The sequence below is a fragment of the Paenibacillus sp. FSL H8-0261 genome, assembly GCF_045040645.1.
Classification (GTDB): domain Bacteria; phylum Bacillota; class Bacilli; order Paenibacillales; family Paenibacillaceae; genus Paenibacillus_AQ.
The window spans coordinates 5,132,757-5,190,427 of sequence record NZ_CP150297.1 but is presented as its reverse complement, the minus strand read 5'-3'; the positions used below and the strand labels follow the sequence as shown (position 1 = coordinate 5,190,427).

The following is a 57,671-nucleotide window of genomic DNA, read 5'->3' as shown; positions in this document are numbered from 1 at the left end:
GGAACAACGCTGCATCGTGAGATTTTTGCCTCCCATGCTGATGATCTGGTGGTCTCAAGAATTTGGAGCGATGAACCGGGAGGTGTATCCTTTACGATCGGTCTGGAGGGTGGTTCAGAGTCGTTTACGACTCAAGTCGTGAATGACGACACTATTGAATTCAGAGGACAAGCCACAGAGAATGTGCATAGTGACGGCACTTGCGGGGTATGGGCAAAGGGACAAATTAAGGTAAGCATTTCCGGTGGTACGATGTACAGAGGGGACGGTCAATTGAGAATTGCCGGAGCCAATGAGGCGCGAATTTATTTTGCCGTCAGCACTGATTACCACCGTAGTAACTCGGACTGGGAAATGGAGAGCAGCAGCACCGTACAGCAGGCTTTGCGCAAAGGATATACGCAGTTAAAAGCGGATCATATCGCTGATTATGAGCAAGAATATGGGAAGGTGGATATCCAATTAGGCACCACTGGGAAGGTGGATCTACCTACCGATCAACGTATTCGATTACTGGCACAGGACCCGGAGGAGGATTCGCAGCTATTTGCGTTGTTCCTGCAATATGGACGATACCTGACCATTGCTGGAGCTCGTGAGGACTCCCCTTTACCGCTAAATCTACAGGGAATATGGAATGATGGTGAGGCTTGCCGCATGGGGTGGAGCTGTGACTATCATTTGGACATCAATACGCAAATGAATTACTTTCCGACGGAAGTCGTAAATCTTGGGGATAGTCATTTACCATTAATGCGCTATATTGAGGTTTTGTCTCATGCTGGAAAGTCAAGCGCTCGCGATTTCTATGGCAGCAAAGGCTGGGTAGCGCATGTATTCTCGAATGTCTGGGGATTCACGGCTCCGGGATGGGAGACATCTTGGGGGCTAAACGTTACAGGTGGACTATGGATTGCGACGCATCTGATGGAGCATTATGAATACAGTCAAGACCGTGTGTTTCTGGAGCAACAGGCATATCCAGTGCTAAAAGAAGCCGCAGCATTCTTCCTAGATTATATGACCATTCATCCAAAATACGGCTGGCTGGTGACCGGACCTTCGAACTCGCCGGAGAACCATTTCTATCCTACGGATAGCAGCGATGGGGCACAGCAGCTGTCTATGGGTACCACTATGGATCAGATGCTGGTGAAAGACCTTTTTGAGTTCTGTTTGAAATCTGCGAAACTACTGAATACGGACGAGGAACTACAGGAGCAGCTGGAGCAAGCGATATCCAAGCTGCCACCGTTTCAGATCGGCAAGAGAGGACAGCTGCAAGAATGGCTCGAGGACTACGAGGAAGCGCAGCCGGAGCATCGGCATTTGGCCCATTTGTTCGCGGTATATCCAAGTAATCAGATCACACCAGGTAAGACACCTGAACTTAGCGCTGCGGTGAGAGTAACACTTGAGAACCGGATGGTTCAGGAAGAACTGGAGGATGTGGAATTTACCGCCGCATTGTTCGGTCTCGGCTTTGCCAGATTGTATGACGGGGAAAAGGCCTTTAATCATATTTCTCATTTGATTGGTGGACTCAGTTTCGATAATTTATTTAGCTTTTCCAAATCGGGCATTGGAGGAGCGGAGTGCAATATTTTTGTGATCGATGGGAATTTCGGGGGTACGGCTGTTATTGCCGAGATGCTGCTGCAAAGCCATGAGGGTGAGATTCATCTGCTGCCTGCACTTCCAAAAGCATGGGGTACAGGATCGGTATCTGGACTGCGGGCCAAAGGAAATGCTGAGGTTGATGTAGCTTGGGACAATGGTCAATTGGTGGAAGCTACGATACGTACCTACTCACCAGGAACCGTGACACTTCGGTTGGGAGATAGAAGAGCTACTGTTCAAGGAGAAATAGGAGGAAGCTACTATTTTAACAGTCAGTTAGAGTTGGTATAATGATTCAGCGGGGGTGATATGAACCCCCGCTTTAATTATGCTGGGTTATTAGCGCATGATTAAAGGGCTATCCGGTCTGTTATGGACCGGATAGCCCTTTTGCCGATGTCTGCAAATTAACGATTTATGCCTGAAAATAACTTTCATTTATTTGGATCATAGTAGCCTAAGGCGAAAAGAATATAATAGAAGAAACAGATGCAGACAACAAAGAGGAGGGGACATCAGTGTATAGTATTTTTCTAGTTGATGATGAAGAAATAGGCCTTGAGATGATGAGAGATTATATCCGCTGGGAAGAAATGGGCATTTATGTCGTCGGAACTGCGAGTAATGGTAGAGAGGCTCTAGAGAAGATAGAGGCCATTAGACCTGATATTATTCTTACAGATGTCCAGATGCCGATTATGAACGGTATTGAAATGGCTAAAAAAATACATGAGAGCTATGACTGGATGCAGTTAATGTTCCTGACTGGGCATGACGAATTCAACTATGTAAAATCGGCTCTAAATGTAGGTGCTGTTGGATATTTACTGAAGCCCCTCGACTTGAATGAAATTGGAAGCGTTATCGCAAAGGTGAAGCAGCGCTGTGAGGAAGTTCAAATGAAGAAACGTTCCATGGAGGCGGCTAAAACGAACCTTCTTAAGGAGCTTTCCTATGAAAAAAATGCGGAACATGCCGCTGATCTGGCGACCAGCTATTGCAAGCTTACCCGTGAGTCTGAGAGGAATCGCTACGCAATGGCGCTGTTCAGTATCGATCCGATTGAGGCAGAGGGGGAACAGCAGAGTCTGGAGGATTGTAAGAACCGGTTGGTAGCTTTTCTGGATCATTTCTTCAAGTCGAAGAATATAGAGACGGTATTTGTGCCCTACAAAGATGGGGAGGTAGGTGTGTTTATGGAAGCACGCCAACAGCCTGGGTATTATGCGTGGGAGGATTTGGCCGCGGCTATCCGAAGTGGACTGGATTTCACAGTGACGGCAGCAGTCGGTGCACAGGAAACCGAATTAACGGAGGTTCATTGTCTGTATAAGCAGACGCGTGAAATCCTAAACGAGCGTTTCTATAAAGGTACGGGTTCAATTATTCATGCCTTGGCGATTTCAAACCAGTTTGATAGTGGGCATGTGCCACCTTTTAATAGGAAAGAGTGGTTTGAAGCTATCAATCAGCTAGATTTCGAGCAAGCCGCACAGAAGCTGCATCAGTATTTCGAGGGGCTAGCCACACTAAGAATCAAGAAAAAAAATATCTGCGATTGGGCGATTGATCTTGTCGACGAGCTGCTGGAGCAACTGCATCAACCTGTTCCTGAGGGGGTTAAACGGGCGGAGTTATATCATTCCATCTATAATGCACTGACTTTAAATGAGATTGAGGATTTGATCCTGGGCACTGCAGGCAATGCTATGAGCTTGCTGGGTGAGCGGCTTATGGACAAAAACACGAAGCTAGTTCACAAGGTTCGCAGTGTGATCGACCAGAATTTTGATCAGCCGATTACGATCAATAGCTTATCTGATCAGGTTTATTTATCGCCCAACTATTTACGCTCCATTTTTAAAGACAAGACTGGTATCACGATTCACGATTATTTAACACGTATCCGGCTCGATAAGGCTACAGAGTTGCTGGCTGACGGTTCGCTCAAAATTCAGGATATCGCCCAAAGAGTCGGTTACGAAAGCACGTCTTATTTTATCTCCCTATTTCTGAAGAACCAAGGAGTTACACCTAACGAGTATAGGAAGAGTCTATGATTGTGCCAGCGCTTCAGTTCGGCAAATAGGAAATAAAGTTACTTTCCCTTACGAATAGTAAACTTGCGATATGGATATTAATCCCTCTGCTTTTTACAATTAAGCATGTATTATAACTAGCACATGTGAGGGGCTTCATTCATCAAGGCAATCAAAGGAGTTTTAGTTCATCGAAAATCGGTAGCGCTTTCAAGATGCTTCTTAACCAACTCCTTTGATGACTTGATGGACAGATATAGCCCGAATATCACAAAAGTGCAAGGAGACCTACAAACGGAGGGATTAAATGTTTGGGAAAGCAATGAAAAGAGGATTTTTGTTCTTTGTCATCATCTGCTTGGTAATAGGCAGTGGCGGTCAGTTTGTCAGTACGGTTTATGCCGATGATACGGAGAATACTATCTATGAAGCTGAAGCTGATGGAAATGCTATGACTGGCAATGCTTCTATTTCTGAACACCCAGCGGCTTCCGGGGGGCAGAAAGTCGGAGGCATGTATCAAGGAAGCACTTTGCAGTTTAATCATGTGACTGTAAGTGAGAGTGGGAATTATAAAATTACAGTGTACTATATCTCTGGCGATTCGCGGCCATTCAATATCAGTGCCAATGGCGGCGATAAGCAGTTTGAAGAACCACCCAAGACAGTGGATTGGGATACGGTGGGAACTTATGATGTAACACTTCCGCTGAATGCTGGAGAGAACAGCATCCTGATTGATGACAACAACTGGTATTCTCCAGACATCGACAAGATCGTAATTCGTGGACTGGACGACAGCGACCCAGGTGAAGGATCTGGAGGCGACTGGAAGGAGAAGCTGCATGGAACAGTCATCGAAGCTGAAGCGCTTGAAAATATAATTACAGGCAACGCCAAGATAGCGGACAGCAGTGTTGGTTCCGGCGGGAAAATTGTAAAGGATATGAATAAAAACAGTACTTTACAGTTCACAAATGTCACTGTGCCGGCAGCGGGAACGTATTTGATCCGTATTTCCTATATTTCCGGTGACCAGCGACCTGTCTATTTGCAGGTGAATGATGGACTGGATGAATTGATTGATCTGCCAAAGACGGCAAGCTGGGATACGGTAGGAACTTATGATGTGGAAGTCTCCTTGCAAGAAGGGTTGAATAAGATCACTTTCTCGGATCATGACTGGTACTCTCCAGATTTCGACCGGATTGAAGTCATTCCATATACGATCAGTTATGAAGCGGAGTCTCCGGTCAATGATTTAACTGGAGAAGCACGAGTTGGCGATAGTCCTAATGCTTCTGGTGGTCAGAAGGTAGGGTATCTGAATGGTGGCAGTTCCTTAACTTTCAATAAGATTATGGCTCCTATGACAGGGGATTATCGGATCACGGTAGCTTATTTCTCAGGTGACCCGCGCAGCTTATACGTCAGCGCTAATGGTGGGGCAGAGCAGTATTATGAACTGCCCAAGACACCAGACTGGGATACGGCTCTCACATATGAGCTTACACTGCCCCTGAACGAAGGCGAGAATACAATCAAATTCTCAGACGGCAATTGGTATGCGCCAGATCTGGATCGCATCATTGTAGAACCGGCAATGGGAACAGATCCTAATCCTCCAGTTGAAGAGGATGGTGATCTGGGGACACCAGGGACTTCGAATAACTACGGGGCCATCACAGTTACCGAATATACTTATGGAACGCTCGTATCGAATGGACAATATGAGGTTTCCTTTAATACTAAGTCTGGATACGCAAGCTACAAGTGGACGGATGGTCAGAAGCTGCAAGGAATCTATAGCAGCATCAAACTCGGTGATACTCTCGTTGAGACTACAAGCTATGAGAATCATGCAAGTGCTGGTGCTCCAGTAGAAATTCAGGATGGCTTCGGCAAAGGGGTGGAGCTTACTTTTGTTCACACCTCAGCTGGACAGCCAACGCTCAAACAGGTTTACAAGTTTTATGATGATCAGAAGTATTTCTTAACTCGTCTGGATGCCATTAGTGATACTGCGCTACAGACTAATTATATGTCGCCTATTACCGTAAAACGTTCAGGTGGAGTAGATATCGGTGTCAGTGCAGATAACCGGGTACTGACCGTTCCTTTTGACAATGATGCTTGGATTCGTTATAAATCTCAATCTATGAACCGAGCGGATACCAGCTATGAAATGACGACTATCTTTAATAACTCGACACGCAGCGGCCTTGTACTCGGGTCGGTAACTCATGATACGTGGAAGACCGGGATCGACTGGAAAGGTTCTTCTAATCGGCTGAATGAGCTAGCGGTTTATGGCGGAGCAGCCAGCGACGTTACACGGGATACCCAGCCTCATGGCATCCTTACAGGCGCAGAATTGTCTTCGCCGATGATTATGGTGGGGGCATTCAGTGATTACCGCACAGGACTTGAGGAATACGGAAAAGCTAATGCGATCATCACACCTCCACTGTTGCTGAATCCTAAGTTGCCGCAAGGTGTACCTGTTGGTTTTAACAGCTGGGGAGCTTACGAAGGTACACTTTCATACCAAGACGTTGTGGATGTCTCCAATTACTATAAGGAGCACCTAAATGATTTCAACAATAATGGTAATGTATTTATTAATATGGATTCCTATTGGGACAATTTGAATGATAAGCAGCTTGCTGACGCTGTATCAGTAATTAAGGGTAATGGACAGCATGCAGGTATCTATTGGGCTCCATTTGTCTATTGGGGCAACAATATGAGCCAGTTTGTAGAGGGAACCGACAAAAAGTATACGTATGGCGATATTGTCCTCAAAGATGCCGAGGGCAAACCGCTGCCGACGCTGGATGGGGCTTTTCCTCTGGATGTGACACATCCAGGTGCTAAACTGCGCATGAATTATTTTTTGGACAAATTTAAGGATCTGGGCTTTACCTTTATCAAATTGGATTTCTTGACGCACGGTTCGCTTGAGGGACAACATTTCGATCCAACCGTAACGACAGGGATTCAAGCTTACAATGAAGGAATGCTTTATGTGAAGGATCGTTTGGATGGAAAAATGTTCATTAGCGCATCTATTGCGCCAATCTTTCCAAGCCAATATGCACACAGCAGACGTATTTCCTGCGACACCTACGGCAAGATCAATGAAACGGAATACATGCTGAATTCGTTAACTTATGGATTCTGGCAAAATGGCACGATTTACACCTATACGGATCCCGATCATTTAGCGTTGGCCCGCGCTTCCAGCTTAACTGAAGCTCGCAGTCGAATGAACTCTGGCGTCATCGCCGGTACCGTACTTCTCGGCTCTGATGATGTTAACGATCCAAAGGCACAGGAGTACATGACTGCCTTGTTTAACAACAAGGAGGTTCTCGAATTAGCGTTAAAAGGAAAAGTATTCAAGCCGCTGGAAGGAAATACGAATGCGAATGCAGCGGATACTTTTGTTATGAAAGACGGCAACGATTATTATATGGCCGTATTCAACTACAGTGCCAATGCCGCGGCAGACAAAGCAGTGAATCTCGGTCGCGCTGGACTGGATGCAGCGGAATCGTACACGATGCAAGACCTTTGGACAGGAGAGGTTTCGACGATTTCAGGAACACTCGCATTGTCCTTGCAGCCGACTGAATCAAAATTGGTAAAATTGACAGCTGCACCTAAGAAAGTAACAGGTGTAACGCTAGATAAGACAGAGCTAACATTGACCGCTGGTGAAACCGGCAAGCTGACGGCTGCGCTATCTCCGGAAGAGGCGGCGAATAAAGCAGTACACTGGACTTCGAGCGATACGTCTGTTGCCACCGTAGTGTACGGAACGGTAACGGCTGTAAATGCTGGGAAAACCACAATTACTGTGGAAACAGTAGACGGCGGCTTCAAAGCTACGGCAGAAGTTACAGTCAAAGCAGCCTCCACTGTAGAACCGGGAAATCCTGAAGTCCCTGCGAATCCGGGTAACAACAACGGTACTCCTGGTAGCATTGTAGATCAAGAGAATGGCGCGGGCACTCTAATCCTTACGTCAGAGATGCTGAAAGTAGATAGTGTGTCTGGTGAAGTAAACGTGGAGATAAAGGGAGATATACAGCAAATACAATTATCTTCTGATGTAGTTCGTCAGTTGGCGAATCATACGCTGGTTTTGAAGTCCGGTAAGTTCTCCATAAAGGTGCCTGCGGATCTGCTTCGTCAGTTGCAGAACAAGCTACCGGAAGCTCAGCGGGATGATAGCACGATAACCCTGAAATTAGTACCACTGAGCAATAAGGCTAATGAGATCATTGCAGCAGCGGCGGGAACTACTCATGCACAGGTTAGACTCATGGGGGATGTCTATGAGTTCAGTCTGTCAGTGACCACGAAAACTGGCACAATAGAAACGCTCTCTACGTTTAATCAACCCATTACGCTAAGTCTGACAGTGGGAGAAGGTTTTGATTCCAAGCGTGGAGGCATTTACTATATTGCGGATAACGGTAAGCTGGAATATATCTCTGCGAATTATGCTGATGGTGTATTGACAGCACAAGTTAACCACTTCAGTAAATATGCTGTGCTGGAGCTCAAACGGAATTTTGTAGATGTGCCAACCAATCACTGGGCTAGTTCTGCAATCCAAGAGCTGGCGGCGAAGCTGTATGTTCAAGGGACTGGCAAAGACAAGTTTGAACCTAACCGTGCGATTACACGTGCCGAGTTCACCTCTATGCTCGTACATTCCCTTGGATTGACCACTAAGGGAGATATTAGCTTTGCTGATGTTGCACCGTCTGCTTGGTACGCGGAGTCCATTTCTATCGCTTACAAGGCGGGCATCGTGAGCGGCAGGAGTGCGACCAAGTTCGAGCCGGCTGCACAGATTACCCGTGAAGAAATCACGGTCATGTTAATGAAAGCTTATGAGCTGAAGAATGGAAAAGTAACTGTTGCTTCAACTGACGCGGCATTCAAAGATATGAAGCAGGTCTCCTCTTGGGCAGCCGCTTCTGTAAAGGGAGCAGCCAGCCTAGGACTGGTTCAAGGTCAAAATGAAGGTCTATTTGCACCAAAAGGGATCGCTTCCCGAGCAGAAGCGACCCAAGTGATTTATAACTTGATTATGAAGTAAAACATTGCAAATATACAAATGAACGAAGGAGTTAAGCAATCTCTAGATGCTTAGCTCCTTCGTTTTTGGTGTTCACTGAAGCTTTATTAAAATGATAATGGTTATATCGAGGGGCTCGTGGCAAGCTCATGGTAACTAGGCTAGGTGAGAGCGATTAGGGAAAATATCCCTAAAAATAGCCAAAAAATTCTTGGATGCGATGTAATTAGGGAAATCCTCCCTAATAATCGGGCGAATTCTGAATTTACCTCCAAATCAGCAAATAATCAGGGAGGATTTCCCTGATTATCAGTATAATGAGCAAAAATCGCCAAATTTCAGGGAGGATTTCCCTAATTGTTAATCAATATTTCTGATTTCTCAACAAGCTTTGCGGTTATTCAGATGCGTCGTTCCTTACATTTCCTTTTGTGGTAAGCGAATTTGCACAGTGGTTCCTATTCCGAGCCTACTAAACACTGTAACGCCGTAATGCTCACCAAACCTCAGTTTTATCCGTCGATCTACGTTTGAAATCCCATAACCTCGCCCGGGTTTATCGTCAAGTAAAGTGTGAAGTGTCTCACGGCTCATCCCCATGCCATCATCAATTACAGATAGAATAATATCACTATTTTCGACTATGCCTTTGATATGAATATTTAGCGGGCTTTCCTGATTCCACACAGCATGAAGCACCGCATTTTCTACAAAAGGCTGCAAGGCTAGCTTGACTGTAGAGTAAGGTAAGATCGCTTCATCAATATTGTAGGTGATGTTCAGTTGTCCTTTGAATCGGATCAGTTGAATCGCATTGTAGCTTTGCGTCAGCTTCAATTCTTCATTAATAGTTAAGATGCTCTTTCCTTTATTCAGGGAGATGCGATAAAACTTGGCGAGATGAAGCACCAAATCCTGAATGCGAGTATCTTGATGTTTTAGGGCAAGAGACGAAATGGAGCCCAGTGTATTGTACAGAAAATGGGGGTTGATCTGGGCCTGAAGCAGGTCAAGCTCTGCCTCCTTATTCTGTAGCTCCTTCTGATACACTTCGGTGATTAGACTTTTTAAGCGTGTAGTCATTTGCTTGAAGGCAAAATGAAGCTGGCCAATCTCATCATTGCCTAAATATTCATCATTCGTAGGGTTGAAGTCACCACGTTCTAGCCGCCGGATCATTCGGATTAACATTCGAATACGCTTGCTAAACATCGATGCAGTAATATAAATCAGCAATAATGCGACGACTATAAAGCCTAAAGAGATTTTGATGATGAGCTCTGACAGTGATTTCGCATCCTGAATGATACTGTCATAAGGGAATATAGAGACGGTTTTCCATCCATTGGTGAGCGTGTTATAGACGGCGAAAGCCTTTTCCCCTTTATAGGTAGTATCAAATCTGCCAGAAGGCAATTCATCAAAGTTCTGATCAAGCATTTCCGGCAGACTTGTATTTAATAATTGTTTGTCGGCGGCTGATAAAATAAGGCCCTTGTCATTAACGATAAAAATATCTTTGCCGCCTGCTTCTTTCTCCATTAAAGAATAGATCACCGATTCGGATATTTCGAAGACCAGAATACCGTAGGGATATTGGTTGCGATTATTGTTCAGTAACCTAGCCAGTGTAAACATTGCGGGATTATCTTGTGACTGTGGTGAGGACAGATGAATAATATTCCCATGAGACTGCATCAGCTGCTTGTACAGCTCTGTCTCCTTCACTTCGGGTGTAACCGGCTTGATATAGTAATTATCTTTGGGCAGTGATGGATTATCGGAATAAATGAAAACGCTACCAAAATCGGGATAGGCAGCCATTACCGTGTCTATACGATTGCCAATATATTGATAGACGTCTAGATAAGATGGATCATCTTGATATTCGCTCGTGAGGTAAGTGGCTAGCCTATTATCCAAGTAAATAGAAGCGGAAATATGCTCATAGCTGTCCAGTTTGTTCTCCAGGTTCTTGTTGATCTGGGCCGTTGAATTCATCATATTGATGTAGATTTGATCGGTCAGCTTTGATTTTGTAAGTTCGAATGAAAAATAGACAAAAAGCATCATTGGAAGAATGGTGACCAGAACGAACACGAGGAATAGCTTGGAGCGAAAGCTAAGGTCGATAAAAGGCATATAAATATACTTTTTGTAAAAATGACGCATCGTAGAAGTCCCTTCTTTACTGTGAATTCACGGAAAGCCAAGTTTATCATATCAGACTGAATATCGAAATCCAATGCTCGAATGTTAAGAAACTCCTTTAAAAAGCGCTATCATTCGGAGGATTGAAGTATAGAAAGGAGCCCTATACGGACTTAAGATAAATAGGAGAGAAGCTGAATCGAGATGTAGCAGGGCATGCTGCACTAAATAAAAAGGGAGGGTATTTGATGCATAAAGCAAGCGCTATCAAAACAGTCAGGGGCAATAATTTTTGGTACAGATTAAAAGAGCAGAAATGGTTATTTTTGCTAATGCTCCCTGCCATAATTGCGACATTGCTATTTTCCTATGGACCTATGTTTGGTATGTATATGGCATTTACAAACTATCAACCGGGTGGAGGAACATTTTTTCAACAATTTTTCCATGCTGACTTTGTTGGCTTTAAGTGGTTTGAATATTTCTTTACCACAGGAGACTTCTACCGTGTAATGCGTAATACGCTTGCGACAAGCCTCTTGACCTTGTTATTCGGGTTTCCTGCGCCGATCATACTCGCGCTTGTGCTGAATGAAGCCAAACAGGGATTTTTCAAACGCTTTACGCAGACGGTTTCTTATCTACCGCATTTTATCTCATGGGTTATCGCCGCTAACATTGTAATTACGCTGCTAGCTTCCGATGGGATGTTCAACAATCTTCTAGTAACGCTCGGGATTGTTAACGAACCGGTAGCTTTTCTACAAAACGGACCTTTATTCTGGTGGATTATCGCCTTATCTAATATGTGGAAAGAAATGGGTTTTAGCGCCATTATGTACCTAGCTGCAATATCCGCTATTAATCCAGAGCTTTACGAAGCCGCAAGAGTAGATGGAGCTAGCCGATTCAAGCAAATGTGGAATATTACGCTCCCTGCTTTACGTCCAACTATTGTGATATTGGCTATTCTTGCAGTCGGAGGGATTTTGAATGCCGGCTTTGAACAACAATATCTGTTGCAAAATAACACTGTACTTGAGTACTCGGAAGTTATCGATATTTATGCATACAAATACGGGTTACAAAACAGCATGTTCTCATACGGGGCTGCCGTGGGGGTATTCAAATCCGTTATTGCCTTCATTCTTGTTGTAATCGTGAATCGAATTTCTAGAAAAGTGAACGACCAAGCGTTGTTCTAAATAACAAAATGGAGAGGAGCGCTTGAGATGTTTTTGAACAGATACGGAGATCATATCTTTAAGTGTTTTGTATATTTGATTCTCATCCTTGTGTTGCTAGTTACCTTCTTACCTTTTTGGAATATTCTCGTTCTTTCATTAAATGCTGCTGAGGATACTGTGCGTGGTGGGGTCTACTTTTGGCCAAGAGATATCACCTTTGATAGCTACAAACAAATTTTGAAAGATACCGAAATTATGAACGGGATATGGGTAACGGTTAAACGGACCGTAATTGGTGCACCACTATCAGTTCTTGTGATTACGATGCTTGCTTATCCGCTAAGCCGGCGGAATTTGATGGGACGCAAGGGTTGGAACCTTTACTTCGTCTTTACGATGTATTTCGGAGGCGGGCTAATTCCTTATTACATGGTGCTTAAAGCCCTGAATATGATCGACACTTTCTCCGTTTTTATTCTGCCAGGCTTGATGAATGTCTTCTATATGATTATTGTCCGTACCTTTATGGAAGGATTGCCTGGTGAGATTGAGGAATCAGCGAAGGTAGATGGAGCGAATGATTTAATGATTTTCTTCCGGATTGTACTGCCGTTAACAACACCAGTACTCGCTACGGTGGGCCTCTTTCAGGCAATATCGCATTGGAACTCGTGGTTTGACTCCTATGCATTTACTTACAGCTCAGACCTGAAGACCTTGCAAGCGGTCCTCGTCAAAATACTGAGTCAGTTCCAGACCGGAGGTATGGTATCGCAATCGCAAATGCTGGCAAACTCCGCCAAGCGAAATGCTGTTTCAAGCGATACGATCCGGATGGCAGCGACGATGGTTGCAACATTGCCTATCGTTCTAGTATATCCGTTCCTGCAAAAGTATTTTGTTAAGGGTATGACTTTGGGAGCTGTTAAGAGTTAATATGATTAAATAACCGAACGCCAGCCGGAGAGGAGTTGTCCAGCTGGCGGCCCTGAAGGGGGGTGAGCGGACAGACTTGCTTGGTTGCTTGATAGACTTGTGACGTAACTTAATTAATGGGAGGAATTAGGGTGTCTATGATAAAGAAAAACAAATTGTTGAGCGTAAGTATGACTGCTGCATTATCTGTGGGTCTATTAGCGGGCTGTGGCTCTAATGATGGAACAGACAATACAAACAAAGCGGCTGGAGACAATACAAAACAAGAGCCGATTACACTTACATGGTTTGATTCAAATACTAAGGGAGAGCCTTTTACTGATGCTGTCGCCCAAGAAATCACTAAAAAGACGGGCATTGAGATCTCCATTCAGCAGCCAACAGGAAATCCGACAGAGAAGCTAAGCTTGATGCTTGCCAGCGGTGACTATCCAGATGTGGTCGTGATGAGCCGTGGGGATGCTTCACTTGATAAATACATCACAAGCGGTGCCTTTATTCCACTCGATGAGCTGATTGAGAAGAATGGCCCTGATATCAAGGAAATGTATGGCGACACACTGACCAAGACTCGTTATAAAGACGGAAAGAACTATTACTTGGCTAACTGGTATGGACTAGATAGTGATCCAGTCTTCGGGATGCTGATGAGAAAAAATCTGCTTGCAGATCTGGCTCCGGACAAAGCAGATGGCAGAGCACCGCTTACAACAGATGAATTAGAAGCGATTTTGAAGGATTTTAAAGCAAAAAACAAGACGATTGATGGAAAAGAATCCATTCCAATGACCATGAACGGCGAGAATATGGGCGCCAACCTTGGAACATTCAAAGGCATGTGGGGTCTGAAAACTTACTATGATAACAATGGAACATTGCAATATGATGTTAAGGATCCAAAGTATCGTGAAATGTTGCTCTACGTAAATAAATTATACAGAGAAGGTCTGATTGAGAAGGAATTTGCGATTAGCAAAACGCAAACTTGGGTTCAAAAGCTGGCTACAGGCGCAGTATTCTCCACACCAGGCGCTTACTGGGATCCAGGTAACGGGAACGGAACTTTGAAGAAGGATGGCGGAGAAGATAATCAGCTCTTCCCATACAAGGTTGTTGCCCCTGGAGTAGACCCTGCCCAAACGACATTTGGACCAAGAAGCTCACTTGGATGGGATGCTATCGCTATTACGAAGAACAACAAGCACCCTGAAGAAACAATGAAGCTGTTCAATTTCTTGGCAAGTGATGAAGGACAGCATTTGCTGCTGTGGGGCCAAGAAGGTGTTCAATACACCATGGTGGATGGCAAGAGACAACCGGACCCTGCATTCTTGGATAGCTTCAAGGAAAACTGGGACGACACAGTCAAGAAGAGCGGTGTCCGCAAATGGTTGTGGTTTATCAAGAATGGTCTGGATGCAAATGAACAGCCTTACGATATGGCCGTTAAATATCAACGCAGTGAAGTAGATCAGATGGCAATCAAGAGTCTTGGGGATTCCGTATGGGATACAGCGGCATATGACAACTTGAGCCCTGATGGCGGAACACCTGAAGCACTGACTGCACAGAAGGTAAAAGATATTATGGATCAAAGCATTACGAGAGTAATCATTGCTCCTACTGAAGCCGAAGCCAACGCGACATTCGATAAGATGCTTGCGGAAATGAAAAAGGCTGGGGATGAGAAAGTAGAAGAAATCATTAACCAAAAGTACGCAGAGCGTATGGAGCTGTGGAATTCAAAATAATTATTGTAAGGGCTTCCTCTCTGCATTCAGGCAGAGGGGGAGCCTTTTTCTATGTTTTCAAATGTTAATTAAACTAGTCTATTAGCATGCGCATTTTTGCGGAAATCCAGCGGAGCCTGGTGATAGTACTTTTTGAATTGATGATAGAAATGGCTGACATTGTCAAAGCCGGACTCCAGAGCAATTTCGACCACACGTAGTTCAGTAGTAAGTAGCAGATTACGTGCCACGTTGAGCTTAAGTTGGTTGATATATTCTGTTGGTGTCTGGTTCAAGTACTGGCGAAAGGCCCGGTTGACATGACCGGCGCTTCTGCCCGATAACTCGTTCAGGGCATGAAGGCCTTTGTTTAAGTTTTCTTTTAGATGCATCTTGGAAACGGCATGTTCGAGCCACAGTGGGAATTCTGGCTGCTCGATGGTTTCTGGAGAGAAAAAATGCTGGGTAAGTGAATCTACGAGTATTCCTTTCAGATAAATCCTGGACTTTACTTTGTCTAAGGTAGAAAGCATTCGGATGCGTTCGAAAGAACGAATGAAATCATCCATCTCCATTTGAGATAACATGGCGATTCTAGGGAGCGGAGTATGTAATAGCCCGTGCAGGAATCCTTCTTCATTCAGGTAACTAAAGGCATCATTAATGAGGCTTTTTCGGCAGGGAATGTTCAGAAAGCGGCAATCGCTATCCCCGTCAGCTTCATAGCGATGGGTATCATCGGGCCGGATGAAGACAAGGCAGCCAGATTGAAGAAGCTGGGCAGCCCCGTTGACGATATGCCGGCACCGGCCTTCAGTGAGTATGAAAAATTCATAAAAATCATGCGTATGTTCTGGGGATACCTGACTCAGAGATTCTACCCAGAAGGGATCAGCTAGCAATTCGGGGTTTATATGGCTTGCCTCAGTGTATTTGATCATGTTTTTCCTCCAGTGTTAGTTATGTTAAAATAGCACACTATTTTTGCGAAAACAATAGAAGAAATGTATACATATTATTGTTAAAATTTTAATACAAGAAGTCAAAATAGCACATTTGTGGAGGCGAAAATATGCAACTTGTCAATCTAAACGGAAAATGGGAAATGAAACGGCTTCATGAACCGAAATGGCTGGAAGCCAACGTGCCAGGCTCTGTCTACCATGATTTGTTGAATGCAGGTGAAATGCCAGATCCGTTCTACCGCGAGCAGGAGTATGAGGTTCTGGAACTGTCCAATTACGATTACGAATATAAGCGTAGTTTTCAGCTGGAAGCAGGCGTACTAGAGCATGACCGAGTATTTCTGCTGTGTGAAGGGCTCGATACGCTTTGTGAGCTTTCTCTGAATGGAACTAATATTCTGAACAGTGACAATATGCACCGGACCTATGAAGTGGATATTAAGTCTGTATTGATACCCGGAGAAAATATCATTCATGCTATTTTTCGCTCCCCGGTAGAATTTACCCTAAGAAAGCAAGCGGAGTTGCCGCTTAGTGGATGTGCGGATGCGGTAGAGGGGATATCTCATCTGCGCAAAGCGCACTCCATGTTCGGTTGGGATTGGGGTCCGAAGCTGCCCGATCTAGGAATCTGGCGTAGTCTCTCTATTCAGGGTTACAACAGTGCTCGCCTTGATGATGTTTATATTACTCAATTCCATGAGAAGGATAAGGTCATGCTGGATGTTCGAGTTAGAACAGAGAGCTGGCAAGCGGCTGATCGAGAAATTGTGGTTAAAGTTCACACACCAGCGGGTCTGTGCATTGAGCATCGTGTGTCTGAAATGATTGGAACGGATCATCATATTGCACTGGAAATTATGGAGCCAGAGCTGTGGTGGCCGAATAATCTCGGTGCTCAGCCACTGTATAACGTAGAGGTTGTAATTGAGGAAAAGGCGCAGGAGTTAGATCGTAGAGAATTGCGGATTGGACTTAGAACCATTACTGTGAAGCAGGAAGAAGATCGGTGGGGAGAATCGTTTGCTTTTGAAGTCAACGGTGTGCTTATTTTCTCTACAGGTGCCGACTATATTCTGGAAGATAATCTTCTACCTCGCGTAACTAGGGAGCGCACGGATCGCTTGCTCCAAAGCTGTGTCGCTGCCAATTTCAATACGATTCGCGTATGGGGTGGCGGGTATTATCCGGATGACTATTTCTATGATCTGTGCGATGAATATGGCCTCATTGTCTGGCAGGATCATCTGTATGCCTGCGGCATTTATGCTCTGACGGAAGCCTTCGAGGAGAATATCACTCACGAGACCATCGATAACATGAAACGTCTTCGCCATCATGCTTCGCTAGGCTTGTGGTGCGGCAACAACGAGCAGGAGCTGGCTTGGGACGAATGGGACTGGGAGAAGCATTACTCACTGCAGCTTAAGGCAGATTATATTAAGCAATATGAGGTGCTTCTACCGGCAATAGCTAAAGAAATTGATCCGAATACCTTCTATTGGCGTGCTTCACCCTCCTCCAAGGGGAGCTTTGACAAGCCGAATGACGAGAATTACGGAGATATGCATTACTGGGGGGTCTGGCATGGGAAAGAACCGTTTACCGATTACCGGAAGCTATATCCGCGCTATATGTCTGAATTCGGATTGCAGTCTTTTCCGGGCTTGAAGACCATCGAGTCGTTTACGCTGCCGGAGGATCGCAATATCTTCTCTTATGTCATGGAGTCCCATCAGAAGAACAATACCGGGAATGAGAAAATTCTCTATTATATTGGGGAGACCTACAAATATCCGAAAGATTTTGAGTCTGTATTGTATGCCTCACAGCTGATCCAAGCAGAAGGGATGCGTTGCGGCGTTGAGCACTGGCGTAGACATAGAGGTCGCTGCATGGGTGCATTGTACTGGCAGTTGAATGACTGCTGGCCGGTAGCTTCTTGGTCCAGTATCGATTATTATGGCCGGTGGAAGGCTATGCATTATGCGGCTAAACATTTCTTCGCGCCGATTCTTGTTTCTGCCCATGACGAAGGAACGAAGGTCTCCCTTCATGTCTCTAACGAAAGCAGAGAACAAGTTATTGGTGAACTGAGTTGGAGACTGCTTACTACGACATCGGAGGTCTTGCTGGAAGGCACAAAGCCAGTGGAGATTGCCGCGTTAAGTACTGCTGAGTTCGAACAGCTTGATTTCGGCCACATACTGGATACGAAAGGGAAGAAACGTGAGACTTATCTGGAATATTCTTTTGAGGTAGAGAGCGAGACAAAGAGTGGCGGCACGGTCCTGTTTGTGAAGCCGAAGCATTTTAGCTTCGTTAACCCTGAACTTGAAACTGTACTTACCGAGGAAGAAGAACAATTCGTCATTACTGTGAAGGCTAAGACGTATGCTCGTTTTGTCGGCCTAGACTTCAAGGAGAGAGATGCCATCTTCAGCGATAACTATTTTGATATGTCGGGTGGTACAACTAGGACCATTACCATCGCTAAAAAAGATCTCGACAAGCCGGCTACGGTGGAAGAACTTCGTGCACAGCTTACTGTACGTTCCGTATTTGATATTTAATTAGGAAGATTCACAGGAAGTAGGCCCTTATCTTGGGGCCTCTTTTTTTATGTATTTTTTTTACTATAGCCGCTAATAATCATTTATTGTTCTGCAAAGCTTAATAACATGAAATTGAATTTTTTATAGATCAATATTTTACTACTTAAGGTATAGATATTAAGATTGTATCCCCTTCCAATTATCTTTAAAATAGACTTCAAACAACAAGATAAATTAAGTCAGTTATATTACAACAAGATCTGATAAGAAGAGTAGGAGGATATTATGAGCATTTATTATGATGACAGCCGCAAGGTGTTTCATTTACAGTCTGAGCAGTCCAGCTACGTTATTGAAGTCGTTAGAGGTGAGCTTCCAGCGCATGTCTATTGGGGTCCTAAATTAGAAGGAATAGTGCAACCGCTGAATTTGGTGGAACGTTGCTCTTTTAGCCCGACCTACACAATGGAGGACAAGAGAATCTCCCTCGACACTATTCCGAGTGAATTTCCGTCTTATGGGAATGGTGATTTCCGGGAACCAGCGCTTGAGGTTCATTTGGTAGATGGTACGACCGTTACGGATTTCCTTTATAAGAGCTATAAGATCAATAAAGGGAAGCCTGAGTTAAAGGGACTGCCTTCCACTTATGTTGAAAGTGAAGAAGAAGCAGAGACACTGGAACTTTTTCTTCAAGATGCCAAAAGCGGACTGATTGCTGTATTAAGCTACACCGTGTTTAATAATCAGGATGTGATCACACGTTCTGTACGGATTGAGAATCAAGGTAAGGACAATGTGGTGCTGAAGCGTGTGTTAAGCGCAAATGTTGACTTCCATGATTCCGATTATGACATGCTGCAATTATCCGGTACTTGGACGAGAGAACGCCATATCTATAAAAGACCGCTTGTACCTGGTATCCACCGAATTGACAGTAAGCGCGGCGCGAGTAGCTCCACGCAGAATCCTTTTATGGCTTTGCTTGCAAAAGATGCAACAGAGGACCACGGTGAAGTATACGGGTTCAGCCTTGTGTACAGCGGAAGCTTTCTTGCGCAAGCAGAAGTGGATCCATACGGTATTTCCAGAGTGGGGATCGGCATTCAACCGTTTAATTTTCAATGGTTGCTTGAACCTGGGGAATCCTTCCAGGCTCCTGAAGCTGTGCTGGTAAGATCCAGTCAAGGGCTTGGGGGATTATCAAGGACTTATCACCGCCTATATCGGACCCGGTTATGCAGAGGCGAATTCCGTGATCGTAAGCGCCCTATTCTCATCAACAACTGGGAAGCTACCTATTTTAATTTTAATGCAGATAAAATCAAAGAAATCGCTCAAGCAGGCAAAGATCTCGGACTTGAACTGTTTGTCTTAGATGACGGCTGGTTTGGGAAACGAGACAATGATGATAGCTCCCTCGGAGATTGGGTAGAGGATCGCCGCAAGCTTCCTGAAGGTCTTGGAAAACTTGGAGAAGATATTACGGCAATGGGCATGGAATTCGGATTATGGTTCGAACCGGAAATGGTATCGCCAGAAAGTGATCTTTATCGTGAACATCCAGATTGGTGTCTTCATGTGCCAGGTCACAAAAGAACGTTAGCTCGCCAGCAGCTTGTTCTGGATTTATCCCGTAAGGATGTATGTGATTATATTGTGGAATCGGTTAGCTCCGTGCTGTCATCGGCTCCGATTACTTATGTGAAATGGGATATGAACCGGAATATGACGGAGATTGGATCTGCTCTTCTGCCAGCGGAACGTCAACGCGAAACGGCTCACCGCTATATTCTTGGACTTTATGATGTGCTGGAGCGTATCGTCACCCGTTTCCCTCATATTTTGTTCGAAAGCTGCTCCGGCGGCGGCGGACGATATGATCCGGGAATGCTGTACTATATGCCACAGACCTGGACCAGTGATGATTCGGACGCGATTGAAAGATTGAAGATCCAATATGGAACAAGCATGGTGTATCCTGCAAGCTCTATGTGTGCTCACGTATCGGCTGTTCCTAACCATCAGGTGCACCGTATCACACCACTCGAAACACGCGGTCATGTTGCGATGTCTGGTAACTTTGGCTACGAACTAGATATGACCAAGCTAACTGATGATGAGCGGGAGGATATCCGGAAACAGGTTTCTGAGTACAAGGAACTGAGAATGCTGATTCAGTTCGGTGATTTCTATCGACTGCTTAGTCCATTTGAGGGGAATCAGACTGCGTGGATGTTTGTTTCGGATGATAAAAAAGAAGCTTTTGCCACGTACTTCAGAGTTCTGGCCGAGCCTAATGCACCTCTCCGCAGATTGCGGTTGAAAGGACTCGACCCAGCTAAGAACTACAAACTTGAGCTTAACGGTGAAGTGTACAGAGGGGATGAGCTGATGCACTTCGGACTCTCACTTCCACAGCTTGAGGGCGATTTCAAAAGCTTATTATTTGTACTCAAAGAGGTTTAATAAGAAAAGGAGTAAGCCACTGGCTTGCTCCTTTGTTATATGGATCAATTTTCGAAAAATACATGTTTGGTTTGGAACGCTAGATCCTGTTCGCGGTAAGTTGAAGGATTGACCCCAAAATAGGACCGGAAAACCTTTCCGAAGTAGCTGGCATTATCAAACCCGGTTTCCGTCGCAATCTGGTTGATACTCAAATCTGTTGTTTTAAGCTTGGAAGCTGCCAACTCGATCCGCCGTCTTTTTAAATACTCAAAGGGTGAAAGATTGATGTTTTTTTGAAACAATCTGCAAAGATGATGTTTGGAAACACCAACATGAGCGGCAACATCGTCTAAGCTTAGATTATTATTATGCAGATCATCCTTCATGAATTGAATAGCGGCGTGAAGCTTGTCATTTTTTATATAGGTGGTTAACAAATTTGGTTTCTTGAGGTATTTCTCCATGGACAAGATCCACTGAAAGACTTTTCCCGTTAAAAGATGCAAATCCCTTTCTTCATGAACCTGAATGTCCTTGAATGTATTCCACAATAAATCTATCGAAACCGATTCTTGGGGGAGTTCTACAATTGGACCGCAATGAGCAGCGAGTTGGTTCCAAAGTGAAATCGCTAAAGGCCCCCGTAGATTGAGCCATAAAACTTCCCAAGGCTCGGTGCCTTCTTCCGGATAATAATACCTGTGTATGCTGGGGACAGTCACTAGAAAAGCTTTGCCCTTCGTTAACCGATGAACAACCCCATCTATTTCAATTCTACCTTCTCCCGATAATGTGTACTGAAAAATAACACAACTTCTCTCCGTCCGGTTCTGGCCGTTGAAGGAGTAGGCAGGTGAATCGAGTTGTTCCCAACCGATAGAATCAAACAGAAGCATGGAAGCTTCTTCTTCCGAGCGAAAGGTGTAGGAGGAACGGAACATTAGCAAAATTCCTTTCTAGAAAAAGCTTTTGAGTACAGATCAATAATTTACTACTGTTGTTTACTCTATCAAAGTGTAAACTTTTTTCGTTGTCTGTTCAATCTCTGTTGAATACGCAGGTCTAGATACTCATTTTTTATAGCACATGGATGCAATCTAATGAACTGTGATCTCGTTCGGTCTGGTTTAGATTATTCTCAGCTTTAAAAAAATCAGATCCGGTATGGTGGGGGAAATTACCTCACCTTTTTTGTTGCTTAAAATTCCCGATTACGCATATAATACAAACAAGTGTTCTTATTTTTATGGAGGCGATCGCATGCAAATCAGCATCGGCCAAATAATTGAAATTATATATCAGGATAAGGCGAGAAATATCAGCCAGCGGAAAATTGAAATACACAGTATCCGTGACGGACGCATACGAGCAAGCTGTCTGACTACAGGAACGCCTCGCATGTTCTTGGCAGCAAATATTCTTTCATGGCAACCCGTGCAGGAACAACGCCATGCCTAAGAATCGCGTCATTCTACTGTCTGATTGCCAGGCATTTTACGCCTCTGTGGAGAAAGCTGCCCACCCTGAATATCGAGATAAACCTGTTGCAGTGGGGGATCCAGCAAGAATGAACGGTATTGTGTTGGCGGCCTGCCCGCTTGCTAAAGCGAAGGGGGTAACAACGGCTTCGCGTGTAGGTGAAGCTTTAGCAAAATGCCCAGAGCTAATCGTAATAAGGCCACGCATGGGGACTTACATTAAAGTATCACTCTTGATATCAGAGATTTACCGAACATATACCGATCTGGTAGAACCCTACAGTATCGATGAGCAGTTTCTGGATGTCACAGGATCTCTTGCGTATTTCGGAGGATCGCTGCAGGATATGATTCATAAAATTCAGCACCATGTTTTACTTTCGACGGGAGTCTGGACACGGGTAGGTATTGGATCTACAAAGGTTATGGCAAAGATGGCGACAGATAACTACGCCAAAAAGATGAAGGATGGGATATATGAACTTTCTTTTGACCAATTAGAGACGACCCTTTGGAAACTTCCCGTGCAGGATATGTTTATGGTAGCGGCTAGAATGACCAAGAATTTTTGGCGTATGGGTATATCCACAATTGGAGATATTGCGCGAATGGAACTGTCAGAATTTAAGCGACGAATGCGAACTACCATGGGTAAGCAAAGTGATATTCAAGCGGAATATTATTGGCAAACTGCGCGCGGGCTAGATCCTAGTCCAGTGGTCACAGGAATGCGTCATCAAATCAAATCAGTGGGACATGGTAAGGCTCTGCGCTGGAATTTATACACCAGGCATACGGATATTGAGGTTGTGCTGCTTGAGCTCGTCATTGAAGTATGCCAGCGAGCACGGCGGTATGGTTATATGGGATCGGTAGTATCTATTTCAGTTTTAGAGACGGACGGAGAGCGTTCAAATGCTTACGAGCGTCAGATGACATTGCCCGAACCAACATCACTAACCCACGAAGTAGCTGCTGCTGCGCAAAAATTATTTGCAGACAACTGGTCGGGCCTTCCCATAGGTCGATTAGCGATTTCCTTGACTAACCTATCAGATGATAGCGTCATCCAACTTACACTCTTTGATGACAGGGTTCGGGCTTACAACAAAGAACGTGCAATCGATCAAATAAAAGCTCGTTATGGCAGTAAAGCTCTAATCAGAGCTTCATCTATGCTTGAATCCGGTGTTGCCCTAGAAAGAGCTGAACAGATTGGAGGTCACTATAAATGAGTAAACTTGAGGGTAATGAACGCTGGAAAACGAAAATGATCATGACCGAGCATGTTGAGCAGTATGAGGAACAGCAGCGTGAGAACCCAGATAAAATGATAACTATGGAGGAACGTACGATGGTTCGAGACCTCATTTTGCTTCCTTATATAGATACTATGGTTAGCAAGAGCCTGAAAGAGATCGAGCCCTCCAGCAACATTCTTAAACGTGCCTATCTGATGGCTGGTCAAGCCATTCAACGCCGGATCATGCAGGATATTTATCGGCTGCAAAAAGAGCTGAAACAGCGGAATATCAGGGTGCTGGCAGATGAACAGGAGGAATTCTTGGTGTATTACAAAATCTTTTGCCGAGGATATCAGGAACGCTTTGGTTTAACTCGAGATGTTATGCGTACAGAGATAAGCTTAAGGTTGACTAAATACACAGCTGAACTCGGAGCAATATTAAAAGATCATTTGAAATAAAACAAGGCTTTGTCAGTAATTATACTGGCGTGGTCTTGTTTTATGTGAACCAGAAATTAATCCCGGAGACCTTCTACTGATGGAATAATCGCCCAGGGATATGATAAGCTCATGTAGAGTTATCATATCCCTAAACAGAGGAGGGAAATCTATGAGCCGTTTGATCACAGGGAACACTTATTATGGATTTCAGGTTGTTAATGAGGAATTTATCCCGGAGAACGAATCCAACGTATTCACGCTGGAACATCTGAAGAGCGGCGCCAGGCTGCTGTTCGTGCAGAATCAGGATGACAACAAGGTATTTAGTGTAAGCTTCAGGACCCCGCCTGAAGATAGTACGGGGGTCTTTCATATTTTGGAGCATTCCGTATTATGTGGTTCAGAGAAATATCCGGTCAAGGAACCTTTTGTAGAATTACTGAAAGGCTCGATGCAGACGTTCCTGAACGCATTTACGTTTGGGGATAAGACGATGTATCCGGTAGCGAGCCGGAACGATCAGGACTTCTCTAATTTGGTGGAGGTTTATCTGGATAGTGTTTTTCAACCAAATATTTATAAGCAACAAGAAATTTTTGAGCAAGAGGGCTGGCACTACGAGCTTCAGCATCCCGAAGATGAGTTAATCTATAAAGGCGTGGTTTACAACGAGATGAAAGGTTCATATTCCTCGCCGACTACGGTATTGATGGATAGAATCAAAAAGTCATTGTATCCCGACACGATTTACCGTCATTCTTCAGGTGGAGATCCACAGGAAATTCCTGCGCTAACCTATGAGCAGTTTCTCAAGGCGCACAGCAATTATTATCATCCGTCTAACAGTTATTTTTATCTCTACGGAGACGTTAATATTGAAGAAAAGCTGCAATTTATAGACCAGGAATATCTTGGGTCTTATGAACGGAATAGCTTTGATACTTCCATTGCCCTACAACAGCCCATTGGAATGACGGAGCTGGTAGCGGATTATCCGATTCTGGAAGCAGAAGCAGCCACTGATAAGACTTATTTGAGTCTAAATTATGTGATTGGAACTTCTACTGATCGGGAACTGAACCTCGCTTTTGATATTTTAAAAAGCATGCTGATGGACAGCAACGCAGCTCCGCTCAAGCAAGCCTTGCTCGAAAGCGGATTGGGCAAAGACGCGTTTGCTTTTTATTCCGACAGTATGGTTCAACCGCTGCTAGGTATTACGCTGACGCATTCCAATGCCTCATCCAAAGATGCCTTTGTGGAGCTGGTGAAGACTACATTAAAGCGTTTGGTCCAGGACGGACTAGATGAGAAGCTGGTGCTGGCAGCGGTCAACAGTAAGGAATTTGAGCTGCGGGAAGCGGACTTTAACCAGTATCCGAAGGGTCTTACTTACAATATCGAAGTGATGAAATCCTGGCTCTATGACGGTCAGCCGACTACTCACATGCGCTATGAAGAGGTGCTCACGGGCATTCGGGAAAAGCTTGCGGACCGTTATTTTGAGAAGCTGATTGAGGACTATTTGCTGAACAGTGATCATTGCAGTGTGGTGGTACTGACCCCGTCCAAGACGATCGCAGCGGAAAAGGAAGCATCCACTCAGCATCAATTGAGTGAATACAAAGCGTCACTGCAACCAGATCAGTTGGAGCAGCTTGTTCAGAGTACACAGCATCTTCTGGCGCGGCAGAGTCGTGCGGATGCAGCCGAAGATTTACAGAAGCTACCGAGCTTGTCTTTACAGGATATTAACCGCAGCGTAGAAACTCAGGTGCCGACCCATGAACAAATCCATGAGGGCATAAAGGTGATCCACCATGAGGTAGCTACCCATAAGATTGCCTACTGCAAGCTTTATTGGGATACGGGTGTTATAGCTCCTGAACGAATTCCTTATTTGGTGCTATTGGCAGAGGTATTGGGCCAAATGGAGACTGCCTCTTACGCTATTAAAGAGCTCACCAGTGAAATCGGGATCAAAACCGGGGGCGTATATTTCAGGAATGAGCTCTATGGCGCTGCAAAAGCTACGGGGGCGAGTTATCAGCCTAAATTCTCTGCGCTGGTGAAGGTGATGGCGGGGCATATTGGTGAATCACTGGACCTACTGCGAGAGATACTCTATACAAGTGCGCTCGACAATCTGACCAAGCTGCAGGAAATCGTCCGCCGGGAAGCCTCGCAGATGGAATCGATTCTGAATCAAAGAGGGAATGAGATTGCGGCCAGCCGTCTGATGTCCTATTTCTCGGATATGGGAGCTTATCAGGAACAACAGGGCGGTGTTACTTATTACCGCTTTATCCGCGAGCTTGCGGAGACGTTCGACCAACAGGGAGCTCAGGTGGCAGACACACTGAAGGGCATCTGTGGGGATTTGTTCAATAAAAACAATTTGATCATCAGCGTGACTGGTACGCCTGATTTGTATGAAGAATTCATAGCTAATGCAGCGAAGCTGGGTATCCAGGATCGGCCAGTAGTAAATAGGCCTAAGATTACGGCACAGGGACATGCGGACAATGAAGGATTCATGTCTTCCAGCCAGGTGCAATATGTGGTTAAGGGATACGACTTCACTAAGCTAGGATTCACATATTCAGGCAAAATGCAGGTGCTCAAGAAAATCATGAGCCTTACCTATCTGTGGAATGCCGTACGTGTGAAGGGCGGTGCGTATGGCGGAAACCTGGTTCTGCGCAGAGATGGGATAATGATGTTCACCTCCTACCGTGATCCGAATTTGCAGGAGACGCTGGAGGTTTATGATCAGGCTTATCGATTTGTTGAGGGGTATGAAGCAGATCCCGATGAGATGACCAAAGCGATCATTGGTACCTTATCTATGCTGGATCAGCCTCTTAGTCCCAGCGCACAGGGACGGCGGGCGGACCGACATTATTTTGAACAGGTGACGGAGGCCGAGCTGCAGCGAGAGCGGGATGAAATCTTGTCGACAACACCGGAAGATATCAGACAGTACACCGATTTACTTAAGGCTGTGACGGAACAGAACTATTTCACTGTAGTCGGCAATGCGTCCAAGCTGAAATCGAAAACCGCTTTATTCGGAAAGCTGGAAGAACTTGTGAAGTGAGTTTCTCTAATCGCTCCTTTTCAGTACATGTCTACGGGCATGTGCTGGAGAGGGGCGTTTTTTAATAAGGTGAACTAAAAAAACATTCTACAAAGGAACAGCGGCCGGAAGTCCAAACATTCACCGCAGTCATGTACTTACCTAAAAGGAAAAATAAATCAGTTTATTTAGTTAGAACATTGACAGTTAGAGTTCTTACTATTATGATAATGATGTTACTTAGAGTTCTAACTAATACGAATGCGGAGGAAATAATAATGAGCAAACCCGTTGAAAATACACCATTTTCTAATTTGATTCGAGAGATCGGGATGAAACTAAAAAGTACAGCTGACGCCAGGCTGAATGAGCTAGGGCTGAATTCACAGCAAGGACGCATGATCGGTTATATTTTTGAGCATCAAGAAAAAGGTGTGATTCAAAAGGATTTGGCGGAAGTCTTTAATAGAAAAGGGGCGAGTATCACCAGCATGCTTCAAGGGTTAGAAAAGAAAGGTTATATCAAGCGTGTCACACCTGAAAATGACGAACGGCAGAAGAGCATTTTTGTTTTGGAAAAGGGCGCTCTTTTGGTCGAGGAGTTCAATGAGATTTTCTCTGAGGTAGAAGCAAGCATTACAAAAGCACTCAGTCCGGAAGAAACAGCAAACTTAAAGTCTTTACTGCAAAAAGTTAATTCAAGTCTATAAACGTTCGGAGGGTTAATCATGGAAACAGAAGTCTCCAATCAATATTATTTAGAATCGGCGCCGATCAAGAAGGCAATTGCTCATTTATCCATTCCTATGATGATCGGGATGTCTGTAGGTACCATCTATAATGTAATCAATGCTTATTTCATTGGCTTACTCCACAATACTAGTATGCTGACTGCCATTACGCTGGGTCTACCCATTTTCACAGTTTTAATGGCCTTTGGGAATATGCTTGGCGTAGGTGGCGGAACATTTATTACAAGGCTCGCGGGGCAAAAGGATACGGAGAAGGGAAAGAAGGTTGCCGGATACACTTTTTATGGAAGCATTATAGTGGGTATTCTTATTGCTCTAATAGCGATGTTAGCGATTGATCCAATTACGCGATTACTAGGCGCAGATGCTGCTACTCTAGACTTTACTAAGGCTTATGCTTTGACCCTTTTTGCCGGTGGATTTGCCATTGTGCTTAATTTTGCCTTGGAACAGCTAGTCCGTTCCGAAGGTGCCTCCAAAGAATCGATGTATGGTATCTTTATTAGTACGGCTTTAAGTTTAATTTTTGATCCACTCTTTATTCTTGTGTTGAAATGGCATGTGGCAGGTGCTGCGTTGGCGATGGTTTTAGCGAATGTGGGTTCCGCGATTTATTATGTCTATTTTTTAGAAACGAAAAGTGAGCATTTAAGGGGATTTTTGAAGCATTTCAAGATATCTGTTCGTGATCAATTAGAAGTATACAAAATAGGTGTATCGGAGTTATTGCAATTTAGTTTTGTGATTGTGAGCACGCTTTTGTTAAATAACTTCGCGATTCAATATGGAGAAAATGTGGTTGCCGGATTTGGTGTGGCCTTAAGAATTGTGCAAGTTCCGGAGTTCTTATCAATGGGCTTATTCTTAGGTTTGATTCCGCTATTTGCGTTTAACTTTGCTAGTCAAAATATGGCGAGACTTAAATCAACGATTAAACATGCTTTTGCCTATATCGGAGGTATTGCTTTTGTCTTTGTAGGTCTAGTGTTTCTGTTTAGAGGAACGATCCTGCATTTCTTCTCTAATGATCCTTCAGTGTTAAGTATGGGAACTTATATTTTGGTAGCCATGCTGATTTCTGCTTTATTTAATGGATTTACAGGTTTGTTTATGAGTATTTTTCAAGCGACAGGACAGGGAGTACCAACCAACATTATGGCCATCACACAAGGCGTATTGTTTATCCCTATGATTATCGTGTTACATTCTGTCTTTGGACTTCATGGCGTGATCTGGTCAATGACCATAACAGAAGTTATAACGAGCTTAATGGGCGTCATCTTGTTTATGATTTTTAGTAAAAAGCTGAAAAGCACGGGTGGGGATGGAAAAGGTGTTGTAGAGGTTGCGTCCGTGTAAAACGATCTCTGCTATACGTGGAAAAATAGAAATGTAGTGGATGGCGGGAGCATGGCTCGCGCTTTTTTTACAAATATAAGAAAGTATAAGTTTTACAATATACTTTATGTCTTATATTTCTCGCATAAACACCTTTGGCGTCCTTATAAGGACGCCAAAGGTGTTTATACTTGGTTGTCTAGAAAATTTCGTAACTAAAGGATAGGTAAAATTAGTTCCAAAATGAACAATTCTAGTTCTTATGATCAACGCCTACTTTTTCTACAATTATGGATAAGTAAAGGAGGAGAACTATGATACGAAAATTTCATCTTAAAATGGATACGCGCGAAGCAATCGCTGGGTATTTATTCGTCGCTCCACTGATGTTGGGGCTGATCATCTTGACCTTGATCCCAGTGCTGGGCTCACTGCTGTTAAGCTTCACGAACTGGAACTTTGTGGCTGGGTTAGGGGGGATTAAGTTCGCGGGCATGGATAATTTCATAAGGCTGTTTCATGATGATGCTTTTATGAAAAGCTTGCTGAACAATCTGCTCTTTATTATCACAGTACCGGTTACGATCATCGTTGCTCTGCTGTTAGCGATCCTGATTGATAAACAGGTGTTCCTGAAGGACTTGTTTAAAGTGATTTACTTCCTACCCTACATCTCCAGTGTAGTTGCCATCGCTATGGTTTGGCAGGTAATGTTTCATCCCTCATTAGGACCTGTCAATCAATTCCTGATGTCACTGGGGTGGAGTAATCCGCCAAAATGGTTAGCTGATATCCATTATGCTTTGCCGTCGCTTATGTTGATCCAGATTTGGATTCAGCTCGGGTACAACATTATTATTTTTATCGCTGGGTTACAGAGTATTCCGAAGGACCTTTATGAAGCGGCTGATATTGATGGGGCTAATAGCTGGCGGAAATTCCGCAATATCACGGTTCCCTGCATTTCGCCAACTACCTTTTTCCTGCTGGTTACAGGGGTCATTGGTTCATTTAAAATCTTCGATCTGATTCAAGTGCTGACACAGGGTGGACCGGCCAACTCCACGACCGTTATCGTTTATGAGCTATATGACACCGCCTTCAATCAATTGAAGACTGGTTATGCCTCTAGCATGGCACTTGTACTGTTCCTCATCTGCCTAATCATTACAGCCCTGCAGATGTTAGCGCAAAAAAAATGGGTCAATTATTAAAGGCAGAAAGGAGAAATTACAGTGAGAAAAGAGCTTCTATCCAGAACCATCTGGACAATCGCAATGGGCCTGCTAGGCATCGCATTTCTTTTACCATTTCTATGGATGTTGTCCACTTCCTTTAAACTGGAGAAAGATGTATTTAACTTTCCAATTCAATGGTTGCCACAGCAGTGGAACCTCATTGAAAATTATAAACAGGTTTGGTCGGGTGACTTCGCTCGCTATTATGGAAATTCCATTTATATTACGCTAGCCACGACTATAATTAATGTGCTGATATGCGCACTGGCTGCTTATGGGTTCTCCAAGCTGCGTTTTCCGGGTAGAGATGCGATGTTTGTAGTTGTATTGGCCCTTTACATGGTTCCTCCGCAGGCTTCGCTGGTTCCACAGTTTCTACTATTTAACTGGCTGAATCTGATTGATACGCATTTAGGATTGATCTTAATTAACAGCTTTAGTATTATCGGTGCGTTTATGCTCAAGCAATTTTTTATGGGGGTAAACAACGAGTATCTTGAATCGGCGCGGATGGATGGAGCAGGTCATTTTCGTTCTTTTCTACAAATTGCATTTCCGCTGATCCGTCCCGCTGTAGCTACTTATGCTATTCTGCGTTTTATCTGGACCTGGAACGACTATCAGTACCCACTCATTTTTTTGAAATCTAAAGAGCTGTTTACTATTCAGTTAGGTATTCGGTTGTTTGGGGACCAATACGGGGATGTTTATTCCCTCATGATGGCTGGTGCGGTATCTGCAATTCTGCCACTGCTGATTATTTTTGCTCTCGGTCAGAAGCAGGTTATTGAGGGAATTGCCCTCGGAGGCGTGAAAGGATAATAAAAGTCAAAATAGTTTCTCTTCGGTAGAATATGAGAACTTTCCTCGTCTATCCTGCATGTTAGGATGTTCTTGTAAGCAGTTACATAGCTTTGGCTGTAAAGCGAGGTATACCCAACACATTTATAGGAGGGTCTATATGAAAAAGAAATTATTATCCGTGCTTATGATCACATCTATGGCGTTGTCATTGGCCGCTTGCGGTGGAAATGCGAAAACAAATAATGCAGGAGCAACAGATGCGCCTGATGCTGGTGGAAATAAGGAGCCTGCAGCAGAGAAGGTTACGTTGAAGCTGAGTACCTGGCAGACGGAAGCCAAAGCGAAGTGGAGTACGATTATCGCAGAGTTTGAGAAGGCGCATCCCGACATTCATGTAGAAGTGGATCTACTGAATGAAAAAGGCGATTCAGTAGCCTCTATGCAGAAACTGGATTTGATGGCCGCTGCAAGTGACCCGCTGGATATTGTCGAACTGCCGTATACCAACTATTCGCAGCGAGCAGATATCGGTGTGTTAGCACCGATGGACGAATATATTCAGAAAGAAGGGTATAAGCTCTCCGATGAATATCTAGTGGACACTACGGTCAATGGCAAAGTCTATGCGTTACCGTCATCTATGCAGCGCTGGTTCGTGCTTCTTAACAAAGAAATGCTAGATGAGGCTGGTCTGCCGGTTCCGACCGACTGGACTTGGGCGGATTTCGAAGAGTATGCCAAGAAATTGACCAAGGGTGAGGGCGCAACGAAGCGTTTTGGCGCATATCTGCACAATTGGCCAGATTATTTCCAACTCCAGCTGATGAGTAAACCTGAGGATAATACTTTTCTGAAATCTGACGGAACCTCCAATGCCCTGGACCCGCAATTTAAGGCTAATCTGCAGATGATGAAGAAAATGATGTACGAAGATAAGAGTGCTACTCCTTACGAGGATATTATTTCGCAGAAGCTTGCCTACCGGAATCAGTATTTTAATGGTTTAGCAGCGATGCTTCCGATGGGTGACTGGATGGTTGCGGAATCGGGTGGAACGGATGCCATTCCAGCAACCTTCGTTACCGCGTTTGCGCCGATCCCTCGACTGGATAGTGAGAGCAAACATTACTCACCTGTTCAGCCAACCTACATGGGGATCGCTGCTAAATCCAAGCATAAGGAAGCTGCTTACACCTTTGTACGCTGGTATACCTCAGAAGGACTGGAAATTGGCGGACGTGTCTTCTCTGGCTGGGCGAAATCGGATACGAACAAATTGGTGGATACGATTGTGAGTGGTTCTAAGGATCCATCTATGATTGATGTTGAATCCCTGAAATATACGATGGAGAATTCGGCACCTGGTGCGACGCAAGTTCCGGCTAAATATGCGGATGAAGCTAAGAACAACGTTATTCCAGAAGCGGAAATGTATCTCCTTGGCCAACAGGATCTGGATGTCACCGTTACCAATATCGATAAGAAAATTTCGGAAGTCGTTCAGAACAACAGCGGAAAGTAGGCGGAGACTGATTGTACGCTTCCCCAAGGGGGCTTATAATGTGGGGGCAGGAAAGCATTTCTGCCTCCTGCTCCAAATTTAAAACAGATATGGGGCCTGTCATCCGTGTTTAGAAAGCATCAATCACTTCGAATGAAACTTGTCTGGTCTTCAATGATTTGCGTACTGATCCCGCTAGTCTGCATTTACATGGTTACAGATTATTTAACCCGGGATCTGATTCTGGAGAAGGCCGTTGGCAGCGCAAGAGAATCTCTCAATGCGTCCAGTGCCAATATGAATGCCATTTTTGAACAAACGCTGGAGCAGTCCAATTTTGTGCTTCAGAACAGCGAAATCAGGCAGATGATGTCTGCTGTTCCAGAGTCGCTCCATTCAGCGAAAGAGATCATCCAGTATAACCGTATGTCGCGGATGCTGGATGATATGTTCGTTCTTTCAGAGTATTTGAAAGTGACACTAATCGGTAAGAATGGATTTATTTATACGAGTTATCCTTATAGCGACTTTAATCCGAAAACCTTTTACAGCGAGCGTTGGATGTCACTATTGAAACAAACTCAGCCGATTTCGACTTTCTGGAGAGCGGAGCACGACACCTACTACAACTATTCTGATAAGGGCTCAGCCAATTGGGTAACTATTGCGAGACCTATACAATCGACCTCCAGCAGCACGATCGGATATATGATTATCAACATCAATGAGCGTAAACTCCGCCCTTATCTGAACAATGACAATGGCAAAGAGATGATGCTTTTGGATGACAAGGGAACTGTAGTCTCACATGCTGATCCAGCCCGAATTGGTGAAACAATGACGTGGTGGAAAAAGGAAGGTCGGCTTGATACTGTCGAGATCAGTGGGGAGAAATTTTTGTATGTTGACCAGGAGCTGAGCAGCAACAGATGGCAGATGGTGAGCATTATCCCTATGAAGGCGGCATTGTCAAAGAATAAACAGATTTTATTTATCAGCTTAGCCGTGCAAATTCTATTCTTTACCTTCTTTTCCGTTCTCTTAACCGTTCTAATCTCTAAGCTGACTCAGCCCATCGTGAAATTAAGTGCTTTTGTAAAGCGAATAGGTCGTGGTCAATTGGACGAACGTTCGCTAATCCGTGGGAATAATGAGGCGGCTCAACTGGCTCGTACCATCGACCAAATGTTAGATCGAATCGAGTCGATGATTGAACAAATCACCTATGAGCAAACAGGAAAAAGAAAAGCTGAACTGGAAATGCTGCAGGCACAGATCAATCCGCACTTTATGTTTAATCTGTTGAATTCGATCCGGTTAAATATTCTGATGCAAGGAGACAAGGAGAACGCCGAGTTGATTGGTTCGTTGTCGTCTTTGCTCCGTATGACCTTTAACAGAGACAATGAGTTTATCCCGCTTCGTGAGGAGACAGATACGATATCTCATTATGTGACTTTGATGAATTTTCGTCATGCCAATCAGGTCAGGCTGGAAATGAATTTAGCAGACGGAACTGCTGAAGCACTGGTGCCTCGGTTTATGATTCAGCCTATGATCGAGAATGCCATCATCCATGGTTTCGAGCAGTTTGGTGGTGAGATCTTTATTGAAGCTCGTATTATTACAACTACAGGAACCTTGGTTATCACCATTAAGGATAATGGTATCGGAATGTCACAGGAGAATTTAAAAAGACTTCGTGAAACCGCATACAGTAGTGAGCAAATTGCAGAAGAGGACAGAAAAGGATTCTCCGGCATAGGCTTACGTAATGTGGCCCAACGCCTCAGTATGATTTATGGTGCTTCATTTAAGTTGAATATATCAAGCGAACCTGATGTGGGTACGGAGATTTGTTTGGAGTTTCCACTGAACTACGGAAAGGTGGGTATAGAGAATGCTGACGGCAATTTTGGTGGATGATGACTATCCGGTTATCCGTTATTTGTCGCAAGCCGTGTCATGGAGTGAGCTCGGGATTGAACTCACCGGATGTTATTATAGCGGTCTTGAGGCTTGGGAAAAAGCACGGCAGAATCCACCGGATCTGATTATCACCGATATTGGCATGCCTAAGATGAACGGACTGGAGATGCTTGAGAAATTCAGAGCGATGAAGCCCGGAATTCGTGCGATTATTCTGTCCTGCCACAACGAGTTCAAATACGCTCAGCAGGCGCTGAAATTAAACGTAGGAGAATATATTTTAAAAGAATCACTGAATATCGAGCAGCTGGAACATGCACTCAGAACACTTGTGAAGGAAGTGGGTCTGAACAGGCAGCAGCATACCGAGATGCAGGTATATAAGCAAAAGCAATCACAAAACCGTGCTGCGCTAAAAGAAAAGTTTCTAAAAGATACGTTATACCAATCTTGGGACAAGGTAGCTTGGATCGAGCAAGCCCGGTCAAACGGAATTATGATCCATGCCAAGACCTACATTCCAATGCTTATAGTGATTGACCGTCCAGAGGAAGCTTCACGGGTGCGCCGTATGAGTGAATATACGATTTCTTTTGCCGTCGAGAATATTATGCAGGAAGTGCTTGAGGCTGATCACAGTTTATTTATTTCGAGATACAGCCATAAGGAGATTGTTATTCTTTTCTGCAGCGACCAGTCTTCCAGAGACCACCAAGCGATCTATCATTCCATTCAAAATGCAGCCTCTGCGGTACAGAAATATCTCAAGCTGTCTGTCTCCTGCATATTTGGTGCTGAGGCGCGCAGTCCTGAGGAAATTCGCGGAACACTGCAGCGGATGCTAAAGGAGAAGATTCAGCGGTTTTATTTTCCAGCGGCGGGCATTCACCGTTTTGAAGAGATTAGCTTTTCGCGGGATGATATTTATGCCGAATATGGAAGTCTGTACGCTGTTATTAATGATGATATTGCCCTGAATAGGGAAACAGAGCTTCGTGTTCATGTAAAGGAATGGCGAGAATGGGTGGCAACGCAAAAGTTTCATCCAAATGAAGTTAAGGAATGTGTTCTCCGGTTGCTGATGGACTTGCAATTGAAGACGAAACAGCTGCTCCAGTCTCCATTGCCTATGGCCGAAGAAAAGCTGTTTAGCGTGGTGAGTGACATTGATACCCTCGAGCATTTGGAAGAGTGGCTAGTTCAGTACTTGGAAGAATTAGCGCGGAAAATAAGTATATTCTCTATTAAGTCCAAACGGAGCGAAGTTATTAAAGCCCAGCAGTTCGTGATCAGTCATGTAACGGAGAAAATAACGCTGGAGGACATGGCTGGACGCTTGAACTTGAATGCCAGCTATTTCAGCCGCTTGTTTAAACGGGAAACAAACCAGAATTTCATCGAATATGTAAATATGCTAAAGCTTCAGAAGGCAAAAGAGCTGCTTAATCAGTCTGGAAAGACTGTGGAAGAGATCTCCGAGTATCTGGGATATGCCAACAAAAGTTATTTTATCAAGCTGTTTAAACGGGAAATGGGCATGAGGCCTAGTGAATATGCGGCTTGGCATTGAGTTTGGATTGGAGGAACCATTACTGTGGAACTGAAGGGTACTAAAAATGAATTACAAATGTTCTTAAATGACCTATATGCTCCGCTGGATAGTCGATTTACTTCTGGATGTGCAGGAATCGATATGGGAGCTACAGGATCAATATACAATGAAGCTACCGCGCTTATGGAAGCCTTCGCTCGTCCGTTATGGGGGCTTGTTCCCCATGCCAGCGGGGGAGGGGAGAGTGCGCTTTGGCCGAAGTTCCTCGAGGGGATCGTCAATGGGACTGACCCTGAACATGAAGAATACTGGGGTGAATTCTCAACCAAAGACCAGCGTATGGTGGAACAGGCTGTGCTGGGACTGGGGCTTGCTCTTGCGCCGCATAAGCTGTGGGAGCCGCTGAGTGATGTTCAGAAAATGCAGGTATATAACTGGTTGAACCAGATCAATCATGTGGATCGTTCGAACCCGAATAACTGGCTGATGTTCACGGTTCTTGTGAATGTGGGCTTTAAGAAAGTCGGATTGCCCTACGATAAAGAGATAATGAATAATTATTTGGAGAAGATTGATACCTACTACTTGAGTGATGGCTGGTATTCCGACGGGCTGACCGATCAGAGAGACTATTATATTGCTTTTGCTATGCATTATTATACGCTGATATATGCTAAATTGATGGCGGATGATGATCCTCAGAGGGCTGCAGTTTACCGGGAAAGATCCGCGCAATTTGCCAAAGATTTTATGTATTGGTTTGCTGAGGACGGAAGTGCGATTCCTTTCGGACGTAGTCTGACCTATCGTTTTGCGCAGGTCTCTTTCTGGAGTGCGCTGGTGTATGCTGAGGTCCTTCCTTTTTCATATGGCGTTCTCAAAGGAATTATAATGCGTCATTTTCGTTGGTGGTTTGAGAAGCCTATTGTGGGAATAGACGGATTACTAAGTATCGGATATGCTTACCCGAATCTGGTAATGACGGAGAACTACAATGCCCCCGGATCACCGTATTGGGCCTTTAAAGCTATGCTTATTCTTGCCTTGCCGGACGATCATCCTTTTTGGCAAGCGGAAGAAGAACCACTGCCTGTATTGAAAGAGATGTTACCACTCGAAGAGGCACGTATGCTGGTGAGTCGTCCGGAAGGAAATAAGCATGTTATTGCCTATACCTCTGGTCAGATGGCTAACTTTGATATGGCCCATAGCGCAGCTAAATATTCCAAGTTTGCTTACTCCACGCTGTTCGGATTCAGTGTGCCGAAGGCGGGTTATGGCTTAGTTCAAGGCGCTTACGACTCTACATTAGCATTGTGTGAATGCGATGAACATTACCGGGTACGCAGATTCTGCGAGATGTGGGAAATTGGAGAGAATTATGTATATTCACGCTGGCATCCCTGGAGCGATGTACATGTGAAGACATGGATTATTCCAGCGGGTCTGTGGCATGTCCGTATTCACAGCATTCATAGCGCCCGGTGTCTCGACGTAGCGGAGGGTGGATTTGCCATTGGCCAGTCTGCTGGCTTCTCACGCAGTGATCGGGAAATCATTCATGTATCTAACACTGCTGTCTCGGTGCAATTGCCCTGGGGAATCAGTGCCATACATATGCTAAGCGGTTTTGACCGGGGAGAATGCGTGCTACCCGAACCGAATACTAATCTGCTGAAGCCTCGGACGTTTCTTCCGAGCTTGATCTCCAGATTGGAGCCGGGAGATCAGGTACTGATATCTGCTGTCTTTGGAGCAACGAATACTCCGGAGAATCAGGCCAGTCTGGCTTCGCCGCCGCTTATTCAGTGGCAGTCAGACGGAAGGATTGCTGTATACGATCCTAGTAACGATGCACTTTTGCATACTGTTGATTTATTGGAAAGGAGCAACAAAGATGTGGACTAAGGCCATTGAGGATGCGATTCACAAAATTGGGAGTAACATTACTAACCATCCGGGCAAACTGCCCCATATCGCCGAGGGGCAACAGTACGAATGGGGAGACAATGATGATTGGATAGAGGGATTCTATGTGGGCATGATGTGGCTTGCCTACGAATATGGTAAAGATTCATTCTTTAAGGAGGCGGCAGCCTCATGGCTAGGGGACTTCAAGCATCGTTTGGATCAGCACATCGCTTTAGATCATCATGATATTGGCTTTTTGTATTCACTAACTGCAGTAGCGGAGTGGGAAATAACAGGCAGTGAAGCGGCGCGGGCTGTCGGTCTGCAGGCTGCAGATACGTTGTGTAAACGCTGGCGTGAAACAGCTGGAATCCTCCAGGCTTGGGGTCTAGAGAGTGATCCTGAGAACGGGGGGCGTATCATTATTGACTGTTTGATGAATTTGCCTCTGCTGTTCTGGGCTGCGGAGGAAACGGGGGACAATCGCTACTATGATATAGCCCTTCAGCATGCGTTAAAGAGCCGAAAATTTCTTGTGCGCGGGGATGATTCCTCTTATCATACTTTTTACTTTGATCCGGCTACGGGGAGTGCGATTCGTGGAGGAACTCATCAAGGGTATGAGGATGGTTCGACCTGGACTCGTGGTCAAGCCTGGGGAATATACGGTTTTGCGCTGGCGTATCGCTATACGCAGAATGAGGATTTTCTTATTACTTCTAAAAGCCTGGCTCATTATTTTATAAGCCATCTTCCGGAGGATAGTGTGGCTTATTGGGATTTCGATGTGCCTGTGGAAGCGGGGACCCCTCGCGACAGCTCGGCTTCAGCCATTGCGGCTTCCGGTCTTTTGGAGTTGCTGGATCTTCTGGACGCAGATGACCCGGACCGTGCTATTTATGAAGCAGCCTTACTCCGCAGCATGAAATCCTTAGCGGAACATTATGCGACATCCGGAAATCCGGAGGCGGAGGGGCTTCTAAAGCATGGTTCCTATCATGTCAGAGGTGGACGTGTGCCTGATGGCCATATGATTTGGGGAGACTATTATTATTTGGAAGCGCTGATCCGCATGCAGACCGGAATCCGAGGATATTGGTAGTAGGGTGAATGGAACAACGGTCCATTCACGTAGTGACCACAACGAGCGTCAACATACATCCTAATCTGAAAGTAAAGGGAGAGTTCCACAGCCATTTCATGGCTTGTGGGACCCTCCCTTTTTGTGATGTGCGTGTATTTATTCTCCATACAACATTCCTGTCTATATGAACTGATTATGTATTTGGATGTTGTGTGGATTCCCGAATGATCAGATGGGTAGGAAGGAGAACTTCTATAAAAGGCTCCTCGGGATGATCAATGCGCCAGAAGAGTTGTTCTATAGCTTTTCGTCCAAAGTAAGACAAATCTACATCCATCGTTGTAGTCAAAGGAGTTGTTATCCGCGATAACTGTCCATTATCAAAGCTCACAATAGATACATCTTGGGGGATCTGATACCCAAGCTTGTACATCACGGAATTGATCAAGAACCCAAAGCCGTCATTGACACAGAACCAAGCCGTAGGCTGCTTATCCAACTTTTGTACAGCGTTGAACACATCATCCATTTCTTCAATGGCACGATCGAACACCCATATTGGGTTGTATTCAATGGCAGATTGGTATAGAGCCAGGCGATAACCTTCTAAACGCTCGTAATAGCTTGGTGAGAATTGAATATTGCCGATGAAGCCAATACGGGTATGTCCCAATTCAATTAAATGCTGCACCGCTGTATAAGCGGCATAACGATTATTGGTAAGAATACTATCGGCCTTAAGATCAGGGTGATGGTGATCAATTAACACGGTGGGAATCCCTGTGCCCGTCACTGCTTGAATATATGGGGTCGTAATATGGGACAGAATCAAGATTCCTTCTACGGAAGGATCAAATAATATAGGAGGCAGAATCAATTGTTCGGAAGCGTGATGATCAATAGATTGAATAACCATACGCTTATTTCGCTTCGCTGCTTCCTTCTCAATACTCAAATAAATTTCTCCAAAAAAGTTACGTTTGGAAAATGCAAATTCTGATGCCAAAATGACAAAGGTTCCAGCTTCTTCTTCTGTGCTTTTGCGCCCTCGCGAATAGGTGTAACCCATTTCATTCGCAGTATCGATAATTAACTGTCTCGTTTCCTCACTCACACCGTCTTTACCGGACAGAGCCTGAGAAACAGAGTTCTTCGATATATTCAATCGATCGGCGATATCTTGCATTGTTACCTTCACCTTCATGCGAAGATACGTCCTTTCTAATTAGAAGTGTAATGAATATTCTTCCATACTGTCTCTCATAATACTAAAGATTATGCTGTAAAACTACATTACAACTATAAATTATTTTAACATTACAAACCATTTAAGTAAAGTTAATTTGTAATGTGATTAATTGTGTCTTTTTCATTAATACTCGAATAACAGGTTGACATTTTCGCTAAAAACTATAATAATAGCAATTGTAACGCTTACAAAGCCGCTTACAGATATATATTTATCTAATTTTGTAACGTTACAAAATTATATCTAGGAATTACAAAATGCTGCACTGATGTGCATCGATACTCAGGGAGGGTTTATTTTATGAAGAAGAAGCTTTCAGTAATGCTTGCACTTACGCTTGTATTCACGATTCTTGCCGGTTGTGGATCAAAGAGCAGTAATTCAGGCACTTCAGCAGATGGAGTAACAACTATTGAGTTCTGGGCTGCACCTAACCCGACTCAACAAGCATATTGGCAGAAAATCGCCAAAGAGTACGAGACTGTTAACCCTAAGGTGAAAATTAACGTAAGTGCGATCAAGGAGTCCCCTACTTCTGAGGCAAGTATCCAAGCCGCAATCGCGGGTGGAAGCGCTCCGACGATGACTGAGAATATTAGCCGTGGTTTTGCAGCACAACTTGCGAACAGTAAAGCGTTAGTTCCTTTGGATACAATAGCAGGCTTCGATGATATTGTGACAAAACGTAATATGTCCAAAACGATTGAGCCTTGGGAATTTGCGGATGGTCATCAATATGTTCTTCCAATCTACTCGAATGCGATGATGTTCGGATGGAGAACGGATATCTTGAAAGAAGCTGGTGTGAACGAAATTCCGAGAACATACAGTGAAGTGATTGAGGCAACGAAAAAATTAAAAGCAAAATACCCGGATAAATATCTTTGGGCGAAACCAGACTTAGCAGATCCTACATCATGGAAAAGATGGTTCGACTTCTTTATGTTGTACAATGCAGCATCTGATGGTAACAAATTCATTGAGGGTAGCCAATTTGTTGGCGATGAAAAAGCTGGTGTAGACGTACTTTCTTACGTGGACAATCTTCGTAAGGAGAAAGGGCTCTTGACTCAGAACGTAACGGAACCTTTCGAAAATGGCGTGGGTGTATTTACGGATGTCGGTCCTTGGACATTTAACATGTGGGCTGAGAAATATCCGGAACTTGAGTACAAAAAGAACTTTGAAGTCACATTGCCTCCTGTTCCGGACGGTATGGATCCAGCAAATGCGAAAACTTTTGCGGATGCTAAAGGAATTGTTATCTACGCATCGGCAAGCCCAGAGCAACAGGCTGCTGCAATAGAATTCATCAAGTGGGTATACTCGGATGTTCAAAACGATGTTGCCTTTTTCCAAGAAACGAACTTGCCTCCAGCACGTGATGATGTAGGTACGAATGAAGCATTTAAACCTGTATTTGAAAAAACGCCTGTATTGCAAGAGTATGCAAAAGCAATCCCGAATGCTGTTCCATCCATGGACAATCCAAAATTCAACGAATTGCAAACCTTTATTGGTCAAGAGGCCTTTAACAAAATCGTTCGTGGTGAGATTGATCCAAAAACGGGTTGGGACAATATGAAGAAGGCGATTGAAGGGGAACTTCAATAATGATTGAAAAAAATAATAATCGGTTAGGCTGGCTTTTTGCCAGCCCTTACCTTATTTTTTCGACTGTGTTTTTCTTGGGCCCGCTTATTTGGTCTCTATATTTGTCTTTTACTAACTGGGACTTGATTTCACCAACTTATGATTTTGTAGGATTCAAGAACTTTACCAAAGCATTAGGCACACCAGGGGTAAGATCGGCATTTTGGGTAACGTACAAATTTATGATCGTATTTGTACCGATTGTCACAGCCATGTCGCTTTTTGTAGCGGTAATTGTAAAAGGCTTACCTAAATTAAAAACCGTATTTCTTATTGGATTCTTCTTGCCTTACCTATCCTCAGGGGTTGTTGCATCCCTTATTGTTAAAGGTTTTTTGTCACATACAAGTCCTGTTCAGACGTTTCTAAGGGATCGGTTAGGTCTTGATATTGACTGGCTCGGCGGATCTTTCTCGGCATTGTTCGTCGTTGCGATGATTATGGCTTGGAAATTTACAGGTTACTATGCGTTAATTCTTACTTCAGGTTTAGAAAGCATTGATCAGGAAGTATATGAAGCAGCGGCAATTGATGGCGTGAAGGACAGCCAAAGGTTCTGGAGAATTACGTTGCCTTTGCTTTACCCTGCGATTTATACAACCTTAATTTTATCCTTTGGTGCAACATTCGGTATCTTTACTGAGGTCTACCAATTAACAGGCGGCGGACCGAACTATGCAACGAATACATGGCAAATGGAAATATACAGTCAAGCATTTAAGAACCTGCAGGCAGGTTACGCATCAGCTATCGCGATTATGGCTGCGGTTGCGACATTTATATCTATATTCGTAATCCGAAAAATTCTGGAAATGTGGGGTAAGCGCAATGGTTGGGTCTAATTCAAACATCAAGCTCCGGCTGTCGATCCGCTATCTGATTGCGATCGTACTGCTCGTGATTATGGTATTCCCCTATTTATATATGGTATTGAACTCACTTGCAGATTGGTCACAGGTAGACCGGAAGCTGATACCTACGAAATTTACGCTGCGTTCGTATCAATGGCTCTTTACAGGTGGTGAGACCGGGATTACAAGACCATGGATTCACGCCTTCTTTAACAGTGTGTTCGTTTCCCTGGTATCTACAGCCTTGATGATGATGTTCGCGATTATGGTCGCTTATGCGTTGGCGAAGCTGAAATTCCGCGGGAGAGACTCTATTAACAACTTTGTGTTGTTTCATATGTTCTTTCCGGCAATCATTCTGATCATCCCTAACTTTTTGATTATTCAAAAAGTAGGATTGTTCGATACGTATTGGGCGCTCATTATTCCCAAGGCGATGAGTTTATGGGGGATCTTCATGTACACCAACTTCTTTAAGGCGGTACCCGACGCTTTTATTGAAGCCGCCAAGCTGGATGGGGCATCCGATTTCAAAATCCTGTATAAGATTATGATGCCGATGTCGAAGTCCATTACGACCGTTGTATTCCTATTCCTGCTAATGGAACGCTGGACAGAGCTCCTATGGGATATGATCGTCGTCCGAAGTGACGGCATGTTAACATTGAACGTTTTATTATCTCAGATGTTCGGTCCGTATCAATCGTATCCGGGTCCGATGTATGCCGGTGCAGTGATGCTCACCTTGCCAATCATTATTTTGTTCATTATTTTCGGCAAGAAGTTCCAGGAAGGCATGCAATTTAACTTGAAATAGGTCTGCACAGGAGGGGTTATCGGTTGGAACAGCCGTGGTGGAAAGGGACGGTATTCTATGAAGTGTATATGCCAAGCTTCTGTGATAGTAACGGGGATGGGATTGGTGATTTCGGCGGTCTTACTTCCAAGCTGGATTATTTGCGGGAACTTGGCATCGGAGGGATTTGGCTAACGCCGTTCTATAAGTCTCCAAAAGTAGATAACGGGTATGACATTGCAGATTATTGTCAGATTGATCCAGACTTTGGAACGATGGAAGATTTCGAACGGTTTATTCAGGAAGCGAAGGCTCGCGGGATCAGAGTGATTGCCGATCTTGTCCTGAATCATACGTCTTCAGAGCATGCATGGTTCAAGGAATCCCGATCTTCAAGGACGAACCCGAAGCGGGATTGGTACATTTGGAAGGACGCTGTGAACGGCGGCGCACCTAATAACTGGGAATCGTTTTTTGGTGGAACCGCGTGGGAATGGGATGCTGCAACAGAACAGTATTACTATCATGGGTTTGCGAAAGAACAGGTCGATTTGAACTGGGCGAATCCCGAAGTTAAAGAAGCGATGAAGGATGTTATGGCTTATTGGCTGGGCAAAGGCGTAAGTGGCTTCCGGTTAGATGTTATCAACTTCTTATCGGTGTCCAATCAATTCCCGGATAACCCGATGGATGAAGTAACGGGTGAGCAGAAGCATGTACATGATCAGAATCAAGATGGAATTATGGATGCCATCGAGGAGATTAGCAGGTTTGTTCATGCGCATAGCGGAATGTTCATGGTAGGTGAAGTCGGCTCTGAAGATATGGATATGCTGAAGCGTTACAGCGGAACGGGTAAGTTTGATGTGGTCTTTAACTTTAATCTGGGAAGCCAGAAGGAATTTAGTCCAGAGAATTTGTTCGCCGAGCTTAAGACGATGGAGAAGGTGCACCGTGCAGATCAGGTTCCAACGTTATTCTTCGGTAGTCATGATATGGACCGCGTAATTTCGCGTTTTGGTGAAGGGGACGCGGAGATTGAGGAAGAACGGGCCCGCCTTATGGCAACGTTGGCCTTGACCGCAAAAGGGGTACCTTTCTTATATTTCGGTGAAGAGATTGGGATGCGGAATTTCGTAGCCCATAAGCTGGAAGATATGCGGGACATCCAAGGATTGAAGGCATATGAAATCGCACTACAGCGGGGGATAACCCGGGCGGAAGCCCTGAAAATTGCGAATGCAAAGGGAAGAGATGCGTCTCGCTCACCAATGCAATGGGACGCAAGTCCACATGGCGGGTTTACGTCAGGAACACCATGGATTGGCATGGGCCCAAATTATCAGCAATTAAACGTGGAGTCCGAATGCAATCAACCGAATTCATTATTACATTATTATAAAAAGCTTCTCCACTTGCGCAATACACAGGATGTATTTCAATTCGGGGATTATGACGTACTGGAACGCAGAGGCAATCTTATTTTATATGTAAGAACATTGAAAGAAACCAATACCAGAGCGCTCGTAGCCTTGAATTACGATAATCAGAGCATACAGATTGATCCTAGTGAGCTGCTGGATGGGCAAGCAACTAATATATTATCAAGCCGCCGAGACATAGTGAGCGGTACAGACTTGGTAACTCTGTTGCCGAATGAAGCCGCAATATGGATGCGTGCGCCGCTATTATTTGACTAGAGAGGAACTTTATTATTATGAAACTGCTCAAGAATGCTGTGAAGACATGTGAACAACTGCTCATGGAATACGCGATGAAAGACGTATCCGTAACCAATACACAGAAATTAACATTCACAGGTGTAGATCATAAAGATGTCTACAATATTACAGCTCCATTCCAAGATGAGGGTGAGTGGGTGATTGCGGGTCGGGTTGAATCCCGTGACAGCGAGCATTCCGATGTCGTTTTTTTTGTCGAACGTGATGGACAATGGGTACCCCGTGAAGGAGCGCCTACCCTTGAACTTCAAGATCCTTTTTTCACGAAAATTAATGGCGAATTGATAGTTGGAGGCGTTCAAATTTATCCACATCCAGTAAAGGCTGATGCCTTAATGTGGCGTACAGTATTCTACCGCGGGAAGAACATCGCGAGCTTAGAACCATTCTTTAAAGGACCGGATGGCATGAAAGATCTGCGCCTAGTGGATCTGAAAGATAGCATTGGAGTACTGACCCGCCCTCAAGGAGATAAAGGAGGACGCGGTAAAATCGGCTTTACCCGCATTGCATCGTTAGAAGCGTTATCCATTCCATTGATCGAAGAAACACCGTTATTGGATGGACAGTTTGTTGATGAAGAGTGGGGCGGTGCGAATGAAGCACACTTGCTAAAGAACGGACTGCTCGGTGTTCTTGGGCATATCGCATCTTTTGATGATTCGGGCGATCGTCACTATTACCCGATGGTATTCGCTATCGATCCGGCAACAGGTGAGTACTCGGATATTCAATTAATCGCTGTACGCAATCAGTTCTTGCCAGGCGTTGCCAAACGTCCTGATTTGGAGGATGTCGTGTTCAGCGGCGGGCTCGTACGTCATGAGGACGGTACAGCTAATATATATGCAGGAATCAGCGATGCGGAAGCACAACGAGCAACAATCCCTGATCCTTTTGCTCAATTTGAAATTTTATAATTATGAAATCCATTTGGTTAAGGGAGTTATTACAACATGAAAATCTATCGTTATGAACAAAATCCACTTATTACACCGGCGGACGTTAAGGCGTATCACGATGACTTTGAAGTGATTGGTGCATTTAATGCCGGTATTGCTAGCTATAATGGTGAAATATTAATGTTTCTCCGTGTAGCAGAACGCCCAATTAGCAAGGATCCAAAAATTGTGAAAGCTCCGATTTATAATCCGGAGACCAATGAATTGGATATTTTGGATCTGAATACAGATGATGAGCGCTTCGACTTCTCTGATCCGCGTGTGATTAAGAATAAATCCGTTAGTGCTACATTTCAGTACTTGACTTCATTATCTTATATCCGAATCGCTCGAAGTAAGGATGGACATCATTTTACGGTGGATGAGAAGCCATTTGTGTACCCTTCCAATTCACTGGAGACCTTCGGGGTAGAAGATCCTCGGGTAACCCAAATTGGGGATACCTACTATATTTATTTCTCGGCAGTCTCCCCTGTGGGCGTTGGAGAATCGCTGGTATCAACTAAAGATTTCGTAAATGTAACTCACCACGGCATGATCTTTGGGCCGGATAATAAAGACGTATTGATTTTCCCGGAGAAAATTAACGGCAAATATTATGCATTGCACCGTCCAACAACGAAAAGTACGGGAGATCCGGAAATATGGATCGCAGAATCGGACAACTTATTATATTGGGGTAACCATAAGCATCTGATCGGTTTGCGTGAGGGGATGTGGGATAGCGGCCGGATTGGCGGTGGTGCGGTTCCATTCAAGACCGAGAAAGGCTGGCTGGAGCTGTATCATGGAGCCACGCTGGAACATCGTTATTGCATGGGAGCAGTTTTGTTAGATCTAAATGACCCCTCGAAGGTGATTGCGCGCTCCAATGCTCCTATCATGGAGCCGGAAGCGGATTATGAGAAGAACGGATTCTTCGGCGATGTTGTATTCTCTTGCGGTGCACTCGTGGAAGGCGATGTTGTTAAAATGTATTACGGAGTCGCGGATACATCAATGGCTTGCGCAGAACTTAGTGTACAAGAAATTTTAGATAGCTTGATATACGTATAACAATAAAACGTCAAAACCGAAGTGGTTTTGGCGTTTTAATTTGGGAGAGAGGATGAAGAGAATGAACATTAAATTAACTGAAAACTGGAAACTTCGTGATTTTCATGTGGGGGAAGCCCGGGATCTTGAAGTTGCATCGCCAGAGTTTATTGATTATTTCTGGATGACCACCTCAGTGCCCGGTGATATCCATACGACGCTTCGGGAGAAAGGTATTATTGATGATCCTTTCTTTGGCCACCAAGATCAGAAATGCCGTTGGATTGAAGAAAAGGTATGGTGGTATCGTACGGTCTTTTCATACGATTCTGATCTTAAACCTGGTGAGAAGATGGAGCTATTATTCGAAGGGTTAGATACCTATGCAACCGTATATCTCAACGGTGTGGAGCTTGGATCAACAGATAATATGTTCATTAGCCATTCATTTGATGTAACCCGTGAATTAAATAAAGGGAAAAATACGCTTGCCGTAAAATTTGATCCTATTCATGTACACGCAGGCGATAAAGTCCAATATTATTGGTCGGGCTATAGTAAGAAGCGGATTTGGACACGTAAAGCGCAGAGTCATTTTGGCTGGGACTGGGGTCCACGTCTGGTCTGTGCAGGCATATGGAAAGAGGTACAGCTGATCAAACGGCGTCATGCACATTTAGATCATGTGTTTGCCCGTACAACTTCGATAGAGGGTCAAGTAGGTGTTGTTGATGTGGATTTATGCGCACATGCTTTTGATCGCGGATGTTCGTATACGGCGCGTGTGGAATTATTGGACGGGACGGAGCGTGTTGCGGAAGCGAATGTCGCTTTGGACAGAGCTTCAGGGATTACAGTTGACGGGGCGATTACAGCGCGTACGCTTCATCATTCAGTTACCTTGCAGGTGATGGATCCAAAGTTATGGTGGACCCATGATCTAGGAACACCTTTCTTATATCATCTACGCGTTACGTTATTTGCTGATGGGGAGCTAATAGATACCTATGAGCAGCCATTTGGGATTCGAAAGATCGAATTGATGCAGCTGGATGAAGAAGGGCGCCATGCTTTCACTTTTGTATTGAACGGCGTAAAAGTTTTTGCTAAAGGTGCAAATTGGATCCCTATTGATAGCTTTATTGCGACCGTGCCAGATAGCCGCTATACACATCTGCTTCAGATGGCCAAGGATGCCAATATGAATATGATTCGCGCTTGGGGTGGAGGCATTTATGAGCGGGATATTTTCTTTGATGAATGTGATCGGTTAGGAATTTTAATCTGGCAGGACTTCATGTTCGCTTGTGCATTGTATCCAGATTACAATCGTAATTTCATGAATAATGTTCACCGCGAAATTGAGCAGGTCGTCAAACGTCTTCGCAGTCGTACGAGCCTTGCTCTATGGTGTGGGAATAACGAGAATGATTGGTTGTATGAGGCACTGTCCTCTAACGGCGAGATCGCGCATCCCTTTTATGGAGAAAAAATATATCATGAGCTCATGCCCGCGGTATTGGAGCAACTCGATCCCACACGAACGTTTTGGCCTAGCTCGCCTTTTGGCGGCAATGATCATAATTCGCGTGAAGTAGGCGATACTCATAACTGGCAAGTCTGGCATGGGAATAATGAGCCTCGTCAGTTTGGTGAACCGCAGACACAGGATTATAGTGTTGAAGGGATATCGTTCAAACGATTCAAGTCAGACTTCACGAAATTCGCCAGTGAATTCGGGCTGCATGCCGCTTCCAATCGTTACACCTTAGCAAAGAACATGCCGGACAATCAGTTCTATTGGGATAGCGATGAAATGAAGTATCGTAATAAAGATATCCATTATCCAAAGGGCATTATGCTCATGGAAGGTTATACAGGAGTTCCGAAGGATATCAATGAATATATTCAATTCTCCATGCTGACCCAGGCAGAGGGATTGAGGTATGGCATTGAGCATTACCGCCGTAATAAGCCGGATACAAGCGGAGCTTTATTCTGGCAGTTCAATGATTGCTGGCCGGGAACAAGCTGGTCTGTTATCGATTATTATGGTTTACCAAAGGCGAGCTACCACTATGCGCGTAAATTCTTTGCACCGGTACTCTTATGTGTGGATCATGATCCGAATGGACCGCTGCAGTTATGGGCTCTCAATGATCGCCGCGAAGCTTATCAGGATGAGGCGGAATTAACGATTTATCGGATGGATGGTACAATTGTATATCAGCGTGCATTCGATTTTACCGTTGAAGCGAATAGTAAAGTTAATTTTGCCAAGTTAACTGAAGCTGAGGTACTGCAACAGCATAGCCCACGCGAGGTTGTGGCTGTACTTCGTTCGAAGAAGATGGCGACAGAAGATTATGTACTCTATTTAAGAGAATATAAGGACATGAATTTTCAACCTGCACATATTCAGATCTCTGTGGATGAAGCGAAAGGACATATCCGCTTGATCTCAGATCGCGTTGCCCGGATGGTGATGATCGAACTAGATGCACCCTGGGTGTTCATGGACGATAATTTCTTTGATCTGATTCCGGGTGAGGAGAAGATGGTTCGTGTTCATCATGTTGATGCCGGGGCACTGCCTTGGGAGACTTTACGTGTAACGGCAATGAATGATGCGGGTTAACAAAAACTTGGATTTAAGGAGATGAGTTAAGATGAAGGCGGCTGTATTTCAAGGAACTAAGCACATTGAATTTAAGGACTGGGAAGCTCCGGCTGTTGGCTCCAAAGAAGTTAAACTTCGTGTGAAATGCTGCGGGATCTGTGGTACAGATCAGCATATTTATCATGGATACCCAGGGTCTGCGGAGGTGACAGCTCCGATTGTGTTAGGACATGAGCTTGCGGGCGAAATAGTGGCTGTGGGGGATGAGGTTACGACCTTGCAAGTGGGGGACCGTGTATCGGTTGATCCGAACATCTATTGTGGAAACTGTTATTTTTGCCGGAATGGAAAAGTACATTTATGCGATAACTTGCAGGCTGTTGGGGTGACTCGTGACGGTGGCATGGGCGAGTATTGTGTTGTTCCTGGAGCGAACTGTTACTTGCTACCTGATGATATGAGCTGGATCGAAGGGGCGATGATTGAACCTTTAGGTTGTGTACTTCACGGTTATAAGAAGCTGGATATCCGTAAGGCACACCAAGTCCTGATTATCGGCGGAGGTTTTATTGGTCAATTGTTCTTGCAGCTCGTCAAGGCTGCGGGTGTTAAAGGGATTATTGTCAGTGAGCCAGAAGTGTTCAAACATGACCGATTAGTCGAATTAGGTGCGGATGAAGCCGTATCTCCTGCAGCAGAAGGTGTGATGGAAGCTCTTCATCATCAATTTGATATTGTGATCGAATGTGTAGGCCGGGCGGATTCCATGGAGCTGGCGGTTAAGGCATCGCGTAAGGGTGGACAAGTCTTAATGTTTGGAGTTGCTTCCCCGGACACGTTGATTCAAGTCTCACCATTCGAAATTTTTACAAAAGAGTTGAACATCATGGGCTCTTTCATTAATCCATATACACATGAGGAATCGATTGCGTTAATTGAGAAGGGGATCGTTCAGATTGAGTCGTTGATTAGCCATCAGTTTTCGCTAAAAGATATACCGGAAATCATGGGCGAATATCCGAAACTGCGTGTTTCTAAAGGGATTATTGTGCACGAGAGGTAGTATTTAATCATAGTAAGCGTACAACAACGATGACTATTGGCTATTTGCCATAGGTCATCGTTTTTTTGTGGGTAAAAACTGGCTGCTACGAGGTCTCTCTTTAGAAAATATTGAAATTAATATTCAGTTAAGAATCCCTTCACTATCAGTTTACGATTCAGAGTTAGAGTTAAAGGAGGCCATGAGAAAAAGGAGCTTTGTCATGAACACAGATCCTAAAGTACTTATTGTTACGTCGGCATTTGGGGACGGGCATATGAAAGTGGCTGAGGCCATCGAACATTCATTTAGACGTCGGGGGATTAGTCGGATTACAACTCTGGATCTATTCGCTGCAGTCCACCCTACCTTGAATGAGCTATCCCGAAGATTCTATTTAAACAACACGGGGTATACGCAAGAATTTTATGGATTCTTGTACACAATGACGATCAAGATGAGGCCAGAGCAGTTCATGGGTAGACTCATCCATTCTATGGGCAAACGAAAAGTACAAAGGATCATCGACGAGATACAGCCGGATATTATTATTCATACCTTTCCTTATTTGGCTGCTGCTGAACTAGCTTCAACAACAGGAAGTCGAATACCTCTGTTCACGGTTATGACGGATTATGTAGTTCATGGCAGGTGGCTTCACCCACGAACGACGAAATATTTTATCGCTTCAGAAAGCATGAAGGCGACTCTGATGTCAGCAGGGATTGCTGAAGAGAAGCTTGTGGTCAGTGGGATTCCCATTCGCGAGGCTTTTGAACAGTCTCAGGATCGTGAAGCGCTTTTGCGCAAACATGGGTTAAAAGGAAATCGTCAATATCTATTACTAGCGGCAGGAGCTTACGGCGTATTAAGTGACATTGGCGGTTTAATAAAACGAGTACTGCTTCAATCAAGCTTCGATGTCATCGTATTGTGCGGAAATAATCATAAGCTTCGAGCAGCTACGGGGGAGCTTTTTCAAGAGAACCCTCGAGTTCACATTTTGGGATATACCGAAGAAATGCAGGAGCTGATGTGCATAGCTTCCTGTCTCTTGACCAAGGCTGGCGGGATTACCTTGACTGAGGCGATGGCTCAAACACTTCCAGTTATCGTCTATCGACCACTCCCGGGTCAGGAGGCAGGTAATGCAGAATGGTTATCTGGGCAGCATTTGATAGAGATTGCACGAAATGAGGAGCAGTTAGTAGAGCAGCTTCAGCGATTGGAGCATATGGCGTACAGAGATGAAAGGGAACAGCATATGAAGGTCTTTTCGCGGAAATCAGCCTCGGATGCTATCGTTACCGAAGCTTTAGAGGCTATTAAATTGCGTCAGCCCTCTGTTCCCGCAGCAAAATCCATGCTTGTTGAAGGGCAGGCGAAGACGATTCATGGATATTATTAGGAAGAAAGAAAGACAACAGCAGACGTTTACCCGCCTCGCAATGATTCTCTTTTTTATAGAGTGGATAAGAGGGGCTGTCCTAATCACGTTCTTACCCACTTATATATTGACGAGCTGGGGGCTTACAACGTCAGTAGTTGGCATTGCGGTCTCCGTACACTATTTAACGGACAGCTTGATCAAAAGCTTCATCGGCTATCTCTTGGATAGATATCCTGGGCGTACCGTGCTTCATGGAGGGTTCTTTCTTGGGTTCATTGGACTGTTATTGATGGTGACAACGCATAGTCCGTGGATGCTTATTGTAGCCTCTGCTTGCTTGGGTGCTGGATTCTCACCGATCTGGATCCTATGTATGAGCCAGGTATCAGAGGAAAAACGAGCACAACAGATGGGAACCTTGTACGTATACTGGATGGCTGGTCTAGGTCTGGGTCCCGTAATGATGAATTTGTTAATTGGTGGTGGGCTGTCACTGTCCCTTGCTGTCATTGGATTATTTTTCGTAGCGGGCTGGATCTTGGTAGGTCTTGTAAAGATGAACAACGTCTCGGTGCAGAGTGTGAATATATCCGTAGGTGAGCAGTTTGTATCTCTATGGAACAAAGTGAAAGAGGGAGGATTTCTGGTACCTGGCATGCTGCTGCAGACTACAGCGGGCGGGATACTAGTCCCTTTTCTAACAAGCTTTGCTATTTCGCATCTGGGTCTGTCCCATTCTCAGCTGTCTATCGTGTTATTTATGGGAGGAGCAGGCGTAGTTCTATTTCTTGTGCCCATGGGAAAATGGTTTGATCAAGTTGGAGGGAAGTGGTTCCTTGTCATTGGGTTCGGCGTATTTGCGGTTGCCTTGTTCGGCTTAACTTCTATTAATTCCTTCTCCGCCGCCATTGGGCTCTCGCTTCTGCTAGGGTGTGCTTATGCTGCTTTGCTTCCCTCTTGGAATGCTTTAATGTCCAGCTACATTCCCGAAGATTCTGTAGGGATCAGCTGGGGACTATTGTTTTCCATAGAGGGTTTAGGGGTGGTTATTGGTCCGCTAATTGGAGGCTGGCTGGGAAGCTCAGGAAATCAATTGCTGCCTTTTCAAGTCAGTGCCTGTTTGTTTGGATTGATTAGTGTTGTCTACTTGCTATCCCCCGCCCGATTATTTATTCACAGAAACAGAGGGATGGAGAAGCTTCCAAATGTATCGTAGTTAAGATTTATTTAATAGACTCTTCACAACGAATTTAGGAATTGCACCTAAGCTTAATATACAAGACTAAATAAGTAATGAAGGGAAGGAACAAAGAATTTCAATAAAATTATTAGTATATCTTCCTTAGGACAATCAAACAGACATTTTAGTAAAGTCGATAATACACTATAAAGTAAACCATTCCTTCCATAATGTAGAACTGATCTTTCTCAATACGCTCAATCACGCTTCAGTACTTATATAGGATTTTTATGTAAAGGGAACATGAACCGATACGAAATCGAATTCAAATTCTTTCGGAAAGGAGGGAATAAAGGAATGGTAATTTTGTCGACTGGTCCCATTTCCAATAATCTCATTGGTGGTGTTAGACCGTCCAGCTTCGTTACGATTAAAATAGATAATCGAAACGAGGCGGATTATTCAACGATCTTAATTGAGGGATTTTATTTAAACGGTACGAGAACTATATATGTTCAAGAATTGATGTTAGTACTAACAAACACTGTAATCACTCGTAACTATTCTGTAGAATTTGACGCTTTCGAATTTGTGTTTACGATCGTAGGTCCAGCTGAAAATGAAACGCAGGTTTCCTTATGGGGTAAAGATGAATCCCGGGAATTGGTAGCAGCCCATCGTATTCTATCGGACGAACTTTTAGGTAGCGTTGAAGTTGTAACGGGAGCAACGGGAGCGACAGGTGCAACGGGAACAACCGGAGTGACGGGAGTGACTGGAGCAACCGGAGTATCGGGAGCAACAGGAGCAACGGGAGTGACTGGAGCGACAGGAGCAACGGGAGCATCGGGAGCAACGGGAGTGACGGGAGCAACAGGAGCAACGGGAACAACGGGAACAACGGGAGTGACGGGAGCGACAGGTGCAACGGGAACAACCGGAGTGACGGGAGTGACTGGAGCAACCGGAGTAACGGGGGCAACAGGAGCAACGGGAGCAACGGGAGTGACGGGAGTAACTGGAGCGACAGGAGCAACGGGAGCAACGGGAGTGACGGGAGCAACGGGAGTGACTGGAGCGACAGGAGCAACAGGTGCAACGGGAGTAACTGGAGCGACAGGAGCAACGGGAGCAACAGGAGTAACGGGGCCTGTACCTGTATCGGCATTTAGAGTTAATAAAGATGATCAGCAACAATTAATTGGAGACACTGTTATCACCTTCCAAACTGTAGAATTTGATTTAAATGGTGAGTTTAACCCACTAACCTCAACATTTACGCCTATTCAGAATGGTATATATTTAATTATCGGATCGATATTCTTCGTAAATAATCTAGTTGCTGATTTCAAAGCATCTGTTCGTATTGAGAAAAACGGAGTGGTTGTTGCTGAAGATTCAGAAGTAAGTCTCGGTTCCTTTGGTAACGCAATTTACGTGGAAGTCTCTTCTATACTTTTATTACAGGCTGGTGATCAAGTACGTATCAGGGCTAACGCGTTGTCTGGCACAATATTTGCACAAGGGGGTATCGGTCTACCAGAACGTTGCCACTTTGAAGCTGCGAGATTTCCCTCGCCCACATAGAATCTTTTCTGTATCCCACTACCTGCCCATCGGAAGATAATGCAATAGGGTACTTGCTTAACGCGGGGGATTTGCTCTCGCTTTTTTTGCGGTTCACTGAGAAATGTCTATTTATTGAAGGCAAAGTTAAGCAACATCTGAGGTAGTTCTATGGTTTTTGAAGTATAAAAAATGTATTCGACTCTTATCCGGATATGCGGGACTATTTGGAGTAATTAATCAATTTATCCTCTCCTGCAACTCCCCTGACTTCCGGCGCCGCCGACTCATGAATACCAAAGACAATGCAATGATCGTGAGAATAATCCCAAGTACTTGAAATCCCTCAAAGCTGAACTTGCCTCTCATTACGATGCCTATCAACAAGGAAGAGAGAATGGTTCCCAAATATCTTGAAGTATTAAATAAACCGGATGCTACCCCGATCATTTCCTTGGGTGAACTTTGGAACAAAGCTGCTTGCATACCTACATTATTCAACCCATTGCTAATTCCGAATGCAGCCAAAGCCAGGCACACGCTAATAACCGGTGAAGATTGATTCAATGTCACGAGCCATACCGATCCCGCAGTCATCAATATTGCAGACACTAGTAGTGCCGGTCCTGGTCCGGATTTATCGATCCATCGTCCTGCTATTGGAGAAGTAACAAGAGAGCATAGGCCTAAGGTTAGCATAAGTATCCCTGTTTGATACTCGCTGACATGGCGAACCATTTGCAAGTAGGACGGAACTCCGAAAAAGAGTGAGTAAAAGAGTACATTGACGAGCATGAATTCCACATTAATCCATGTCATTGCAGGATATTTGGCGAATGTGCGTAAAGGGATAAAAGGCGAAGTCGCTTTTAACTCATGTCGTACGAACACCCCTAGCAGAGCGAGTCCTATCAGTGAAACAATGACATTTCCTAAAGCAATGTGCCCGGATGATTTTGCTGAGAGCAATCCAATGAGCAGGGCAACCAGACCCATTGTGAAGAGCAGAATCCCTGATCCATCTATCCAATCGAACCATTTGCGAAGAGACATGCCCGGTGCAACGGTTAATGACGAGTTTTCCTTAGGGATATTTCTCCAAGACAATAGAAAGCTCACTACCACAAATGGAATATTGACGAAAAAGATAGCGGGCCAGCCCCACCAGTGTATGATAACCCCGCCAATAAAGGGTCCAATGGCTGCCGCACCAGATAGGAAGATGGACAAAACAGACAGCGCTGTCGCTTGTTTTTCCGTTACATGAATTCGCACTATAGCCATCCCAACGGCAACCATCATGCTTGTTCCAATGGCTTGCACAATGCGGAACACGAGGAGCCACGCGAAGTTTGGTGCGAATGGAGCTAATAATGAGGCAATGAAGGCTACTACAAGCCCTGTAAGAAATATCTTCCTCCTACCAAATAAATCGCTGGCCTTTCCCATGACGGGTTGAGCGATGCTACTAGCGATGTAGAAAGAAAAAATAATCCAGGAAACACCTGTATAGTCAAGTTGGAATACATTTTGCAATCTTGGAATAGCAACAGAAACCATTGAAGAGTTTAATGGGTTCAATAGTATCCCTAGACCCACTGAAATCATTAACCACCAATTCCGAGCACTCATTTTGTGTCCCCCTAAAGCGTATTAATGTCATCCTACTTGATTTTAATTATTCATTCCAACGCATTTTATGTTATATTCTCATTGACTTAAAGGAATGAATGGGGTGCGAAATGGAACTTCTACAGCTGCAATATTTTCTCGCGGTAGCTCGGTTGGAACATGTGACCGAAGCTGCGCGAAATCTGCACGTTACTCAATCATCACTTAGCAAAACAATACAGCGCTTGGAGGAGGATCTAGGGGTCCCTTTATTCGATCGAGTAGGAAGGAACCTGCGTCTGAATGAGTTCGGAAGCAGATTTCTTCGCCGTGCAGAAAGAGCTTTGTTTGAATTGGAGCAGGGGAAGCAGGAGCTTAGCGATTTATCTCACCCGGAACATAACACGCTTGAATTAGCAGTGACCACCGCCAGTACATTACCCAATATCCTTCGCGAGTTTCGAAAAAAGAGACCTGATATTCAATTTCATGTGCAGATGCTGACTACGAAGGAAATGGTCACACTTTTGGATAGAGGAGAGGTGGATTTCTGCTTGTCCTCACCCCCTTTAGAAGGGGATGACATCGAATGCCAAGTCGTATTTATCGACCCAATCCTTGTAGCGGTTCCTAAGGGGCATCGGTTGGCAGATCGAAGCAGCGTATCTTTGATAGAGCTGAGAGATGAATGGTTCGTCGGGGTTAAGAGTGGTTATGGAACTCGGGATTTAATAGACTCTGTGTGCCAATCGGTTGGATTTACGCCTAAATATGTATATGAGGGGGATGAACCTGCAAGGTTGATCACTCTTGTGGAAGCTGAGATTGGACTTGCCTTCATACCAAGTACAGCAAGAAATTCACGGGAAGACATCAAATATCTCCAAATAGA

General features: G+C 44.5%; 38 protein-coding genes (2 of these 38 cut by a window edge). 33 read left to right on the top strand and 5 right to left on the bottom strand.

What is annotated here, in order from left to right:
• From MHI27_RS23105 to MHI27_RS23095, 3 genes are all read left to right on the top strand, one after another.
• A protein-coding gene (locus tag MHI27_RS23105; protein WP_405174801.1) for a glycosyl hydrolase family 95 catalytic domain-containing protein crosses the window boundary here: on the top strand, nucleotides 1-1,911 show its 3' portion. It extends 414 nt beyond the left edge of the window; 1,911 of the gene's 2,325 nt are visible here — the last part of the coding sequence; the start codon falls outside the window, past its left edge; the stop codon is at nucleotides 1,909-1,911.
• Nucleotides 1,912-2,138: 227 nt separating this feature from the next.
• Entirely contained in the window at nucleotides 2,139-3,680 is a 1,542-nt protein-coding gene (locus MHI27_RS23100; protein WP_405174800.1) for a response regulator, read from the top strand.
• Nucleotides 3,681-3,966: 286 nt separating this feature from the next.
• Nucleotides 3,967-8,775, top strand: a complete 4,809-nt coding sequence (locus tag MHI27_RS23095) for an S-layer homology domain-containing protein (RefSeq protein ID WP_405174799.1) — start codon at nucleotides 3,967-3,969, stop codon at nucleotides 8,773-8,775.
• Nucleotides 8,776-9,171: 396 nt separating this feature from the next.
• Here MHI27_RS23095 and MHI27_RS23090 read toward each other — a convergent pair whose 3' ends face one another.
• The gene (locus tag MHI27_RS23090) at nucleotides 9,172-10,926 is read right to left on the bottom strand and encodes a sensor histidine kinase (protein ID WP_076300759.1); all 1,755 of its coding nucleotides are present in this window, start codon (nucleotides 10,924-10,926) and stop codon (nucleotides 9,172-9,174) included.
• A gap of 227 nt (nucleotides 10,927-11,153) precedes the next feature.
• Between MHI27_RS23090 and MHI27_RS23085 the strand changes: the two genes are divergently transcribed.
• From MHI27_RS23085 to MHI27_RS23075, 3 genes are all read left to right on the top strand, one after another.
• A complete protein-coding gene (locus tag MHI27_RS23085) occupies nucleotides 11,154-12,110 on the top strand; it encodes a sugar ABC transporter permease (protein ID WP_042190740.1) in 957 nt (318 codons plus the stop codon).
• A gap of 27 nt (nucleotides 12,111-12,137) precedes the next feature.
• The gene (locus MHI27_RS23080; protein WP_042190738.1) at nucleotides 12,138-13,028 is read left to right on the top strand and encodes a carbohydrate ABC transporter permease; all 891 of its coding nucleotides are present in this window, start codon (nucleotides 12,138-12,140) and stop codon (nucleotides 13,026-13,028) included.
• Between the two features lie 137 nt (nucleotides 13,029-13,165).
• Nucleotides 13,166-14,779 carry an extracellular solute-binding protein gene (locus MHI27_RS23075; protein ID WP_179086743.1) on the top strand — a complete coding sequence of 538 codons (1,614 nt, stop codon included), beginning with the start codon at nucleotides 13,166-13,168 and terminating at the stop codon, nucleotides 14,777-14,779.
• 68 nt (nucleotides 14,780-14,847) lie between these two features.
• Here MHI27_RS23075 and MHI27_RS23070 read toward each other — a convergent pair whose 3' ends face one another.
• On the bottom strand, nucleotides 14,848-15,699 hold the full coding sequence (locus tag MHI27_RS23070) for a helix-turn-helix domain-containing protein (protein ID WP_405174798.1): 852 nt from the start codon (nucleotides 15,697-15,699) through the stop codon (nucleotides 14,848-14,850).
• Between the two features lie 131 nt (nucleotides 15,700-15,830).
• On the opposite strand from MHI27_RS23070, the gene MHI27_RS23065 reads away from it, so the two are divergent.
• Both MHI27_RS23065 and MHI27_RS23060 read left to right on the top strand, forming a co-directional pair.
• Nucleotides 15,831-18,296 carry a glycosyl hydrolase 2 galactose-binding domain-containing protein gene (locus tag MHI27_RS23065; RefSeq protein ID WP_405174797.1) on the top strand — a complete coding sequence of 822 codons (2,466 nt, stop codon included), beginning with the start codon at nucleotides 15,831-15,833 and terminating at the stop codon, nucleotides 18,294-18,296.
• Nucleotides 18,297-18,563: 267 nt separating this feature from the next.
• Nucleotides 18,564-20,747 carry an alpha-galactosidase gene (locus MHI27_RS23060; protein WP_405174796.1) on the top strand — a complete coding sequence of 728 codons (2,184 nt, stop codon included), beginning with the start codon at nucleotides 18,564-18,566 and terminating at the stop codon, nucleotides 20,745-20,747.
• A gap of 44 nt (nucleotides 20,748-20,791) precedes the next feature.
• On the opposite strand, the gene MHI27_RS23055 is transcribed toward MHI27_RS23060, so the two are convergent.
• Nucleotides 20,792-21,670 carry an AraC family transcriptional regulator gene (locus MHI27_RS23055; RefSeq protein ID WP_405174795.1) on the bottom strand — a complete coding sequence of 293 codons (879 nt, stop codon included), beginning with the start codon at nucleotides 21,668-21,670 and terminating at the stop codon, nucleotides 20,792-20,794.
• Between the two features lie 319 nt (nucleotides 21,671-21,989).
• Here MHI27_RS23055 and MHI27_RS23050 point away from each other — a divergent pair, with 319 nt between their 5' ends.
• The 13 genes from MHI27_RS23050 to MHI27_RS22990 all read left to right on the top strand — a co-directional run bounded on the left by MHI27_RS23050 (nucleotide 21,990) and on the right by MHI27_RS22990 (nucleotide 39,100).
• Nucleotides 21,990-22,187: a hypothetical protein gene (locus MHI27_RS23050; protein WP_042190727.1), complete on the top strand. Its 198-nt coding sequence runs from the start codon at nucleotides 21,990-21,992 to the stop codon at nucleotides 22,185-22,187.
• Nucleotides 22,180-23,442: a DNA polymerase IV gene (locus MHI27_RS23045; RefSeq protein WP_405174794.1), complete on the top strand. Its 1,263-nt coding sequence runs from the start codon at nucleotides 22,180-22,182 to the stop codon at nucleotides 23,440-23,442. Before MHI27_RS23050 ends, MHI27_RS23045 begins: the two co-directional genes overlap by 8 nt.
• Nucleotides 23,439-23,912, top strand: coding sequence for a hypothetical protein (locus MHI27_RS23040; protein ID WP_405174793.1), 474 nt, complete (start codon nucleotides 23,439-23,441; stop codon nucleotides 23,910-23,912). The genes MHI27_RS23045 and MHI27_RS23040 overlap by 4 nt, the downstream gene beginning before the upstream one ends.
• 151 nt (nucleotides 23,913-24,063) lie before the next feature.
• Nucleotides 24,064-26,994 carry an insulinase family protein gene (locus tag MHI27_RS23035; protein WP_405174792.1) on the top strand — a complete coding sequence of 977 codons (2,931 nt, stop codon included), beginning with the start codon at nucleotides 24,064-24,066 and terminating at the stop codon, nucleotides 26,992-26,994.
• 257 nt (nucleotides 26,995-27,251) lie between these two features.
• Nucleotides 27,252-27,683, top strand: coding sequence for a MarR family winged helix-turn-helix transcriptional regulator (locus tag MHI27_RS23030; RefSeq protein ID WP_405174791.1), 432 nt, complete (start codon nucleotides 27,252-27,254; stop codon nucleotides 27,681-27,683).
• An 18-nt stretch (nucleotides 27,684-27,701) separates the two neighbouring features.
• On the top strand, nucleotides 27,702-29,084 hold the full coding sequence (locus tag MHI27_RS23025) for an MATE family efflux transporter (RefSeq protein WP_076284706.1): 1,383 nt from the start codon (nucleotides 27,702-27,704) through the stop codon (nucleotides 29,082-29,084).
• A gap of 293 nt (nucleotides 29,085-29,377) precedes the next feature.
• Nucleotides 29,378-30,277, top strand: a complete 900-nt coding sequence (locus MHI27_RS23020; protein ID WP_076284705.1) for a carbohydrate ABC transporter permease — start codon at nucleotides 29,378-29,380, stop codon at nucleotides 30,275-30,277.
• Nucleotides 30,278-30,340: 63 nt separating this feature from the next.
• The gene (locus MHI27_RS23015) at nucleotides 30,341-31,123 is read left to right on the top strand and encodes a carbohydrate ABC transporter permease (RefSeq protein WP_283912227.1); all 783 of its coding nucleotides are present in this window, start codon (nucleotides 30,341-30,343) and stop codon (nucleotides 31,121-31,123) included.
• Between the two features lie 139 nt (nucleotides 31,124-31,262).
• The gene (locus tag MHI27_RS23010) at nucleotides 31,263-32,627 is read left to right on the top strand and encodes an ABC transporter substrate-binding protein (protein WP_405174790.1); all 1,365 of its coding nucleotides are present in this window, start codon (nucleotides 31,263-31,265) and stop codon (nucleotides 32,625-32,627) included.
• Between the two features lie 105 nt (nucleotides 32,628-32,732).
• Complete coding sequence (locus tag MHI27_RS23005) at nucleotides 32,733-34,532, top strand: sensor histidine kinase (protein ID WP_405174789.1); 1,800 nt, start codon at nucleotides 32,733-32,735, stop codon at nucleotides 34,530-34,532.
• Complete coding sequence (locus MHI27_RS23000; RefSeq protein WP_042190710.1) at nucleotides 34,507-36,105, top strand: helix-turn-helix domain-containing protein; 1,599 nt, start codon at nucleotides 34,507-34,509, stop codon at nucleotides 36,103-36,105. The genes MHI27_RS23005 and MHI27_RS23000 overlap by 26 nt, the downstream gene beginning before the upstream one ends.
• 24 nt (nucleotides 36,106-36,129) lie before the next feature.
• Entirely contained in the window at nucleotides 36,130-37,995 is a 1,866-nt protein-coding gene (locus tag MHI27_RS22995; protein ID WP_405174788.1) for a DUF2264 domain-containing protein, read from the top strand.
• On the top strand, nucleotides 37,985-39,100 hold the full coding sequence (locus MHI27_RS22990) for a glycoside hydrolase family 88 protein (protein ID WP_405174787.1): 1,116 nt from the start codon (nucleotides 37,985-37,987) through the stop codon (nucleotides 39,098-39,100). Before MHI27_RS22995 ends, MHI27_RS22990 begins: the two co-directional genes overlap by 11 nt.
• A gap of 175 nt (nucleotides 39,101-39,275) precedes the next feature.
• Here the strand turns inward: MHI27_RS22990 and MHI27_RS22985 are convergent, their stop codons facing one another.
• A complete protein-coding gene (locus MHI27_RS22985) occupies nucleotides 39,276-40,286 on the bottom strand; it encodes a LacI family DNA-binding transcriptional regulator (protein ID WP_076284701.1) in 1,011 nt (336 codons plus the stop codon).
• 345 nt (nucleotides 40,287-40,631) lie between these two features.
• Between MHI27_RS22985 and MHI27_RS22980 the strand changes: the two genes are divergently transcribed.
• The 11 genes from MHI27_RS22980 (at nucleotide 40,632) to MHI27_RS22930 (ending at nucleotide 55,189) form a co-directional block, all read left to right on the top strand.
• Nucleotides 40,632-41,945 (top strand): ABC transporter substrate-binding protein, encoded by a 1,314-nt coding sequence (locus MHI27_RS22980; protein WP_076300769.1) that lies wholly within the window; start codon nucleotides 40,632-40,634, stop codon nucleotides 41,943-41,945.
• A gap of 2 nt (nucleotides 41,946-41,947) precedes the next feature.
• A complete protein-coding gene (locus MHI27_RS22975; RefSeq protein ID WP_179085781.1) occupies nucleotides 41,948-42,826 on the top strand; it encodes a carbohydrate ABC transporter permease in 879 nt (292 codons plus the stop codon).
• A complete protein-coding gene (locus tag MHI27_RS22970) occupies nucleotides 42,813-43,652 on the top strand; it encodes a carbohydrate ABC transporter permease (RefSeq protein WP_076284699.1) in 840 nt (279 codons plus the stop codon). Before MHI27_RS22975 ends, MHI27_RS22970 begins: the two co-directional genes overlap by 14 nt.
• Nucleotides 43,653-43,675: 23 nt before the next feature.
• On the top strand, nucleotides 43,676-45,331 hold the full coding sequence (locus MHI27_RS22965; protein WP_405174786.1) for an alpha-glucosidase: 1,656 nt from the start codon (nucleotides 43,676-43,678) through the stop codon (nucleotides 45,329-45,331).
• Between the two features lie 17 nt (nucleotides 45,332-45,348).
• On the top strand, nucleotides 45,349-46,293 hold the full coding sequence (locus MHI27_RS22960) for a DUF1861 family protein (RefSeq protein WP_076284698.1): 945 nt from the start codon (nucleotides 45,349-45,351) through the stop codon (nucleotides 46,291-46,293).
• 36 nt (nucleotides 46,294-46,329) lie between these two features.
• The gene (locus tag MHI27_RS22955; protein WP_405174785.1) at nucleotides 46,330-47,391 is read left to right on the top strand and encodes a glycoside hydrolase family 130 protein; all 1,062 of its coding nucleotides are present in this window, start codon (nucleotides 46,330-46,332) and stop codon (nucleotides 47,389-47,391) included.
• 67 nt (nucleotides 47,392-47,458) lie between these two features.
• Nucleotides 47,459-50,008 (top strand): glycosyl hydrolase 2 galactose-binding domain-containing protein, encoded by a 2,550-nt coding sequence (locus MHI27_RS22950; RefSeq protein ID WP_405176782.1) that lies wholly within the window; start codon nucleotides 47,459-47,461, stop codon nucleotides 50,006-50,008.
• A gap of 31 nt (nucleotides 50,009-50,039) precedes the next feature.
• Nucleotides 50,040-51,053: a zinc-dependent alcohol dehydrogenase family protein gene (locus tag MHI27_RS22945; protein WP_405174784.1), complete on the top strand. Its 1,014-nt coding sequence runs from the start codon at nucleotides 50,040-50,042 to the stop codon at nucleotides 51,051-51,053.
• A 202-nt stretch (nucleotides 51,054-51,255) separates the two neighbouring features.
• Nucleotides 51,256-52,440: an MGDG synthase family glycosyltransferase gene (locus MHI27_RS22940; protein ID WP_405174783.1), complete on the top strand. Its 1,185-nt coding sequence runs from the start codon at nucleotides 51,256-51,258 to the stop codon at nucleotides 52,438-52,440.
• Nucleotides 52,427-53,638 (top strand): MFS transporter, encoded by a 1,212-nt coding sequence (locus MHI27_RS22935; RefSeq protein ID WP_405174782.1) that lies wholly within the window; start codon nucleotides 52,427-52,429, stop codon nucleotides 53,636-53,638. Before MHI27_RS22940 ends, MHI27_RS22935 begins: the two co-directional genes overlap by 14 nt.
• A 321-nt stretch (nucleotides 53,639-53,959) precedes the next feature.
• Nucleotides 53,960-55,189, top strand: a complete 1,230-nt coding sequence (locus tag MHI27_RS22930) for a hypothetical protein (protein WP_405174781.1) — start codon at nucleotides 53,960-53,962, stop codon at nucleotides 55,187-55,189.
• Nucleotides 55,190-55,408: 219 nt separating this feature from the next.
• Here the strand turns inward: MHI27_RS22930 and MHI27_RS22925 are convergent, their stop codons facing one another.
• Nucleotides 55,409-56,800: an MFS transporter gene (locus MHI27_RS22925; RefSeq protein WP_405174780.1), complete on the bottom strand. Its 1,392-nt coding sequence runs from the start codon at nucleotides 56,798-56,800 to the stop codon at nucleotides 55,409-55,411.
• A gap of 110 nt (nucleotides 56,801-56,910) precedes the next feature.
• Here MHI27_RS22925 and MHI27_RS22920 point away from each other — a divergent pair, with 110 nt between their 5' ends.
• Nucleotides 56,911-57,671, top strand: the 5' portion of a protein-coding gene (locus tag MHI27_RS22920; protein WP_341146056.1) for a LysR substrate-binding domain-containing protein. It continues 124 nt past the right edge of the window; only the first 761 of its 885 coding nucleotides appear in the window; the start codon lies at nucleotides 56,911-56,913; its stop codon lies off the right edge, out of view.

Bases quoted from the DNA above. Each gene is read 5' to 3' on its own strand.
- MHI27_RS22990 (WP_405174787.1), top strand. From the start codon at position 37,985: ATGTGGACTAAGGCCATTGAGGATGCGATTCACAAAATTGGGAGTAAC.
- MHI27_RS23055 (WP_405174795.1), bottom strand. From the start codon at position 21,670: ATGTTCCGTTCCTCCTACACCTTTCGCTCGGAAGAAGAAGCTTCCATG.
- MHI27_RS23075 (WP_179086743.1), top strand. From the start codon at position 13,166: ATGATAAAGAAAAACAAATTGTTGAGCGTAAGTATGACTGCTGCATTA.
- MHI27_RS23090 (WP_076300759.1), bottom strand. From the start codon at position 10,926: ATGCGTCATTTTTACAAAAAGTATATTTATATGCCTTTTATCGACCTT.
- MHI27_RS23010 (WP_405174790.1), top strand. From the start codon at position 31,263: ATGAAAAAGAAATTATTATCCGTGCTTATGATCACATCTATGGCGTTG.
- MHI27_RS23050 (WP_042190727.1), top strand. From the start codon at position 21,990: ATGCAAATCAGCATCGGCCAAATAATTGAAATTATATATCAGGATAAG.
- MHI27_RS22945 (WP_405174784.1), top strand. From the start codon at position 50,040: ATGAAGGCGGCTGTATTTCAAGGAACTAAGCACATTGAATTTAAGGAC.
- MHI27_RS23095 (WP_405174799.1), top strand. From the start codon at position 3,967: ATGTTTGGGAAAGCAATGAAAAGAGGATTTTTGTTCTTTGTCATCATC.
- MHI27_RS22955 (WP_405174785.1), top strand. From the start codon at position 46,330: ATGAAAATCTATCGTTATGAACAAAATCCACTTATTACACCGGCGGAC.
- MHI27_RS23045 (WP_405174794.1), top strand. From the start codon at position 22,180: ATGCCTAAGAATCGCGTCATTCTACTGTCTGATTGCCAGGCATTTTAC.
- MHI27_RS23035 (WP_405174792.1), top strand. From the start codon at position 24,064: ATGAGCCGTTTGATCACAGGGAACACTTATTATGGATTTCAGGTTGTT.
- MHI27_RS23070 (WP_405174798.1), bottom strand. From the start codon at position 15,699: ATGATCAAATACACTGAGGCAAGCCATATAAACCCCGAATTGCTAGCT.
- MHI27_RS22985 (WP_076284701.1), bottom strand. From the start codon at position 40,286: ATGAAGGTGAAGGTAACAATGCAAGATATCGCCGATCGATTGAATATA.
- MHI27_RS22935 (WP_405174782.1), top strand. From the start codon at position 52,427: ATGGATATTATTAGGAAGAAAGAAAGACAACAGCAGACGTTTACCCGC.
- MHI27_RS23030 (WP_405174791.1), top strand. From the start codon at position 27,252: ATGAGCAAACCCGTTGAAAATACACCATTTTCTAATTTGATTCGAGAG.
- MHI27_RS23065 (WP_405174797.1), top strand. From the start codon at position 15,831: ATGCAACTTGTCAATCTAAACGGAAAATGGGAAATGAAACGGCTTCAT.
- MHI27_RS22980 (WP_076300769.1), top strand. From the start codon at position 40,632: ATGAAGAAGAAGCTTTCAGTAATGCTTGCACTTACGCTTGTATTCACG.
- MHI27_RS23085 (WP_042190740.1), top strand. From the start codon at position 11,154: ATGCATAAAGCAAGCGCTATCAAAACAGTCAGGGGCAATAATTTTTGG.
- MHI27_RS23060 (WP_405174796.1), top strand. From the start codon at position 18,564: ATGAGCATTTATTATGATGACAGCCGCAAGGTGTTTCATTTACAGTCT.
- MHI27_RS23040 (WP_405174793.1), top strand. From the start codon at position 23,439: ATGAGTAAACTTGAGGGTAATGAACGCTGGAAAACGAAAATGATCATG.
- MHI27_RS23000 (WP_042190710.1), top strand. From the start codon at position 34,507: ATGCTGACGGCAATTTTGGTGGATGATGACTATCCGGTTATCCGTTAT.
- MHI27_RS22925 (WP_405174780.1), bottom strand. From the start codon at position 56,800: ATGAGTGCTCGGAATTGGTGGTTAATGATTTCAGTGGGTCTAGGGATA.
- MHI27_RS22960 (WP_076284698.1), top strand. From the start codon at position 45,349: ATGAAACTGCTCAAGAATGCTGTGAAGACATGTGAACAACTGCTCATG.
- MHI27_RS23015 (WP_283912227.1), top strand. From the start codon at position 30,341: ATGGGCCTGCTAGGCATCGCATTTCTTTTACCATTTCTATGGATGTTG.
- MHI27_RS23025 (WP_076284706.1), top strand. From the start codon at position 27,702: ATGGAAACAGAAGTCTCCAATCAATATTATTTAGAATCGGCGCCGATC.
- MHI27_RS22930 (WP_405174781.1), top strand. From the start codon at position 53,960: ATGGTAATTTTGTCGACTGGTCCCATTTCCAATAATCTCATTGGTGGT.
- MHI27_RS22940 (WP_405174783.1), top strand. From the start codon at position 51,256: ATGAACACAGATCCTAAAGTACTTATTGTTACGTCGGCATTTGGGGAC.
- MHI27_RS23080 (WP_042190738.1), top strand. From the start codon at position 12,138: ATGTTTTTGAACAGATACGGAGATCATATCTTTAAGTGTTTTGTATAT.
- MHI27_RS23020 (WP_076284705.1), top strand. From the start codon at position 29,378: ATGATACGAAAATTTCATCTTAAAATGGATACGCGCGAAGCAATCGCT.
- MHI27_RS22970 (WP_076284699.1), top strand. From the start codon at position 42,813: ATGGTTGGGTCTAATTCAAACATCAAGCTCCGGCTGTCGATCCGCTAT.